Here is a 57,671-nt window from a genome sequence, read left to right as displayed (position 1 = left end):
TCATTCGAGTTATAGGTCCTGAAACACTTATAGCAGCAACAATGTTTCCAGTGTAGTCCTTTATACCTGCAGATATACAACGTGCACCAAGTTCACATTCTTCATTATCTAATGCGTAACCCTGAACTTTTATTTTTTCAAGCTCATCTAATAAATCTTCTTTAACTGTAATAGTATTAGGAGTCAAAGCGGGTAGACCTTTAGTATTTATCATGTAATCCAATTGTTGTGAATCATAATTAAGAAGCATTAGTTTTCCAACCCCTGTGCTATGTATTGGTGCTCTCTTACCTATACGTTGAGTTATTCTGAGCATACCGTCTGGTCCATCAACCACATCTAAATAGATAGCTTCCATATCTTGCTCTATAGCAATACAAACAGATTCCTTGCATTCTTTTGATAGTTCAACTAAATATGGATGGGCAATATCTCTTATTGTTAGTTGAGAGCTTACAAGGCTTCCTATATGCATGAACTTAAGCGATAAAGAGTACCTTAGTGTATCAGGATTTTGATTTGCATATCCGCAAGTTACTAACGTATTAATAAGTCTTAATGTTGTGCTAGTGGGCATTTCTACTTTTAAGGAAATATCCTGTAGACGTAGAGGTTCTCTGCTTTGAGCCATTATTTCTATTATCTGAAATACTTTTTCAACTGATTGATTTGTTTTGGTTAATTTATCTGGCATTATTTACTCCTGAAATCTTATTTTAATAAGTGAAATTTTATCATACTTAATATATTATATCAACAATATTTTTTATTTATATTTCATTACTAGAGTCCTTAGCAATTTATATAATGTTTCAAAAAATTAACAATTATGTTATTTTATATGTTGACATTAATGTAATAAAGGTGTTAAAATAAATATAACAAAATGAAATTTAATTTCACATTGTGAAATTAATAAAAATTAATCAAATTATTGCGAACTAAAAAAATAAAAAAAGAAAAGGAGTAATAAAACTATGAAAAACAAAAAACTAGTAATGATACCTGGACCAACACCTACAATTAGATCTATAAATGATCAAATGGGTAGAGAAACAGTAGCTTTTGGAGATCCAGAATTTGTTAAAGACTATAAGGAGCTAATAATTGATTTAAAAGAAATGTTTAAAGTCGATGGAGAATGTTTTGTAGTAGCAGGAACTGGTACTATGGCTATGGAAATGGCTATTTCTAATGTAACAAAAAGAGGAGACAATGTATTAATAGTTTCCAATGGTTTCTTTGGAGATAGATTTATTGATCTATGTGAAAGAAAGGGGCTAAATGTAGACGTTTTATCAGCTCCTTGGGGTGAAGTGGTATCCCCTGAAACTATTGAAAGTAAATTAAAAGAAAAAAATTATGCTGCTATGACAGTTACACATGTTGACACATCTACAGGAGCATGCGCACCAATCGAAGAAATAGGGAAAATAATTAAAAATTATCCAGACACTATATATATAGTTGATGGGGTTGCGGCAACTGCAGGGGAAAGAGAATATGTAGACGATATGGGCATAGATATATTATTTACAGCTTCACAAAAAGCATTTGGAGTTGCACCAGGACTTGCGTTACTATGGGCAGGACAGAAAGCTCTTTCAAGAAGAAAATCTTTGGGAACAATTCCTGAGTTTTATATTGACTTTGAAAAATGGATACCAATAATGAATGATCCATCAAAATATTTTGCAACACCAGCTGTAAATATGGTTTGGGCACTTAAAGAATCAGTTAGGGTAATAAACGAAGAAGGTATAGAAGCAAGATATGACAGGCATATAAGAGTATCAAAAGCAATACAGTCAGCATTAGAATCTCTAGGATTTAAAATTCTAGCTAAAGAAGGAAATAGAGGCACAACTCTTTCTAATGTATTATATCCAGAAGGAATAAATGATGCTGAATTTAGAAAAATAATGGCAGAAGAAGGTGCAATGGTTGCTGGAGGATTAGCAGCATATGCAGGCAAATTATTTAGATTAGGACATATGGGAAATATTGATGACCATACTGTATATTCTGTAATTGCTGTTATAGAAAGAACATTAATTAAGTTAGGATATAAATATGAGAAAGGTATAGGACTTAAAACGTTATTAGAAAATATGTAGTATTCCCTATATTATATATAATATATAAGAAAGCAAACTTTTTAATGAAGTTTGCTTTCTTTATCTATTAATAATATAGAATAATATAAAACTTCTGTACCCTTAATAATATCATCTTCATAAGAGTATTCGTCTTTACTATTGCTTAAGCAGTTTGTTTTAATTCATTTATATAATTATTTATTTTAGCTTACAGTTTATTTTCATCTTGAAGGAACCTCTGTTACATTATATTTACCCTATAAATTTATATCCTCTATGAATATTGACTATATCTCTTAATATTGAAGCAGCAGCAGGAGTAACCCCTGAAGCACCACCTATGATAGTTAATTCACCTAAAGTATCAGATACATATCTAACGGCTTTGTTTTTACCTTCACCTCCATACAATGGACTAGATGAGTCTAGCATTTCTAATTTAACAGTCATCTTTAATTCTTTACTAACCATTTCAGTTTTTCCAACTAATTTATACTTTTTGTTTAAAGATGTTGCTTTTTTTATATCTTCTGGCGTAACTTTAGTAATCCCTTCTATAGATATATCAGCTAATGATTTTTGAGTATTCATTAATACATTAGTTAAAATTAACAACTTAGATGCAGTGTCATAACCTTCAACATCAAGAGATGGGTTTGTTTCTGCAATACCTGATTCTTGGGCCTTTTTTAATGCTTCAGAATATAAGCAACCTGTATCTTCCATTTCTTTTATAATAAAATTAGTTGTTCCATTTAAAACACCTTCAATAGACGTAATATTAGAACCAGCTAAATCCATAACGCCTCCATTAACAGTAGGCAGAGCACCACCAGTAGTACATCCTATGCATAACTGTACATTGTTTGTTTTTGCTAAATCATATAATTCCTTATATGCTAATAATATTGGACCTTTGTTAGAAGTTACAACATTGATTTTATGTTCAAGACATCTTTTAATGTGAGTCATTCCTGGTTCGCCAGTTTCCTTATTAGTAGGTGTCATTTCAACTAATAGGTCAACATCGCTGTTTTGAAGCATAAATTCAAAATTTATTTCTTCAGGTTTTCCTCCATCACAATATTTTGTTATATCTCTTTCACTAGAAAGAAAATCAATAAATTTAGGTAAATCTAAGCCATTTTTATTATAAACTCCACCATATATATCTATGATATAATTAACTTGTATATTAAGGCCTTCCTTTTCTAACAAGCATTTTTTATCATAAATAAGTTTTAAAAATGCTCTACCTACACCACCAAAACCAACTATACCAATTCTCATAATAATATCTCCTCTTATTTTATAGTTTGTAAAAAATATACCTGTACATAATATAATTTTAATAGATTTTAAGCTATCATATTAGTACAGGTAAGTGTCAATTGCTTAAATTATTTATAAAGCACCATATCTTTTTAATATATCTTCTATTATAGATGCATTTTCTTTAGAAATATTTGATAGAGGTCTTCTTACGTATCCACCCTTATATCCTAATAAATTTAAGGCATGCTTTAATCCACCTATGCCAAATTTCATGGTTACTGCAGTGTTTATTTCAAGCATTTTCAATTGAATCTTTCTTGCTTCTTCGTGATTACCTGATTTGTGAAGTTGCACTAATTTACAGCATTCTTCAGGTAATATATTTGCAAGTGCTAAAGTAGCTCCTCTTGCACCAACTTCTAAAGCTGGTAATAAATAAGATGCATTTCCTGCAAATACAGCAAAATCATCATCAGTATCTCTAACTACTTCTGCCATCTGTACTATATTTCCAGAAGTGTCTTTAATACCTACTATATTTGGGTGTTTAGCCAATTTTGCTATTACAGATGAATTAATGTTTATCCCAGTATTGCCTGGCATGTTGTAAATCATAACGGGAACAGGCGATACATCAGCTACATCTGTGTAATATTTAATTTGTATTTCATCTTTTGACATAGCCCCCTTGTAATAATTAGGAGGTAATAATAATACTGCATCTGCTCCTAAATCAGCCATTTTTTTGCTTAATTCAATTGTTAATCTAGTTGATTCACAAGAAGTACCAACTATCATTTTTTTATTTTGCGTAAAATTTTTCTTTGTAAAACGAACAATTTCTAATTTTTCATCTTCTGTTAAGTAAACAAATTCACCATTTGAACCTAAAACTACAATACCATCTAAATCAGTTTGACTCCATTTGTCGAGATTATGTTTTAAATAATCATAATTTACATTTTCATTTTCATCAAATGGTGTTACTATTGGTGTATAAATACCTTTCATATTTGTTGACATTTTTTAATCTCCTTTTTTATGTTATTTTAGTAATTTTAAAGCTTCTTCCATTCTATCCATACCTTCTTTGATGTTTTCCATAGAATTAGAGTATGAAATTCTTAAATTATCTTTTGATTCAAAAGCTGCACCGGGAACAACTGCAATATGTGCTTTTTCTAATAGAAAATTTGCTACATCCAATGAATCATTCATGATTTTACCATCATAAGATTTTCCAAAGAGTTTTGAAATATTAGGCATTAAATAAAAAGCGCCTTTTGCATTAAAACATGTTATATTTTCAATAGAATTTAGTCTATCTAACAAATAAAGTCTTCTTTTGTCAAATTCAACTCGCATTATTTCGAGACTTTCTTGAGGTCCTAACAAAGCTTCAAGACATGCTTTTTGTGTTATTGAATTAGGGGCTGAAGTCATATGACCTTGAATAGCATTTATACCATCTATTATTTCCTTATTAGCTGCAGCATAGCCCATTCTCCAGCCAGTCATGGCATAAGCTTTTGAAAAACCATTAATTACAACACATTTATCCCTAACTTCTTTAGATATAGAAGCAACACAAAAATGTTTTTCACCATCATATATGAGCTTTTCATATACTTCATCTGATATGATGTAAAAATTATGTTTTAATGCCATTTCACCTAACTTCCGTAGACTTTCTTCTGAATAAACAGCACCTGTTGGGTTATTAGGTGTATTTATTAAAATAGCTTTTGTGTTTTTAGTAATAGCTTTTTCTATAGCATCTAAATCTAAAGCAAATCCTTCAGATTCTTTTGCTGGTACAAATACTGGTTTTGCATCAGCAAGTTTAACCATTTCTTCATAGCTTACCCAACAAGGTGTTGGTAGAATAACCTCATCATTTGTATCGCATATTGTTAGAATTGCATTTACTAATGGTTGCTTTGCACCAGTACCTACTGATATTTCACTAGGCTTGTATTCTACATTATTATCTTTTTTTAATTTTTCACACACGGCTTCACGAAGTTCAATTATTCCTGAAACACCTGTATATTTTGTAAAATTATCATTAATTGCTTGGACACCTGCAGAGCAGATGTTTTCTGGAGTACCAAAATCAGGTTCCCCGACATTAAATGAAATAATATTTACACCAGCCTTTTTTAGTTCAGCTACTTTTCCCGTTAAAACTAAAGTCGCTGACGGTTTTATGTTTCTTACCCTTTTAGAAAGCATTTTATATCCTCCATGATATATTATTTTTTTATAATACAATTTTAAATAAAATAATATATTTAAAACTATTTATATAAATTATATGCAAGAACAATGCCATCTAATTTAAAAATATATAATTAGTTAATATCGTATTATTTAAGTAACAAAATTGTTAAGTTATTTAATAACAATAGTTTTAGTCATTAATTATTAACATAAGAAAAAAATAATTAATTGCACATTTTTTTCAATTGTCAAAAATGAAAATTATTTTTCTCATCTATGAGATAAAAGTGAGAAAAATATAAAAAGTGAAAATTGTATATATTTTAAATACAAGTATTGTAAATTAAATTATAGATGTTTAATTGTTTAAAATTCAATAACATATAAAAATAATATAATTTTTTGAAAAGGTTTAATAAAAAAATAACAATGTGGCATAAGTTTTGCACATATAGTTATCGTTAATACAAATGATGATTATAACTTCTTTATAAATAAAGTAATTATAATTATAACATATTTAAAAAATATAGCTTAAATTTTATAGATACTTGAATTAAACAAAACCCAATTCAAGTAAAATAAAATAAAGGTAATCAAAGTAGGAGGATAAAATGAGTAAAGGGTTTTTGATAAAAAAAGCAACCATTTATGATGGAACAGGTAATAAGCCATTTATTAGTGACGTATTAGTTGAAGGCAGCATAATAAAAAAAATGTCTCTAAACATAGAAAATGACAAATTCAATTTAATAAATGGTGAAGGATTTGCTTTATGTCCTGGAATTATAGATACACATAGTCATTCTGATTTAGAGATATTTAGAAACAAAGATATGATGCATGTAATAAGGCAAGGCATTACTACTGAGGTTACTGGTCAAGATGGGTCATCAGTGGCGCCTCTTTATGATAATCTTGTTGAAGAATTGGCTGATAATATGGCACCACTTGCAGGTGTTATCAACAAACCATACTGGTGGAGAAGTACAAAAGATTACATTGATGAAGTTAATAAATCTGGAGCAGCTCCAAGGCATGTAACATTAGCAGGACATGGGACTATAAGAATGTGTGTTATGGGTAATGATAACAGGAAACCTACAGAAAAAGAAATGCAAGAAATAAGAAATCTTACAGCTAAATGTATGGAAGAAGGAGCAAAAGGAGTTTCTTTTGGTCTTATATATCCACCAGGAAGCTACGCAGATACAGAAGAGTTATTAGAAGTAGCAAAAGTAGTAGCAAAATATGATGGGATAATTATGGTTCATACTAGAAATGAACAAGATAAGTTATTAGAGTCTCTTGATGAAATGATATATATAATGAAAGAAAGCAAAGTAAGGATGCATATTTCTCATCTAAAAGCTTTAGGATACAGAAATTGGGGAAAGGTTGGGTTAGCTTTAGAAAAAATTACTTCACTGAGAGAAGAAGGATATGATATAACATTTGACCAATATCCTTATACTGCTGCTTGTACTGGACTTAAAGTTATTGTTCCTATGTGGGCATATGATGGAGGCGAAAAAGAATTCCAAAACAGACTTAACGATCCAGCTGAATACAAAAAAATATTAGATGGCGTAAATAAAAATATAGAAGCAAGAGGTGGTACTGAAAAAATATTTATTGCTACAGTATCTTCAAAAGAAAATTCATGGATGTCAGGAAATGATTTGAAATTTATAAGTGAAAAAATGGATCTTGAACCAGGAGTAGCAGTACTAAAAATATTACAAATCGAAGGTCCATCAGTTGTAGCTATTTATTTTTCAATAAGCGAAGATGATGTTAATTTAATTATGAAAAGTCCTATACAAGGAATTTGTACAGATGGAATAATTGGAACACATCCTCATCCAAGAGCATACGCTTCATTTCCAAGATTGTTTGGATATTATTCAAGAAAATTAAAATTAATGACATTAGAAGAAGCTATAAGGAAAGTTACCTCAGAACCAGCAAGAAGGCTAAGACTTTGGGACAGGGGATTAATAAGAGAAGGATTAAGTGCTGATTTGCTTTTATTTGATGTTGAAAAAATAGGCGATAGAAATACATATTTAAACCCTAAAGAATATCCAGAGGGAATAAAGTATGTATGGGTTGAAGGAAAACTAAAATTTAAAGAAGACTAAATGGAGGAAAGATTAAGTGATTGAATTGACAAAATTTGAAGATGTAAAAAAAGCAAGACAGGATTTTCCTGATTATGTAAAGCATACTCCTATTTTGAGAGCAGAAAAATTAGATGAAGTATTAAATCATAAAGTCTATTTAAAACCTGAGTGTTTGCAAACTACTGGCTCTTTCAAAGTTAGAGGTGCTACGAATAAAATTCTTAGTTTGACACAAGAAGAAAAAGATAAAGGAATTATAGCTTCATCTTCTGGAAATCATGGTTTAGGAGTTGCTTTATCATCTAATATGTTAGGTGTTCAATGTACTTTAATATTACCAACAAATGCACCTAAAACAAAAGTTGATGGGGCAAAAGCTCTTGGAGCTAATGTAATACAACATGGATTTGGATCTATAGAAAGATATAAAAAGTTATATGAAATAATGGATGAAGAAGGTCAGACATTGGTGCATTCATATAATGATCCAGTGCTTATTGCAGGTCAAGGAACAGTGGGATATGAGATAATGCTAGATATTCCAGATGTAGATGTTGTGGTTGTACCATTAGGTGCAGGTGGATTATTAGCAGGAGTTTGTTTGGCAGTAAAAAGTATGAATCCTAATGTTAAAGTAATTGGAGTTGAACCAGAGGCAATACCAAGATATACAGAAAGTTTCAAGGCTGGTCATCCTGTAGAAGTTGAATTAAAAGATACTTTAGCTGATGGATTGATGGTTACTAAAACAGGTGAATATACTTATCCTTTAATTGAAAAATATGTTGATGAAGTAGTTACAGTTAGCGATGAATCAATACAAAAAGCTTTAAAACATACAATATTCAAAGGAAAGGTATTAGTAGAACCATCAGCAGTAGTTGGAATTGCAGCAGCATTGTCTAATAAAATACAATTCTCAACAGAAACTAAAGTATGTTATGTACTTACAGGTGGAAATATAGATGCTGAAGTTTTAAATAACTTAATTAAATAGTAAACTATTTATATTTAATCTGATATGGCAAAGAAATTGAATATCCTCTCTAAGTCAATTTCTTTGTCTTAATAAAAAATGAGGAGAATAATCATGTATGATTTAATTGTAAAAAATGGGAAAATAGTCACTGAAAAAAATGAGTTTTTAGGAATGCTAGCAATAAAGGATGGTAAAGTAGCAGCAATACTAGATAATGAAACACAAGTTGATGCAAAAGAAATTGTAGATGCAAATGGGAAATATGTATTACCAGGCATGATAGATGCACATGTTCATGGAGGTCATGGAGATCCTAATAGGGAAACTTTGTATAACGCATCATTAGCAGCAGCAGCAGGTGGAATAACAACAATACTAGAGCAACCGTTATCAACTCCATCAACTGTTACCTTAGAAGCCTTTAACAACAAATATATAGAAGCTAATGAAAAATGTGTAGTTGATTTTGGATTATGGGGTGGATTAGTACCAGGTCATATTGATGATATAGAAGATATGTTTAATGCTGGGGGACAGGCATTTAAATCATTTATGTGCAGATGTTCAAACTATCCAATGACAGATGATGGAACATTATTAAAAGGTATGAAAACTATTGGGGAGTTGGGTGGACTTGTAGCTGTTCATGCTGAAAACGATACATTAATACAACAGCTTGTTGATGATTTTAATTCAATTAATAGAAAAGAAGCTTATGCATTTATAGAATCACATCCGGTTTACTCGGAATTAGAAGCAATAGAAAGATTTATATTTATTGCAAAGCAAGCACCTAAATGTAGAGCACATATAGTTCATGTAAGTATACCACAAGGAATTAAAGCTGTAAAAAAAGCTCAGACAGAAGGCGTAAATATTACAGCAGAAACTTGTCCACAATATTTAGGATTATGTGAAGATGATTTATATGAATTAGGAGGAATTGCAAAATGTGATCCTCCAGTAAGACCCAGAGAATTAGTAGAGGAATTGTGGAAATTAGTTATAGATGGAACAGTTGATATGATAGCTTCTGATCATTCACCACATCCTTTTGAAAGAAAGGTAGTGGACAAAGATAACTTCCCATTTGCAAGTGAAGGTGTAACAGGTTTGCAGACTATGTTCCCAGTAATATTAACAGGAGGAGTTCATGAAAGAAATATGAGTTTAAGTAGAGCTGTAGAAATATGCTCATCAAATGTAGCTAGAAGATTTGGACTTTACCCACAAAAAGGAAACTTAGATGTAGGCTCAGATGCAGATTTCATAATATTAGATTTAGATAAAGAGTGGGTATGTAAAGCAGAAAATATGCATTATTTAAATAAACATACACCATTTGATGGAAGAACATTTAAAGGATATATAGAGAAAACTTATGTAAGAGGAACCTTGGTTTGTGAAAACAATGAGTTGAAAGTTCAACCAGGTTTTGGTGAATTTATAAAATTAAACATGATTAAATAAGAAAGGAGGAGATTTCTTGAAAATATTAATAATTAATCCTAACAGCAGTTTGGATATGACTGATGTTATACAAAAAAGTGCAGAGAATTTTGCAAATGGCGAGTATGAAGTAATGACTTTACCTACTGAGGGTGCACCAAAATTTATTGACACTTACCAAGACCAATCATTAGCGGCACCGGGAATGTTAGAAATAGTAAAAAAATATAGAGATGAAGTAGATGCTTTTATAGTTGCATGCCATTGTGATCCTAATTTAGATTTATTAAAAGAAATTACAAGTAAACCTGTAGTAGGTATTGGCGAAGCATCAATGAAGTTGGCCTCAATGTTAGGTCATAGGTTTTCAGTTATATCTACATCGCAGCATTCAGTTCCAAATAAACAAGCACTAATTAGGAAATATCATTTAGAAGGATGTTTAGCATCTGTAAGATACCCAAGAAAAGAGTTTGAAGGATGTAATTGTAATGAGGAACAAATATATCTAGAAACATCAAAAGATGCTATAAGAGAAGATATGGCAGAAGTAATAGTATTAGGATGTGCTGGATTAGCAGGGTTAGATAAAAGAATACAAGAAATAGTTAAAGTACCTGTGTTAGACTCTGTTGTATGTGCATTAATTATAGCTTCGGGATTAGTAAAGGCAAATTATTCTATAAGTAAAATAAGAAGATACGCTTTAAATTAAAACTAAATAATAAGGAGCACTACTTTTATGGGAGAAAATTTGAAAACAAGAAGAAAATTAGCTTTACCAACACGTATGTTACTTGCACTAATTTTAGGTGCTGTTGTAGGCTTAGTAGTAGGAAAACCTGTTACTTATATTTCGTTTATTGGTGACATATTTATTAAATTGTTAAAGATGTGTATGTATCCGTTGATTTTAGTAAGTATAATGCAAGGTATTTCACAAGTTACAGACATGAGAAGACTTAAAAAAGTTGGAATTGGTTTCTTTTGGTATTGGGCACTATCGGGGTTACTAATAGGTTTAGTTGGAGTTGCTTTAACATTCATTGTTAAGCCAGGCGTAGGCGTTGATATGGGTGTTGTAGTAGCTGAAGAAGCTGTTCAGATGAATTTTGTTCAAAATATAGTTGCTTGGGTACCAGATAATCCATTTGGTGCAACAGCAGCAGGTGATGTTCTTCAAATAGTTATAGTAGCATTAATATTTGGTCTAATTCTAACTTCGATGCCAGAAAGCAAGTCGAAAACAATTTTAGTTGAAGCACTAAATGCTCTAAATCTTTGGGTTGGAAGAGTAATAGCTTGGGTTGTTGAATTAGCACCATATGGAGTATTTGTTATAATGGCAAATATGGTTGCAACTATAGGTGGAACAACAATTGGAAGTATTTTGAAAATGCTTGTAACTATGTATTTAATATTTATAGTTATGTTTGCAGTGATTTACCCACTAATACTAATATTTGTTGCAAAAGTTAATCCAATACAGTTTTACAAAAATGCAATGCCTTCTTTAATAATGGCGTTTTCAACATGTTCAAGCAATGCATCTATTCCAGTTACAATGAAAACTGCTAAAGAAAACATGGGAGTTCCAGAAGATATAGTTAATTTGATTACAGCACCCGCTGCTACATTAAATATGCACGCAAACTGTATGCAAACACCTTTGTATTGTATTTTTGCGGCACAACTTTATCAATTACCACTTACACCACTTCAATTAGGAGTTACTATAATTTTAGGTTTAATTTCAGCAGTTGGAGCAGCAGGAGTACCTGGAGGTGGATTCTTGATGATTACGCTTGTTTTGCAAGTAATGAATTTACCATTAACAGTAGTTCCATGGATTATAGGAATTTATACACTTATTGATATGCCAGGTACAATGGCTAATGTTTGTGGAGATATACTTGGAATGACAGTTGTATCATCAAGATTAGGCGAATTAAATCGTGAAGTATTTAACAAAAAGAAAACAGGTGACAAAAATAAAGCAATAGCTTAATTTATAAACAAAGTTGTAGCTTAATATTTTAAAAATAAAAGGAGATTAAAAAATGAATTTACCAGCATGGCAAAAACCAGCAAGTCATCCAGCAGAATATCACTTCTGTGAAACAAGAAGAGGAAGAGAATTTATAATAAGAATGATGAGTGGCGCAGATCCAGTTAAAGCAATTGAAAAATTTGCAAAAGACCAAAATATTAGATTTGGAAAAGTTCACGCAACATTCATGGGAGCATTCAAACCATGTAAATATTTTGTATGGGCTCCAGACACTACTAATCCAGACAACTGGCATAATGAATCAGTAGCAGTAAATCAAAATCTAAGCATGTTATGTGCAGTAGGTGGTATGATAGGAGAAAGACCGTGTGAAGATGGTGGAGTAGAGCCATTTGTAGCAATGCATTTTGTAGCAGGCGGAGCATGGGATGTACAGACTTTTGGTGGACATATAGTTGAAGGAACAACAATAGTAGGCTGTATGCAAGTATTTATTACAGAATTATTAGACATAGAGGTATTGAAACCTGTTGATGAGTACGGTGAAGCATACTCGTTCCCAGAGAATTTCTATGAAAATGTAGCAAATAAATAAATGATAAGGGGCTGTTAAAAGCAGCCCTTTAATAAATAATTATACTATATAATAGTCGAGGAGAAAATAATATGAGTAATTCTTTAGGTAAAAAGAAATTAGCACTTCCAATTAAAATATTAATTTCTATGGCTCTAGGTGGGACTTTAGGGCTTATTGTAGGACCTAAAATTGTTGCAATAGGATTTATTGGTGATATATTTATGCGTTTACTCAAAATGTGTATATACCCACTTATATTGTTGAGCGTAATATCAGGTATATCACAAGTTGCTGACGTTACTAGACTTAAAAAAGTTGGTATAACGTTTGTAATTTATTGGGCATCATCATCTATTATTGCAGCTTTTACTGGAATTGGATTTGCATCTTTCGTGCAGCCAGGAAAAGGTTTGAACCTTGCTGATGCAGGTACAGCCATGGAAGTCACAAAACCAGATATTTTAGGTTCCTTTATTGGATGGGTACCACAAAATCCATTTAATGCAATGGCAGAAGGAAATGTAATACAAATAATTGTCTTTGCTATAATCTTTGGTATAGTATTGGCAGTAGCTAAAAGTACAGAATCAGGAAGAATTGTTTCAAGAGGTGTTGATGCATTAAATGATATAATTGGAAAAGTAGTAGGCTGGGTTATTAGTCTAGCGCCTTATGGTGTATTTGCGCTAACAGCAGTAATGACAGGTACATTAGGAGCTGTCGTAATTGGTGGAATAGCTAAAATGATTATAACATTATATATGGCATTAGCATTCATGTTAATTGTAATATATCCTCTAATTTTAAAATTCGTATGCAAAGTAAATCCTATAAAGTTCTATAGGAATATATACCCAGTAATGTTGATGGCATTTTCAACATGTTCAAGTGCAGCTACATTACCTGTAACTATGAAGGTTACAAAAGAGCGTTTAGGAGTTCCATCAGACATGGTTAACTTAATAGCTCCGCCAGCTGCTACAATAAACATGCATGGTGCTGCAGCGGAACATCCATTGTATATTATTTTCGCAGCTCAAATGTTTGGAATGTCCCTTTCATTACCAGATATATTAATACTTGTTGTATTAGGTGTTATTATGTCAGCTGGAGCGGCTGGTATGCCTGGCAGTGGAGTTATGATGTGTGCTATAATGCTTAATATTATGGGTCTTCCTTTAACTATGATACCTTGGCTAACAGGGGTTTACTTCCTAATAGACATGGTAACAACAACTATGAATGTTGCAGGAGATACAGTAGGAATGGTTACAGTTGCTTCAAGGCTTAATGAGTTAGACAGAAATACTTTTAATAGCAACAAAGAAGCATTCGTGCAATCTTAATAACTAATTAATATATAATTATAGGTGATTTTTTAATTTTAGAAGTCACCTATTAGTTATATGTTAATTTACAATCTTATTGGAAATGGGAGAAATAAAAATGAGACAAATAGACCAATTTTCAAAAATAGTAGGAGCAATGAGTTGCTTTAATGAAATGATATCATGCGGGGCTAAAGATATAGCATTAGGTGCACCTGTATATGATGAAAAAGATAGAGATGAACATTTAGAATTTGCGAAAAAAATTTGTGAAGAAAAGGGAACAAAATGGTACAAAGATGATGATGCTTTGTTAACAGATTTATTCGAGATATCTATGAATAAAAATAAACATAATATTGTATTTTATAAAGATGTAAAATATTTAGAAGAATATTTAGATTTGAAGAAAAGAAAAAAAGAATTAGTAGCATGCGATAGATACAATAAAGAGGAAAGATACAAATTAGCGTATGATTTTGGTAAACTATTATCATATAGCGATGCTGAAATTGATAGAATGATTGAAGAAAATAATGAGTTAGAATAATTTTTTTAGCTCCAGTACTAGAAAGTTTAACAATAATAAATGAAGCAGTTATATTGTACTTATATGGCTGCTTTTATACATTGCATAAAAAGTGTTGCATAGATATGTTCTTAATATTGAAAAAAAAGCAAAAGTATTGTATAATAATTATTATAAATGACAAATGTTTAGGGTTGTTTTAATATTGTTATTCTAAATTGAAATATTACAAGGAGGAAATCATGCGATATTTTTCTACAAAAGAACTTCATGAATTTGCTCAACAAACAGTAGATGCAATGTGTGCGGTACTTGATTTACAAGTTACAATAGTTGATGAAAAAGCAAGACGTGTAGCAGGAACTGGATGTTTTTCAAATAATATAGATGAAAATTTACCAACAGGATATGTATTTCAAAGGGTAATTAATACAGGTGGTATTTTTTTTATTGAAAATCCTGGACAAACTACATATTGTGAGGAATGCTTAGAGAGAGACATATGCAAAGAGAAAGCTACATTGTTAGTTCCGGTTAAATTAGATAGACAAGTTATTGGTGGTATTGGATTAGCTGCAATGACAGATGAAGAAAGAGTAAAACTTGTTAGTAATATTGAAAGCTACACGAAATTTATGGAAAAAATGGCAGAGTTATTATCAGCTAAAGTAAAAAGCGATTTAGAATCAAATGAAAATTTAATCTTAGCAAAAAACCTTAATACTATAATTGAGTCATATCCCTATGGAATAATTTCAATGGACTCTTTAGGCGTTGTTACTCATTTTAATAGAAATGCTGAACTTATATTAAATATAGCGGCAAAAAATATTATAAATAAACAGTATGCAGATAAAATATCCTGTGAGTTTTTGGAAAAGGCATTAAGCAACGCTGAAAGTTATCAATCAATAAAAACTAAATTTAGTATAAATAATAATACTGAAGTTGAATTAATTTTATCTATTCAACCTATATTACAAAATAATAAAATTGAAAAAATAGTTTGTTTTTTTCAAGAGTATAAAGAAAATAATAAAATAAATAAAATGATTCAAGATAGCGTTAAATATGCTTCAAATAATATTCAAGGACAAAGTTTAGAATTAAGAAAAGTTTTAGATTTAATAAGAAAAATAGCTTCATCTAATACAACTGTTTTAATAACTGGTGAAAGTGGTACTGGAAAAGAATTATTTGCTAAAGCAATACACTATGAAAGTAATAGAAGCAATGAACCGTTTATAGCTATTAATTGTTCAGCAATACCAGATAACTTACTTGAAAGTGAACTTTTTGGTTATTCAAAAGGAGCTTTTACAAGTGCAAATTCAACAGGTAAAATGGGTAAATTTGAATTAGCAAATAAAGGAACCATTTTTTTAGATGAAATAGGGGACATGCCTATAAATTTACAAGCAAAATTATTAAGAGTTTTACAAGAGAAAAAAATAGAAAAACTAGGTGATACAAAATCAATTGATGTTGATATTAGGATATTAGCTGCAACTAATAAAGACTTAAAAGAGCTTATAGAGCAAAAATTGTTTAGAGAGGATTTGTATTATAGAATAAATGTTATACCTTTGCACCTTCCTCCTCTTAGGTGTAGAAAAGGTGATGTACCTATATTGGCAAAATATTTTTTAGAGAAGCATGATTTGCTTTTGTTAAAAAATATAAAAGGATTTTTACCTGAAACTATAACAATATTAAATAACTATGATTGGCCAGGGAATATAAGGGAATTAGAAAACGTTATAGAATATGCAATTAATATGGAAAATAGTGAATTCATTCAACCAGATAGTTTACCACTAGATGTAATAAATTGTGGGAAAAAGGATAACGGTAAAATTGAAATTAATAAAATGGGAGAAAATTTACAAAATACTATCGATGAAGTGGAAAAAATAAAATTGAAGGAGCTGTTATCAATTTATGGTAATACAACTGAATCTAAAAAAATAATAGCTAAAAAGTTAAATATAAGTCTAAGCACACTGTATAGAAAATTAAAAAAATTAGAGTATTAAGTAAGGGGGATTGAAATGAATACTATAATAAAGAATGTTACTATATATGATGGATTGGGTTCGATTCCATTTATATCTAATCTATATATTAAAGAAGGAAAAATATTAAAAATTTCAATACATGAAGATGATAATTGTAATATTATTATAGATGGGGAAGGGTTGGCTGTATGCCCAGGTTTTATAGATGTACATAGCCATTCGGATTTAGAAATATTTAAAGAAGTCAAATTGAATTATGCAATTAGACAAGGAATAACTACAGAAGTAATAGGGCAAGATGGTATATCAGCAGCACCTTGTAATGAAAAGGTTAAAGAATATTTATATGATAAAGTAATGACATTTTCAGGCAAAACAGAAGACAAGAGAGTATGGGAAAATTTTAAAGAATATAAAAAATCTATTAGCGATTCAATGTATAGTGGCAAAGTAGAAAATTTATTAGGTCATGGAACAGCTAGGATGTTGGTTTCTAATGATCAAAATAGAAAGTTAACTGAAAATGAATTAGAAGAAATTAAAAAAATAGTTCGAAAATCAATGATAGATGGTGCGATAGGAATGTCTTTTAGTTTGATTAACTCACCGAGTAGTTTTGGCGATGAAGATGAGATAGTTGAATTATGCAAAGTTATATCAGAATATGATGGTATTGGAATGATGTATTTTGGCGATGAACAAAATTTACTGTTAGAATCTATTGACTTATTGGCTAGAATAGGGAGAAAAAGTAACGCTAGAATGCACATTTCACAATTAAAAGCTGTTGGCAATAGAAATAGTGGTAAAATGAAATTAGCTTTAGAAAAAATAGATAAGTATGTTAATGAAGGTATAGAGATAAGTTATGATTGTTATCCTTATATAGCAATAAATTCTCCATTAGATATTCTTTTAGGAAAGAGTTCATCTGATATTAATGAAATATTTGAAAAAGAAGACTTATATATAAATGCTATAAAAGAAGTAGATAGCAATATTGAATCTTATGGAGGAGAAGAAAATATAATTATAACTTCGTGTTTAAATAATAGTTGCTTCATAGGGAAAAGACTAAAAGAAATAAGGAATCAAATGGGGATTTGTTCATCAGAGGTAATATTAAAGCTATTAAAAGAAGATAATAATGCATTGGCACTTTTTTTTGCTATGAGTAATAGTGATTTAGAAACTTTGTTAAAACATCCACTTTTGTGTTTATGTACAGATGGAATAATATCAGATTTTCCACATCCGAGAGTATATGGGGCTTTCCCACGAGCTCTAGGAAATTATGCAGTAAAAATGAATCTTTTTCCATTAGAAGAGATTATAAGAAAAATGACAAGTGAACCAGCAAGAAAGTTAAGGTTATGGGATAGAGGAATATTAAGAGAAGGAATGTCTGCAGATATAGTATTATTTAACCCAGGTGAAATAAGAGACGGTAATTCATATATAAATCCTAAAAATTATCCTATTGGAATAAAAGCAGTTTGGGTGGATGGTATTATGAAATATGCTGATTTAAAATAGATACTAATAACTGTTATAATTATATAAATCAAGTTAAAATTTATAGCATCAAATTAGAGATGCTTATTAGAGAATTTACAAGGAGTAAATATGAAAAGATTAGGAATTTATGTTCATGTTCCGTTTTGCAAAAGAAAATGTAATTACTGTGACTTTTATTCAATTAAATGGAATAGAGAAGTTGAAGAGAGATATGTTAAATCACTAGTTAAAGAGATTAATAGTTATAATGGCATGGAATACGTAGTAGATACAATATTTTTTGGCGGAGGAACGCCAACCATTATAGAACCTCAAAATATTGAAAAAATAATACATGAAATAAAAAATAATTTTAAAGTTGATAAGAATTCAGAAATAACCATAGAAGCAAATCCAAACACCTTAACATACGAGAATTTATCTGTGTATAAAAAAGCTGGTATCAATAGGTTAAGTATTGGTGTTCAATCATTAAACAACAATATCTTAGAAAACATAGGTAGATTGCATAATAGTGAAGAAGCACTTTTAGCTATAAAAAGGGCAAAAGAAACTGGATATGAAAATATTAATGTAGATGTTATGTTCAATATACCAGGTCAAACTACGGAAGACATAGAAGAAACAGTTATCCAAATAATTGATGAAGAAGTTAACCATATATCATTTTACTCATTAAAGCTTGAAAAAGGTACACCAATGTTTTCAATGGAGAGAGACCATAAAATATTTATGCCAGAAGAAAATATTGAGAGGGAAATGTATTACACTGGTAGAAAAATTATGGAAGACAGAAAGATATATCAATATGAAATATCCAATTTTGCTAAAAAGGGATTTGAGTGTAAACATAATTTAAAATATTGGAATCAAGAAGAATACATAGGATTTGGACCATCAGCACATTCTTTTTTGAATAATGAAAGATATGGCAACGTCTCTAATATAAATGAATTTTGCAATAATGCTGAAAATAATATTTTTAATAGAAATATTCATGAATCTCTTAATGCTGAAGCGCTTGAGTTTGAATATATAATGCTAAAATTGAGATTAACAGAGGGCTTGAGCTTAAATATATTTAATCAAAAATTCAATATTGATTTTAATGATAAATATTCAAAACAGATCGAATATTTAATCGGAAATAAATTACTTATATATAATGAAAATAATATTAAATTAACTCAATTTGGTATGGATATTTCAAATTTTGTTTTCGAAAAGTTTATGATTTAGTTATAAATATGGAGTGTAATTTTTTATTGTTAGTATTATACTATTTTTTTGCAGGTGAAAAAGTTATCTTAATTTTTCCTTAATTTTTTTGCAAAAATTTCTGAAAAATTAATTTTCTCTATTGACAAAGTGATTGCAAAGTAGTATCTTATTGTCATAAGGATTAGCACTCAACTAACTAGAGTGCTAACAACGAGGTGAATAAAATGTCTTTGGATAATAGAAAAATCAAAATACTCAAGGCAATTATCTCAAGTTATATTGATAATGCAGAAGCAGTGGGCTCAAGGACAATATCTAAAAAATATGAGCTTGGAGTTAGCCCTGCTACAATCAGAAATGAAATGTCTGATTTAGAAGAAATGGGTTTTTTAGTTCAACCTCATACTTCATCTGGTAGAATACCCACAGATAAAGCTTATAGGTATTATGTGGACGATTTGTGGAAAAAATCATCTAATTCAAAGAATTCAAACTTAAGTGATATTATAAAAATTATAGATGAAGAAGCGCATGAAATGGATTCTGTTTTGAAAAATTCAGTTCGTATACTTTCACAATTTACTAAGTATACTTCATTCATTATTGCACCACATCTCAAGAAGTCAATAATAAAAAGGATACAGCTAGTTCCAATAGCTGAAACTAAAATTTTATTAATAATCGTTTTACAAAGCAATATTGTAAAGCAAGTTACACTAAAGTTAAATAGTCCAATTCCATTTTCTCAAATGGAAAGAATATCATCAGTACTTACAGAAAAGTTAAGCGGTTATAAGTTAGAAGATGTTAATTTAGAGCTAAAGGAAAATTTGGTCCATGAGCTGTACTCTCGGAGGGAAGATTCGGGAGATGCATTGATTGAACTTGTTCCATTTCTAATGAACCATATTAATAAACTAGAGGATACTAATGTATATTCAGACGGTATTACAAGTATTTTAAATTTACCAGAGTATGCTGACCATGAGAAGGCAAAAGAATTTATTTCATTTGTAGAAAATAAAGATAGTGTAGCGAGTTTAGTACAATTTGTTAGTAAAAATGATTTAGATATAAGTATTGGGCGTGAAAATCCATACGAAGAGCTTAGAGATTGTAGTTTAATAACAGCAACATATAAATTCAATGGAAAAATTATTGGTAAAATTGGTGTTATTGGTCCTACTAGGATGGATTATCAAAAAGTAATCTCTACAGTTAAGTCAATGTCTGATGCCATAAATGAAATAATTGATCAAAATTTTTCAAATGAAATATAAAAAGTTAAATATAATATAAAAAATATATATAGTAAATCAGACAATTATAAGGAGTGAACATAGTGGGAAAAAAGCCATTTGACAAAAAAACTTCCAATGAGAAAAAACTCGAAGAAGAATTATTAAAGGAAGAAGAGGTCAAAGAAACTGAACAAAAAAAAGAAAACACAGGGAGTTCAAGTGATTCATCAGGGGATGAAAGTGGTCAACAAAAAGAAGAAGAAATAGAAGAAAATAAAGATAAAGTTGACAACAATGAAAAAGAACCCAAAAGTGCAGAGGAAGAAAATTTGAATAATAAACTGTTAAGACTTCAAGCAGATTTTTTAAACTATAAAAATAGAACAGAAAAAGATAAATTTTCTACCTATGGCAATGCAGTTTCAGATGTAATTAAAGATTTATTGCCAGTATTAGATAATTTGGAAAGAGCAATTGAAGCTGAAAAATCAGAAGGTAATAGTTTTAAAGATGGTATAAAAATGATTTATACTCAATTTGTTGGACTTTTAGACAAAAGAGGGTTAAAAGAAATAGATGCATTGAATAAACAGTTTGATTACAATATGCATTATGGAGTATCATTTGATTCAGAAAGCAAAGAAGAAGATGGAACAATCATAGAGGTGTTGCAAAAAGGTTATATTGTAAATGATAAAGTTATTAGGCCATCTATGGTAAGGATAGCAAAAAAATAATGTAAAATATGCATTTGTTGCATACAGTGTAACGATAAAAATAACAATCTCAAAAATTTAAATTTTATATTAATTATCATGGAGGAAAAAAATGAGTAAAGTTATAGGAATAGACTTAGGAACAACAAACTCTTGTGTAGCTGTTATGGAAGGCGGCGAGGCAGTAGTTATTTCAAATATTGAAGGAAAAAGAACTACACCTTCAATCGTAGCATTTACAAAAGATGGAGAAAGATTAGTTGGAGAAACAGCTAAAAGACAGGCAGTTACAAACACTGATAGAACAATAGCATCAATAAAAAGAGAAATGGGTACTGATCACAAAGTTAAGATTGATAGTAAATCATATTCACCACAAGAAATATCAGCATTTATTTTACAAAAATTAAAATCAGATGCAGAGAGCTATCTTGGTGAAAAAGTTACAGATGCAGTTATTACAGTACCAGCATATTTTTCAGACAGTCAAAGACAGGCAACTAAAGATGCTGGAAAAATAGCAGGATTAGAAGTTAAAAGAATTATAAACGAGCCAACTGCAGCAGCACTAGCATATGGCATTGATAAAGAAAACCACATGCAGACAATTATGGTATTCGACCTTGGTGGAGGAACATTTGACGTTTCAATACTTGAAATAGGTGAAGGCGTATTTGAAGTTAAAGCTACAAGCGGAAATAATCACCTTGGTGGAGATGACTTTGACAAAGTAGTTATGGATTATTTAGCAGACCAGTTCCAAAAAGAAAACGGAGTTGATTTAAGAAAAGATAAAATGGCATTGCAAAGATTAAAAGAAGCTGCAGAAACAGCAAAAAAAGAATTATCAAGCGCAATGACATCAAACATTAACTTACCATTTATTACTGCTACTCAAGAAGGACCAAAACATATGAATATGGACCTTACAAGAGCAAAATTTAATGAGTTAACACATTTCTTAGTTGAAAAAACTGTTGAACCTGTTAAAAAAGCTATGTCTGATGCTAAATTAACAGCAAGTCAAATTGATAAAGTATTATTAGTAGGTGGTTCTTCAAGAATACCTGCAGTTCAAGAATCAGTAAAAAGATTAACTGGTAAAGACCCTGACAAAGGAATCAATCCAGATGAGTGTGTAGCTTTAGGAGCAGCAATTCAAGGTGGAGTATTAACAGGAGAATTTGGAACAGACATATTGTTAGTAGATGTTACACCATTATCATTAGGTATTGAAACAATGGGTTCTATATTTACTAAATTAATAGATAGAAATACAAGAATACCTTCAAAGAAAAGCCAAGTATTCTCAACAGCATCAGATAATCAACCTGCAGTTGATATCCATGTATTGCAAGGTGAAAGACAAATGGCTAGCGACAATATTTCATTAGGAAGATTCCAATTAACAGGTATAGTACCAGCACCAAGAGGAATTCCACAGATAGAAGTTACATTTGATATAGATGCTAATGGTATTGTAAATGTTAGTGCTAAAGATTTAGGAACTGGCAAAGAGCAAAAAATCACTATTACAGCTTCAACTAAAATGTCAGAAGCGGATATAGAAAAGAAAGTTAAAGAAGCTGAACAATATGCAGAAGAAGATAAGAAAAGAAAAGAAGAAATAGAAGTAAAAAATAATGCAGATAGTTTAGTATATCAAACTGAAAAAACATTAAAGGATTTAGATGGTAAAATTTCAGAAGAAGAAAAAGCTTCAGCTCAAGTTGTTGTAGATGAATTGAAAAAAGCCATTGAAAGCAATGATGTTGATCAAATTAAAGAAAAAACTGAAAAATTAACAGAAGAATTCAATAAACTTGCTCAAAAATTGTATGCACAAACTGGTGGAGCAGAAGGTCAATCAGAACAAGAATCAGCTGGACCAGAAGACGATGTAGTAGATGCAGAATTTGAAGAAGTAAACGACGACGACGATAACAAATAAGATGCCCTAACCCTATTTTTCAGAGTGTTTTTTCTGAAAAATAGCGGTAGGTCATTCGCAACGAGTTCCCAATTTATGCGAGCGATAGCGAGCGGATAAATTGGTGAACGAGACTGCGCAAATAATAGAATTAAGCTAAACTCATTTGGGTTTAGCTTAGTTCATGTAAGTACAGTGAGGTGGGGAAGAGAGTAATGGCAAAAAGAGATTATTATGAGATTTTGGGTATAAGTAAAACTGCCGATGACAAAGAGATAAAACAAGCATTTAGAAAACTTGCAAAGCAGTATCACCCAGACCTAAATCCTGACAATAAAGATGCAGAAGCAAAATTCAAGGAAGTAAATGAAGCCTATGAAGTTCTAAGCGATGCTGATAAAAAAGCAAAATATGATCAATTTGGTCATGCTGCATTTGACCAGAATCAAGGTTTTGGTGGTGGAGCAGGCTATGGAGATTTCAATGATATATTTGGTGATATATTTGGAGACTTCTTCGGTGGAGGATCAGGCTTCGGTGGTGCTAGAGCACAAAGAACAGGTCCCAAAGCAGGCTCGGATTTAAAAATTAAGCTTGATATAACATTTGAAGAAGCTGCATTTGGAACTAAAAAAGATATAAAAATAAGTAGAATAGAAAAATGTACTACATGTGATGGTACAGGTGCGAAAAAAGGAACAAATAAAAAGACATGTCCAACATGTAGTGGTGCAGGTAGCGTAAAAACAGTACAAAGAACACCATTTGGTCAGTTTGCAAGCACTAAGACCTGTTCAACATGTAATGGGACAGGTGAAGTAGTAGAAGAACCATGTACAGCATGCAATGGTTCAGGTAAAGAGAAAAAATCTAGGAAACTTTCAATAAATATACCTGCAGGAGTGGATACCGGTTCAGTAATACCTCTTAGAGGCGAAGGAAATCACGGAGAACGTGGAGGACCAGCAGGGGACTTATATGTATATTTAAATGTTAAGGAACATGAACTATTCGAAAGAGATGGAAATGATGTTTGGTGTGAAATACCAATTACATTTACAAAGGCAGTTATTGGTGGCAATATAGAAGTACCAACGATAGAAGGAAAAGTTAAATATGATATTCCAGAAGGTACACAAACTGGAACAGTATTCAGACTTAAAAATAAAGGAATTAAAAATCTTAGAGGTTCAGGCAAGGGTGACCAATATGTAAGAGTAAAGGTTACAGTACCTAAGAAGCTAACAGATAAGCAAAAGTCTTTATTGCAGCAATTTGCAGTTGAGATGGGCGAAAAAGATGAAAAAAATGATGGAGATAAAAAAGGCTTTTTTGGAAAAGTAAAGGATGCCTTTAAGGAATAAAATAGACGCTTTCGAGCGTCTATTTTTTGTTATGAAAACTTTTAAGTTTCTTTATTTGTATCTGGAATTTATCTCAATAAATATTATGAATAAAATTGACAAATGCAAATTTCGGTGTTAAACTAATCTAGTCACGGGGCAAAGTGACAATACATAATAGGCAAAAAAATTTGGAGGTAAGATCAATGAAATCAATTATTAGACTAAGAATGAGCGCACATGACGCACATTACGGTGGAAATTTAGTAGACGGAGCAAGAATGCTTGGTTTATTCGGAGATGTAGCTACTGAATTATTAATCATGAATGATGGAGATGAAGGATTATTTTGTGCATATGATAATGTAGAGTTCCTATCACCTGTTTTTGCAGGAGATTATATTGAAGCAGTAGGAGAAATAGTATCAGTTGGAAATACATCAAGAAAAATGAAATTTGAGGCAAGAAAAGTTATTGTACCTCGTACAGACATCAGTGCTTCAGCTTGTGATGTATTAGAAGAACCAATAGTGGTTTGTAGAGCATCAGGAACATGCGTAGTACCAAAGGATAGTCAAAGAAAAAACAAATAAATTAATAAGGCAAACTTGTTGAAAAACTAGGACGCAAAGCTATGAAGTCTAAAGTATATTAAAATACTATGATAGTTCGGCTGCAAAAATAATTCATTTATTTTTGCGGCTTTTTTAGTTACACAATAAAATTTATTATTCTAAAATTATATTTAATTTGACAAAATATTCAAATTAAATTATAATTAATCATTACATAAAGTGCTTATTGTAATATAGCTTAAACATTAAAAATATGAGGGTGAAATCATTGCAAAAACAAAACTTGAAATTAGGCGAGCTATTATTATATGCAGGTAAAATTTCTCATGAACAATTAAATGAGGCGTTGGAATACCAAAAGACAACCAAGATGAGACTTGGAGAAATCGTTGTCAATAAGGGGTGGTTAAAACCGGAAGAGATTGTAGATACTTTGGAACTCCAACTTGGATATCCTAAAGTTGATTTAAGTAAATATGAAATGAACTCTAATGTGGCCACATTAATACCTGAAAGTATAGTAAAAAAATATAAATTAATAGCAATAGATAAAAAAGACAACATGCTAAAAGTTGCCATGGTGGATCCTTTGAATTTTTTTGCTATAGACGATATAAAATTGTATACAAAAATGGATGTAATACCTTTTCTTGCTTCTGGTGCAGATATAGATAAAGTTATTGAAAGATACTATAGCAACGTATTGACTCAAAAGGCATTAAATGAATTTTCTGATACCTTCACTCCAACAGAAGATGATATGGGTGCTGAAGAAGAAATGCTGGAAGTTGCATCTGCACCAATAGTTAAATTAATAAACTCAATAATCGAACAAGCTATGAGAAGCAGAGCCTCAGATATACACATTGAACCTAGCCACAATGATATTAGGGTAAGGTTCCGTATAGATGGTGATTTAAAGGAGATAATGGTGCTGCCAAAATCAAATTTGTCAGCCATAACAACCAGGATAAAAATCATAGGAAGAATGGACATAGCAGAAAAAAGAATCCCACAGGACGGCAGAGTTGAGATGAGATTTAATGACAATGAAATTGACCTACGAATTTCTACACTGCCAACAGTATATGGTGAAAAAATAGTAATCAGAATTTTGGATAAGAGCAATTTCAATTTTACTAAAGAGGGTTTAGGCTTTAGCCAGGATAATTTAAATAAATTAAACAATATGATAGCACAGCCTTATGGGATGCTATTAGTTACTGGACCTACAGGAAGTGGTAAAAGTACTACACTTTATACAATTTTAAGAGAGTTGAATGTTCAGACTAAAAATGTAATCACTGTAGAAGATCCTGTTGAGTTCAAATTAAAAGGTATTAATCAGGTACATGTAAATCCAAAGGCAGGTCTTACATTTGCTGCAGGACTCAGGTCTATTCTTAGACAGGACCCTGATACCATAATGATTGGAGAGATCAGAGATTCAGAAACAGCAGAAATAGCAGTCAGAGCAGCTATTACAGGTCACCTGGTACTATCAACATTACATACAAATGACAGTCCATCAACTATTGCAAGACTTATAGATATGGGATTAGAACCATATTTAGTATCATCTGCTGTAACAGGAATCATATCTCAGAGATTAGTAAAACTATTGTGCCCGAAATGTAAACAAAAATATAAAGCAAGTGATTCTGAAAAGAAAATTTTGGGTATAGATAGTAAACAAGATATAACATTGCATAAGCCGGTTGGCTGTAACTCCTGTAATAACGGATACAGAGGCAGAGCAGCTGTTCACGAAGTAATGCTTGTAAATGAAAACATAAGAAGGCTTATAAACAAAGGCGCGAACACTGACGATATTAGACGTCAGGCTTTAGAAGACAAAATGGCTACATTATTACAATCATCAACTGATTTAGCCCTAAAGGGAGATACTTCATTTGAAGAAATAATGAGAGCAGGATATACGCTTGGATAAAAAAGGGATAAGGGGGAAAGCATGAACTTAATAGAATTATTGTGTATTGGAATTGAAAAAAATGCATCTGATGTACATTTAACTGTAGGACTGCCACCAACATTCAGAATAGATGGTCAATTGGTTTCACTTATAGAAAACAAATTAACGCCTGATGATACTTTAGATTTAGTAAAACAGGCATTAGATGAAAAAAGGCTGAATAAACTAAATGAAGACGGAGAAATTGACTTCTCATATTCTATACCAACTGTAGGTAGATTCAGAGTAAACGTATTCAAGCAAAGAGGAACCCATGCAATGGTTCTAAGAATAATTCCTCTTAAGATTCCATTAATGGATGAACTAGGAATTCCTCACGTAGTAAATGAATTATCAAAGTTGCCAAGAGGATTAATACTTGTAACAGGTCCTACGGGTAGCGGAAAAACCACTACATTAGCATCAATTATCAATAAAATTAATTCTGAAAGGAGATGTCATATAATAACATTAGAAGACCCCTTGGAGTATTTGCATAAACATAAAAAATCAATAGTAAATCAAAGAGAAGTAGGTTCAGATACTCTTAGCTTTGCTAACGGATTAAGAGGTGCATTAAGAGAAGATCCAGATGTAATTCTAGTAGGGGAAATGAGAGATTTAGAAACAATATCCATAGCCATAACAGCTGCAGAAACAGGACATTTGGTATTGTCAACACTACATACAAATGGCGCAGCTAAAACAATAGACAGGATAGTAGATGTGTTTCCGCCATATCAGCAACAACAGATAAGGGTTCAGTTGTCAGCGGTTATTGAAGCTGTTATATCACAGCAGCTTCTTCCGAAAGCAAGCGGCAGCGGTAGAATTGCAGCCCATGAAGTAATGCTAGCCACCCCAGCCATTAGAAACCTCATAAGAGAAGGCAAGAATCATCAGATAGACACATCCATACAAACAAGTGGAGCATTGGGTATGCAAACTATGGATACATCACTCATAAACTTATACAAAAGGGGTTTAATCACAAAAGTAACAGCAATCAGCCAAGCATACAACATGGATGCAGTAAAAAAGAAAATTTAGATGCCCTAACCCTATTTTTCAGAGTCTTTTTTCTGAAAAATAGTGGCAGGTCATTCGCAACGAGTTCCCAATTTATGCGACGTAAGGAGCAAATAAATTGGTGAACGAGACTGCGGAAATTCATAACTTATACAAGGCAGGTGATGATTTTATGCGATACAAATACAAATCAATATCAAATGATGGTCGTGAATCAGAAGGACTGTATGTGGGAGACAATGAGGCCGGTTTAATAGCCATGCTCAAAGATAAAAAAGAACTCGTAGTATCCATAGAGCGTGATATACAAAGCGAAGCCCAGATTGAAATATTTAAAAAGAAAGTAAAGAAAAAAGACCTGTCATTGTTTTGCAGGCAGTTTTATACCATGATAAGCGCAGGACTTGGTATAGTGCCATGTCTTGAGATACTTGTTTCACAAACTGAAAATAAGTCTTTTAAAAATGCAATTGCAGATACATATGAAGAAGTGCAAAAAGGTTCAACCCTGTCAGAATCAATGACACAGCATAAAGATGTATTTCCTACCATACTCATCAGCATGGTTGAAGCAGGGGAAGTAAGCGGTAACTTAGATACCATAATGCTTAGGATGGCAGAGCACTTTGAAAAAGAAAATAAAACAGAAAACAAAGTTAAATCTGCATTGGTATATCCAACGGTATTAGCTGTTGTTTCAGTTGCAGTGGTAGTATTTATGTTAGTGTTTATAATGCCAACATTTATCGGAATGTTTGAAGGAAGCGGCACCGAACTACCCGGGCCTACACAGTTTTTGATAAATTTAAGCAATTCAATGCAAACATACTGGTATATATACATGGCTGTAGTAATTGCAATAGTCATTGGCATATCAATGTACATGAAGACAGAAGAAGGAACCAGGTTTTTTGACAGTATGAAGCTGAGACTTCCCATAGTGAAAAAAACATCAACCATGCTTGTAACATCAAGATTCACAAGGACGTTATCAACTTTGTTATCATCAGGCATACCGCTGATACAGGCAATGGAAGTGGTTGCTAAGGTAGTAAACAATTCAATTATTGAAGAAAGATTGTTGTCCGGAATAGAAAGCATAAGAAAAGGCGTTTCACTTTCAAGAACCGTCAAGGATGTAGGTATATTTCCGCCAATGGTTGATTCAATGATAAAAATAGGAGAAGAATCAGGTTCTTTGGATGACATGCTTTACAAAACCGCTGATTTTTACGATGAAGAGGCAGAAGCAAGCATACAAAGGCTTACATCTATGATTGAACCTTTGATGATAGTGGTAATGGGTTTAGTAATTGGATTAATAGTAATAGCTATGTACTTGCCTATGTTTGATATGATGAACACAGTGTAATAATTATTGGCTTTAATTAAAAATTTACATATAAAGCAAAAAAATTAAAAGATATTAAAAATGGAGGAAGAGAAAAATGATTCAAATGTTTACTAAAAAGAGAAGAAAAGGTTTTACTCTTATTGAACTAGTTGTAGTTATTGCAATTTTGGGAATTTTGGCTGCGATAGCTGTACCAAGATTAACAGGTTCAAGGCACAAAGCTAACTGGTCTGCTCATGCAGCAAATATTAGAACAATTGAAAGTGCCATTATGATGTATCAAGCTGATACAGGAAATTTTCCTGCAGCTGGTGATGCTTCAGATCCCGGAGGAGCTTTAACACCTGACTATTTAGCTGAATGGCCAACTAAACCAGGTACTTATACCTTAGGAGCCGATGGAGCATTAACAGCTTCTCCAACAAAAGCAAATACAGAAGCTGCTCTTGCAGCATCGACTGTAACTACATTCCCATAAAAAATAAGGAAGTAACTGGTACCTGGTACTTAACTTATTCCTAAAAGCAAAACTTAAATGCAAAACACAAGAACTAAATAACAATGCTATTTAGTTCTTGTACCATTTTTTATAATTTGGAAAATATTATCTAGAAATTAACATACTAATATATTTATATGGATTAATGTGATTGTATTTTTCTACCACTGATAGTATTTAATTATAATATACTGTATGTAGTAAATTTATTAAAAGATTATTTTGAGAATAGATGAACTAATAATCTAATACGCAAACAGGAATGGAATTGTAAAACATGTATTTTCATTTGGACTTATTTTTTTATTATTTATTAGTAGCTGATTTATAGAATTTACTAAGAATCATTTGTAGGAAAGAGATTACTAAAGGATGTGTGGTTTTATGGATAAAATTAAATTTTTCAAAAAAGAACAAGGGTCAGCCTTAGTAATGGTTATAATTGCATTTATGGTAATAACCATTATTACTACCTCTGTTTTTGTTTTGGCTGGCAATAATACTAGACAGGTTGTATCTCAAAATGATGGCATGGAGTCATATTACATTGCAAGATCTGGAGCAGAAGCAACCTATCAGGCACTGTTGACGAGTTCCTCATTGCTTACACAATTTCAAAGCGGAAGTACTGTACAAACAGACACTATTACATTTGATGAAGGAACAGCTGAAATTACCGTCGAAGGATTTAATGAAGGCACAACCAGGAGAGTTAGAATAACATCTGTAGGTAAAGCAGCTGGAAAAAATGTTTCAAGAAAGTCAATACTTGAGTTTAATTACAACGGTTATGGTGATATTAAATGGTCCCGATAGGAAACGGAGGGAATAACAATGAAGAAGCATAGAATTAGAAATGGATTTACTCTGATAGAATTAATAATAGCAATGTCCATTATTGTTGTTATAATCTCTTTAGCCGGGTCAATGATGATTTTTTCTACCAAATCACAAGCTGCTGTAAGTAATGAATTCCAAATTCAGTCTGATATGAGACTAGCAAGTGAAATTGTCAATCAAGAGCTACGTTATTCATCGGCGGTTTTCATGTTGAATGAGCATCAGTTCGAAGACAGCAGTGACCTTAAGAGTGGATGGAGTTATTTTACATTAAGTGATGATGACAAGGAGATAGTTCATTATATTTGGGATAAAAGTACCAGCACACACAGACAAGTAAGTTTGGTCAGGGCTCAGGGTAGACTTCTCTATAGTCTTAACTTTAAAGGAGTTAACTCAGACTCCCAAATGATTGAATTTAAGCTTGACGGATATATTGACGGCAGCAGTGATACAAAGGTTTCAGTAAGCTCAATTTTAAATGCGCTTAATGCTGCATTGGTTGATGATTCCGGAACGCCTATTTCACCTTCCGTTACTCTTGCATATCGCTCAGATGATATACCTGATTCGGAAAAGGTTAAAATAGCCGTAACAATGGTTTTAGACAAATCCGGAAGTATGGGTTATGAGATGGGTGGTGGAAATCACGATGTTAGAATTTCAGTGATGAAAGAGAAGGCCAAGCAGCTGATTGATACATTAGCTGATATGGATAATGCATATATTTCATTGATACCATTTAGCACCAATGCAAATAATCCGGGAGCATTTTTAAAAGCCGCGGACAATAAAACTAGTTTAAAGAATAGTATTGATAGTTTAAATGCAAATGGAGGGACCAATGCGGGAGATGGATTAAGACGATCTTATTACCAGCATGTGGATTTTGTTGATCCAGATCATGAGGTGCTGCACTACACAATTCTATTGATGGATGGTAACCCGACATTTTGGCCGAGCCTAAATGGGAGTACCAATTATTACGGAACAGGCAATATAAGTAATTCAACAAGCGATATGGGAGGAAATGGCAGTACTACCATTAGTGGTTCCATGAGCTACATCGAATTATTTAGTAATGGATATATAAAGAAGAATGATAGCACACAAACAGTTTTTATGAAGACTTTTGTTATTGGTTTCACCGGTGTACCAGAAGAAGTCTCAAGAGCACAAGAAATTGCCAATTATCACAGCCACAGCACAGACGACAGAATAAAGGGTATGTATTATGCAGCTACAAACAGCGCTGAGTTGGAAGAAGTGTTTAACTCTATTGTGGATTTTATTCTTAGTGAAACCTGGCATATCTACGGACCAATATCATAGTTAGGAGGATATATATGCGTACTCGAAAAGGATTCACGCTAATTGAATTAATTCTTGCAATTGCTCTTTTGGGTATTCTTGCTATTAGTTTTATTTCAGTATTCCCTTCGCAATTGAAAAATATTTCATTTGGCGGAAATATAACTGAGGATGCATTTGAAGACCAAGGTGTCCTTGAAGAAATAATTTTTGATGTTAAATCGAGGATTCAGGATGGAGATTCGCTTAGTGATATACCGGAGTGGTCTGAGGCTCCTGATGTAGAGGTATTGGGGCAAACTGTTGCTATGCAAAAACTATACTATGAAAGCACAGGCTCAAACAGAGACATGACTGTTTATTTGTCTGAAAGATTAGCTGAGATAGAAGTTAGGAATTTACTGAATGTTCAAAATGTTTCAATAAAAGTAAGCAATGACCCTTTAAATCTTGTTGCAGATTTAACTACTGCTCCTTATCTTACGGCTATATATGATGATAACTCTGCTCAAGTAGGTTTTTTTGCTAATTTATTTAAATGGTGGAGAACTGAACCGGGAGTTGATCCTGCTACCTTAAAGTTTCCGGATGATTATGTGTTGATATCCGTGTCTCAGGATACGAAGATATTGACTAATTTATTGGACAATGTGGGGGCTAACAGCTATGTAGTTTTAACGGTTACTCCTGTTGATGTCAATGGATTCAGAGGCTCTTCTGTCATGAGTAGCAATAAGGTCTATGTAATGGGTGCTGAATGGAGAGTCGGAGCATTTCCTTGGGTAGATATTGATAATGATTATGAATATGATTCATCAGACTATGATCTTATTAAAGAGAGTGTTACTAATAAATTAGATGCAAGGAGTCCTTATCCTGATCCAAGTGATCCGTCAGTTAATTTAGACCTTACCGATGGAAGTTTGTTTGTTCCGATGAAAGTCAGTCCATCATATTCAAGTGAGCCTGGAAATGAAGCAATTGAAGTAGATGGTTCCGAAAAAATTGAATGGTTGATTGAAAGAAATATTAATTTAGCTAAAGATTTTACTGTTTTAAACGGAAGTGATATTAAAATCATTTCAGGGTTAGGCTCAAATGGGGGAACTGTTTTTATACATCCTTATGTTGAGCTTGATTCCAGCGGAGATCCTGTAGTTGTTGGAGGTGTACCTCAATTACTTGATACCGGAGTGTCCTTGAAGACCTCAGGAGATATTTTACTTGAGGCTGCAGGTAAAGGAAACGTGTATATGTACGGGAATGCTGAGTTGGAAGGAAACAACGTTTCTATAAAATCTCGAGGCAGTATTGGGATAAACAACTCTAGAATAGAGTCTGACGGCGATGTTATTTTAGACAGTGATGATGATGCATATATTACGGGTTCGAGAAAGATTACAATCAATGAGACTGATTTTGAAAGCTCAAACACAGGTTCCAAGATAATTGTCAACTCACCGGAAGATTTGTATTTCAAGGGAGGGAGCTGGTCTACTGAACAGACTTTGTATATTAACGAAGGGGATGCTGTATATTTTGAGAGAGGAGACAATCGCGTCAACAATCTTGGAAATCTTCATTTAGGCGATACTAGTCTCATAAAGTTTAAAACTTCTATGATAGATGATTTGTCTAATCAGCTAAGAATTAGGGTAGTTAAGGAATCCGATACAAAAATGAAACTGATTACACATAATTATTTTAGAAATATTGGTTATTCTACTGCATCGAATAATATAGTTTTTAATTTAGAAAATACTTGGAAGGACATTGGTAATTCGACAAGCAATATTGAGTTCTCTGCCTCTATTCTATCTGGAGATGGAGATGTTGACGATATTAAGTTTTCATTCGATGGGTCTGATATAATTAATATTGAGCAGAATACAAGTACACAGACAGACCTGACCAGGGTTCGACTTGAGTTTAGAGATAAATATTCCAATAGGCAAATTAAAGGGGTAGGCATATTCAGTTACGAGATTGATGCAAGCGGAAATGCAACAATTATTGTAGAAGAAGAATTGCCGGTTGATACCTATTTTATTACTTTCGATAGCAACGGTGGTACTCCGGTTGATGCAATGGAAAAAGCATATGGTGATCCTATTACAGCACCACCGGCACCTACAAGATTAGGATTCACATTTATTGGCTGGGATCCAGAGTTGCCTTCATATATGCCAAATTATGACTTTACTGTTAGAGCAAATTGGGAGCCGATTCAATATTATGTTACATTTTATGGAAATGGTGGCACACCGGTTGAATCAACAAAGTCAATTTACTATGGTAATTCTTACTCCTCCATAATGACTACGCCGTCTTACAGTGGATACCATTTTGATGGATGGTTTACAACAGCTAACGGTCCAGGTGAAGAAGTTTTATCGTCTGATATTTATTCATTGTTTGGAAACCAAAACCTCTATGCCAGATGGAGTAATAATAATTATACAGTAACCTTTGACAGCAATGGAGGAAGCACTCCAAATCCATCAACAAAGACGGTAGACTATGGAAATGAATATGGTAATCTACCTGAACCAACAAGAACGGGTTATACTTTTAATGGCTGGTATACGGAGCGAACCGGTGGAACTAGAATATACTCAAATACACAAGTTACAATAATTGGTAACCATACATTGTATGCACATTGGACTGGACGTACCTATACAGTAACCTTTGACAGCAATGAAGGAAGTACACCAAATCCAAGAACAAAGACAGTAACATTTGGTAGCACCTATGGTACATTGCCTAATGTAAGTAGAAATAGATATGATTTTGATGGTTGGTTTACGGATCAATCTGGTGGAACAAGAATAACTGAGAACACACAAGTTTATACAGATAGTAATCATACACTTTATGCTCATTGGAGTAGTAGTGGAGGTAGTTGTCCATTTGTATATTCATTTGATGGAACGGATTATAACTTTGAACACGAATCTATACCATTTTCAATTAGTAAAGCATTGGAAACAACATCATATGGAACTTTAAGAAAGCTTGAGTCAAAAGATGGAATATATAACGTAAGAATTGCTGAAAATCTTGATGAAAAATCCTTTATTAATGGATTCAGTCTTTATGCAGTTGATTATCCAAGGGATTCGGATGTAGAGTATGTGAAGGTTGACATAGATGGTAATCCTCATACAATTGCGGAAAAGCAATATCCGTTACGAATTGAAGAAAAAGTTACCGGTAATGATGTACTATATGAAGTAACGACGGATGGAGTATTAGCTGGCACTGATGTTAGACAAATGAACACAAAAGATTTCATGTCTATTTATGAAGTGGAATTTAATAAACCATCAAGTGAAGCAGAACTTGGAAAATTTATGATTTCTGTTCAAAAATCGTACTTTACTACAATTCTTGGGGAATATTACTTGGATAAAGTTAATGCAAAAAATGATTTCTGGTTGTTGGAAAAATTATTAGGCTTGCCACTGATAGAGAATCGATTTGAAGATTTCATGAAAGTAATAACTATGAATGTGGAAGTCTGGGACGGTAAGAAATGGATTGAACAGGGAAATATAAAGGCCGGAAGAGATTTGATGGAAGAATTCCTCGTGCCGATTGACTTATCACTTATTGATCCAAATACTGATAAAGTAATCATTAGACTTTCCCACGGAGCAGGATTGTTCGAGATTGAATCTGTGTCAATGGACTATTCAATCAATCAAATTGACAGAGTAAGAGAATTGAAGATATCTTCCGCATTATTTAATGAAGAGACAGATGTTTATAGTGATTTTAAAAAACATAATGACAACAAGAGAACAAAATTGATAAAGGGAGATATAATAGATTTAGAATATGTTGCACCTGAATTGGATGAAAACATGAATAGAGGTTATTATGTTGCATTGACTGGATATTACTATATGGATCCGGAGATTCGAGAAGTTTCAGATATACTTGAATCAGGTGATAAATCAACTATAACTAATATAAAAACCATACTTGATTCTATTAAAGGTATTTATGAAGATAATAGATCTGTGATTAAATGGTTATTCGGTTTGATGAAGGATTCTTTCAAAAAACCTTTAGATGACAAAGTAGAGCAAATAATTAAGAGCCAGTACAATGAAATAATGGAGTATTGGAATAAGAAATAGGCAGGGATTATTATATCCCTGTCCTTTCAGCAAAAAGTATTTAAAAGTATGAGAAAAGATTTTTAAATTATTGAACAACTAATAGGAGGGAACCAATGACACTATTAATTTTATTATACGGACTTATTATAGGCTCTTTCTTAAATGTATGTATATATCGGATACCAAGGGGTGAAAGCATTGCGTGGCCGGGATCTCATTGTCCTACATGCAGCCATAGCCTCAGCTGGTACGATAACATACCATTGTTTTCATATTTATTGTTAAAAGGCAAATGCAGGTATTGTAGGACTAGTATTTCAGCTCAGTATCCGGTAGTAGAATCGCTAAATGCTGTGCTGTACATAATTATGTATTTGAAATTTGGATTTGGAGCAGATTTTATATTTTATTCATTAATTTCCTCAGTGCTGCTCTCCATAATTTTTATTGATTTAAAGGAAATGATTATACCAGATAGTTTAGTGTTGAGTATTTTAGCCTTATCTGTTATACATAAAGCTGTTAATTATTTTTTTTATGGCATATCTTTGGAGTTAATTGACAGTTTCTTAGGACTAATATTAGCCGGGGGATTGTTCGCAGCCATTGTGATAATATCTCGCGGCGGCATGGGTGGAGGAGATGTCACCCTTATTGGTGCTTTAGGCTTTGTTTTAGGCGTTAAATACATATTATTATGTATATTCCTATCATTTATTTCAGGCGCAATCATTTCTATGGTTTTATTGGCTACAAAGATTAAAACACGGAAAGACCCTATTCCATTTGGGCCATTTATTGTTTTAGGATTTTTTATAACGTCTTTGTGGGGAAAGGTTATTATAAATTGGTATTTTAATATATTATTATAAGGGGTGATGACAATGGACTTGTTTAATAAAAAAATGACTATTTCTATTGAATTCTGTTCAGATGAGGTGAAAGTAGTAGAAGGAAGGTATAACAAGAAGAATATCATTATTAATAAGAGTTTTTCAATACCTGTACCTGATGGATTATATGTAGATGGAGTTATAAAAGATATGGAACAGTTTTCATATGTATTACAAAATGGGCTGTCAAAGAATAATATATCTCATGGTGAAGTATTTGGCGTAATAAATTCATCTAATATAATCATAAGAGAAATAAGGATTCCAAAGGTTGAAGAAAGCAAAATTGCTTCGATTTTAAAATACCAGCTAGATGAATATTTGCCGGTTGATCCTGAAGGCTATGTTGTTCAATATATTCCTCTTGACATTGTAGATGAAGAAGGTGTTGAAAAACAAAATATAATGTTGGTAGGAGTACCTAAGTTTATGGTTGAAACCCATCTAAATTTATTGAATAATTTAGGTTTGAAACCTGTAGTCTTGGATTATGCGGGTAATGCCATACGCAAATTAATAAGTTTCAGCGATAACATAAATGATGCATATGACAATGGTATTACCATTGCTTGCGTGGATTTAGAACAGGAGAGCACTGCACTTAACATTACTCATAAGGGACTAATGAGCATGTCGCGTGTAGTGAAGGCAGAAATAAGTGCTGTTGATGATGAAGAGAGCCCGTTTAAGACCTTGGATGAGTCCTATGATCAGGATGTTGCTGTAATTTCCAGCATCAAAAGCAATCTTGCAGTGGTACTTGATGGAATTGATATGGTATTTAGATACTATAATTCCAGAGAAGCCGATAATGATATTGAATTAGTTTTGATTTATGGAAGTTATTCTGATATTGACGGCATAGAGAGTCTCATGAGCAACTATTTAAATAGACAATGTATCAAACTTAACAGTCTTGATAAAGTAAAATTTAACGGCGACCTGTCAAAGTATGCTAATGCGATTGGCGCACTAATAAGAGTAAATGGGGTGAAGTGATGAGTGATCTTAATTTTTTTGAACCCTATATAGAGAAACGGGAATTCAAGTTTAATAGAATGGTTTTGTTAAACACGGTACTTGTACTTTGTATAGCAGGATTTGCAGCAAAAGGAGTATATAATCAATTCCATATATTTATGTTGCAAGGTCAAGTAGAGGGCAAACTAGAAGTTTCCCAAGACCCTAAAACAGTGAAAAAGTATAACGAAATAAAAGATCTTGAATATGAGATGACGGTTTTTAAAGAAGAAGTAGACAGGATTATTAAAATGGACAAAAATATTGCAAAAACTGACATTGTAAGTGAAGAGTTGATAACTGAAATTAAATCAAAGATGCCTGCAGATTTATTTATGACTAATTTTAGTGTAAGTGGTAGAAAAATGCAAATTTCCGGTATTGCAAAGGATAGCTATTCTATAGCAGAATTTAGCAAAAGCCTTAAAGTAGTTAAGGACGTTGAATCAGTTTTTTTATCAAGCATTAATAACAATAAAGAGGAAGGTAATTATAGTTTTGTTTTAAATACGACTTTTAAGGAGGTTAATATTGATGAACAAGAAATTCCAAATCAGTAAAATTAATTTAAGACCTCTTACTAAAAGTGAAAAGACATTGCTCATTTTGTTGGGAATAGTTTTAATTATCTATTTTTCAAATCGATTTGTATTCGTTCCGCAAGCTGAAGAAACCATAAGCTTAGAAACTGAAATTGTAGAACTAGACAATAAAATAGCTGATATGAACAATACAATAAAGAAGGAAGACAATATAAAAAAGGAATGGGAAATGCTGCATAGAGAGAGAGAGGAAATATTAAAAAACTATTTTCCTGTTCTTGATCAAGCTCAGATAATATATCTGTTAAACGATTTGATTGTTGATGACAGAGTAGCCATAAGTGATATAAACTTCAGTAATCCATCTGAAGAAACATTGGGAGAAATGGCTGTACGAAATATGAGTATTTCACTTCCATATAGCGGCAGTTATGATGGAACAATGGAAATTATTAACTCTTTAGGTTCAAGTCCTAGAAGGGTCGTAGTTGATAATCTAACTATGGATAGAGAAGGTGACTCTAATCTTTCGGGAAATATGACATTAAAGATATACAGCCTTGAAGGAATTGCAAAGACTGATCCGGATGTAATACATGTAGAGACTGTGGATGGTGACCGTGAAGGTTCCTTAATTGCTTCTTACGATGGATACAGCGATGCTGCTACATATGGTGTAGTTCAAGGTGGTGCTTACGGCAGTTCTTACGGCGGAGGCAAATCTGGTTCCAGCACTGCTATAAATGACAATGATTATGTTAAAGTGTATAGGCTTGATGATTTTGAAACCAGAAATTACAGCTTTATTCCATCAAATGAAAATATTAAAGGAAATGCTGAGCCTTCTACAATTAAAAAGTCCGGAAAATATTCTTTGAGATTTGAATACAATATGTTTGCCATTGGGCAAGAGAACAGAGCTTATGTGGATTTAGGACCTGGTATTGAGTTAAAGTTCCCTCCTGACACTATAAGTATGTGGGTTGATGCTTTTGGATATTCTCCTGGAACATTGGGTTTAAGGTTTAGAACTCAGGATGGTGAAGATATAGATGTAGTTGCATCTCGAGGTATATCTTGGTTAGGATGGTCTGAAGTAGAGGCTGCTACACCACAGGATTTAGATTTATATCCATTGACATTGACGCATATATATTTTGAAATGCCATTTAACAGAGATGATATAGGAGTATTTCTAATCGACAAGCTTCAAGCCTTTTACCCTGTTAATGAAGATTCACAAGGTAACAATCAGCCAATCTATGATTTCTATGTTGTTAAACCCGGTGACTCAGTAACAAGCATTTCAAGGCAGATATATGGCACTATAAATTATAAGAATGAAATTTTGACAAACAATAGCTTGACTTCCGGCGACATATTACCGGTAGGAAAAGTATTAGTACTTGTAAGGAGGTAGGGCGGATGAAAATTACAAATAAAATAATATCAATTTTGATAGTTTTGTTAATGCTTTTTAATACCGGAACAGTCTTTGCTGCTATTGATACGGATAGCTTAAGCTATGAGGCTGGATATGAAGCAGGTTATGACTACGGCTATGATAGAAAGGATAAGGATACAAAATTATCAGCAAATGATGCATATCAAGATAAATATAAAGACTCTCGAGCCCACCGTTCTCTTAAAAATAAGATAGAAAATTACAAAGAGAGTGAATTTAAAAACGGGTTTATCGACGGATATTTGGATGCTTTTGATGATAAAAGCAATGCAAATGATGAAACAGATTATCCTTCTGCTTTGGGTGAAGCTCTCGGAGTAATATATGGTGCGAGAGATTATCAGAAGGGTAAAGACTCTGATTGGAGAGCTGCGCTTCCCATAAGTACCAACATTAGCAAAATGTTTGAATTAGATAAACAAAGTTCATCTTACAGAGGTGCATTTATTACAGAATTTACAAAGGCTTTTAATGAAGGGTATGCTGAGGCTTATGACACAGCTGCCTACGAGCCTGCTTTGGTGTCATTAGAGCAAGGTTTTATGGATGGGGAAGACGTTGGTATGATTGTTGGAGCTCCCTATGGTGCAAAAGATTTTTATGCAGGCAAGGATTTAGAGTTTAAAAGAGATTTGCCTTCAAGAAATGAAATTATAAAACAATATTCTTTGAATAATGATGATCTTGACTATGAGGATGGATTCATATCGGGATTTATCAGTGCATATGAAGAATCCTATAATCAAGGATATAGAGAATCAAATATGAATGATGGTTTACAAAAGGCAACATCAGAGATTATACCTATTTCAGGAGGAACTGCAGTAACTGAAGATAAGAGGTTTACGGTGGAAGTTCCTTCCGGCACATATTACCATGATGTAAACTTAAGTATTATTACTTCTTTTGATGTGAGGAAAACAAATTATAGCAATTTAATTAAAGCATCAGACAGTTATACTATTGAGCTTTCAAATCTATCCGGAAATATAAATGAAAGCAAATCTATAGAACTTTCCTTTGAATATTATGGAGATAAATTTAAAGGTGGTATTTATAGAATGGATGGCAATAACTGGTTATACATACCAACAAACGTTAAAGACGGCAAAATGAGTGCAAAGATTAACCCTAAAATGTTAAATTCTAATGGCACAACCTTTAGCGCATTTGTAGATGAAAATACTCAAGCTTTCCGTGATGTATTGGGACATTGGGCGAATGATGAAATAGATGCCTATGTAAGACGAGGTATTATCAGTGGCTACAGCGATATGTCATTTAGGCCGGACAATAATATTACAAGAGCTGAGTTTTTAACATTATTAAGCAGAGTTTATAATTGGAATATAAATACGTATCCTGGCAGTACAACTGTCTTTAAGGATGCTAGTACATTTGGCTATTACATAAATGTTATAAACTATGCTACTTATCATAACTATATATCTGGTTATGGTGATGGTACATTTAAACCGAAAAATTTAATCACCTATACAGAAGTTCAAACCATCATGAACAGAGTTTTATATTATGGAAATTTCAGATGGTCTGATATAGCTAATAATATGCTATACGAAAAAAAGGTACGTTCTAACAGCTTTAACAGTATGAACAATAAAATTACTAGAGCAGAGGTAGCCTATATGCTCTATAATACAACGGAATAAATAGGTGACAGTGGAGATATGTACTATCTTCCCATTTACCCAGGCGAATTTGGTCTAATTAGTGGAGGCGGGCTTTTTTTTTAAAAGGTCCGTCCCTTTTGTTTTATCGATTTTTACCAATAAAAAAAAGGACAGTATGGATAGGTACTATCTTTCTATCTAATTAATTATATTAATTTTATAAACAAATTAAATAAAATACATATAAATGAATTTTTATTAACAATAATTGTTTTGACATATTATGACAAATTTATTATAATCAATGTATAAAATTTATAATTAATCACAAGAAGGAGTAGGACAAGTTGATTTTTGTGCAATAGCAAATATTTAAAAGGTGGATTATAGAAAGTAGGAAAAGATGAAGAGATTATTTGGTATAGATGGCTTAACAATAGTAGAAATAATTATTTCTCTTGCTATATTAGGAATTGTCATATGCCCTTTAATGTCTATGTTCATTTTTTCTCAAAAGCTAAATAATGAAAGTGAGATAGAGTATAAATCTATATTGCAAGCTCAAAATTACATGGAAGAAATACAAGCAATGGATACTCTTGATACTACTAATTATCAATTCAACAGTGAAAACGATTACTATAAAAGGATAATAAATGAATCTGTAAATAATTACAGTACAGAAATAATTATTAAACCTGATAGCCGCAATATGATTTTTAACATTGAAATAGTTTTGAAGCATGATGGGCAAGTGATCAATAAACTGAAAGGAAGTAAGATATTTAACTACGAATTTTTATGTGATGGGTGTTGATAGGTGTGAAAATTAATATCACTAGAAATCATGGTTCAACTTTAGTTTTATTAATCATAACTATTTCAATAACTATGATGTTAGGTGCATCTTTATTAGTTGTTACTATGATGAACTTTAAAATTAATAAAGCAAATTCTGAAATAAAACAAGCATCATACATGTCTGAATCAGGCTTGAATAGTGCTTATGTTGATGCTTATGACCTAGTAAACAATGCAATTGTTGATTCAGTTGAAAAGGTTGAGGAATATATTAAAATTAATCCTTTTAATGTTACTGATGCTGAAAATGTATTTGCTAATAACTATAAACTATTTATTACGGGGCAAATAACGAACAAAATAAATGATAACAATAATCCATATATACAAGTTATAAATGTAGATAAGTTAGCATTCGGTATTGATAAACTGACTGTTTGCGTACAATCAAAATACTATTCTGATACCAATGTATTTAAAACATCATCAGTTGATATAATAATTCAAGTTCCAGACTACAATGATGCAATTGATAATACAATCGATATTTCTAATGTGCTGAAACTGGAAAATTGGGTACTATATGAATAATATTAATTTTTTCATTTATTGAAGAGGTGTTTTAATGTATGAAAGAAAAAAATGGATTTACATTGTTAGAACTATTAGTTTCAATTGTTTTATTTAGTATTATATTTACATTAATCATGTCTGTTTTTTTAGTCACTTTTAAAAACTATAAAACTATTAAAAATGACATGGAACTTCAATTTCAAGCTCAATATATTTTAACTTTTATGTCTAATAAAATTATGGTTTGTAAATATATTGAATTAGCTAGGCTAAATACTTCAAGTTATTTAAAAAAATCAAACGAGAAAAAAATTAGCAAAATTTCCTTTAGATATGGATCAGAAGCAGCTGAATGCTATATTTTTGAAAATAAAAACAATAAAATTTCATATGGTAATGGTTTGGCTTCAAGTAGTGCTCATGTAGAATTAGGTAATTATGTAAGTGAAATGTACGCATGTCCTATTCCTGAGGGAGAAATTTTTGAAAATACAAAGTCTGTAAGGATTAGACTTGTTCTTTTAAAGGATAGTAATAGATATCAAGCAGAACAAATTATATTTATGAGAAATAACTGAAAAAACGTCTATTTTAAAAATAAAGTTTGGATAAAGCCAATAAAATACATTGACAAAAGTTAAATTAATTAATACAATAAGTAATGGGATTATTGCCATTGCTTTTTAGTGACCCTAGGAGGAAAGCTAATGAGAAACAATAGTGGTTTTACTCTAATTGAAATGGTTGTTACGATTGCGCTAATTAGTGTCGTATTGGCTGTAGCCATCCCAAAAATTGATATAGATTTTGGATATATGGACAAAATGGCAAGTGAATTTGTTATGGATGTTAGATATATACAAACAGAACATATGAAAGTAGCAGATTCAAATCATGAAATAAAAATTTACAAGAATACGAATACATATGAAGTAAGACAAAATTTAAACGTTGAAAAAGTAGTTCGGTTTAAGGAGAGGTTCTCTATTATGTATAATAATGGTGGTACTATTAGTTTTACCAATACCGGTACACCTATCAATGCAGGGACTTTAACAATTATGGATAAAAAAACAATGGAAACTAAGAAAATTTCTATCGTTCCAGGTACGGGCAGAACAATAATATTGGAATAAGCAGCATTTTGCTGGTTATAATATACACAAAGGAGGAGACAGTTAAGTATGATTTCAGCAAGTGATTTTAAAAAAGGCATTACAATGTCTTGGAATAATGGATTATGGCAAATAATAGATTTTCAACATGTTAAACCAGGAAAGGGAGCAGCTTTTGTTAGGGCTAAATTAAAAAATGTAATATCTGGGGCGATAAGGGAAGAAACGTTTAATCCAACTGAAAAGTTTCCTAAGGCGCATATTGAAACTAAGGATATGCAATATTTATATAATGATAGTGAGTTATATTATTTTATGGATACAGAAAATTATGAACAAATTCCGTTAAATTATAATCAGGTTGAGGAAGCTATCGTATATTTAAAGGAAAATGAAATTGCACAAATGAGGTTTTATGAGGGTAAACCGTTTGAGGTTACGGCTCCAAATTTTGTTGAATTAGAAGTTACAGAAACAGAGCCTGGCTTTAAAGGTGATACAGCAACAGGATCTAATAAGCCTGCAACAACTGAAACTGGTGCAGTTATTCAAGTACCACTTTTTGTTGAAATAGGAGATAAAGTGAAGATTGACACCAGAACTGGTGAATATCTATCAAGAGTATAGGAGGATATATTTATGGATTTTTTGTATGAAAAAATATCTTATTTAAAAGGATTAGCAGATGGTTTAGATGTTAAGTCTGATACTAAAGAAGGAAAGCTATTTAATGCAATGTTGGAAGTGATTGAGGAAATAGCTGATGGAATGAGTGACATAGTTGAAGAGCAAGAAGAAATGAATGAATACTTAGATTTGTTGGATGAAGATTTAACAACTATTGAAGAAGAATTATTTGATGATATTGAAATAGACGAAGATGAAGATTATGATTTTGATGATGATGATTATTATGACGATGATTATTATGATGATGATTTTGTTGAAAACTGTGATTGTTGTGAAACTCTTCCAGAAGAAGACTAATAAAAAGATATTAATTTAATAGCAAAATAAAAAAAGCATTTAATTAAGTGCTTTTTTTTATGTAAAAATGGACTAAAATTTATTTTTTCTAAAAACTTGACATGGGTATAGTACTATAGTATATACTGTAGTAAGAGGTGAAGATCATGAAGAAAAAATTTTTTAACTATGTGATACCTTCGGTTTTAGCTATGTGGATATACTCTATTTACACAATGGTTGATGGTATTTTTGTTGCAAAGGGAGTAGGTGAAAGTGCTTTAGCATCAATAAATATAAGTATGCCAGTAGTAAATTCCATATTTTCATTAGCAATTTTGTTTGCAGTAGGTTCGTCTACTATTGCTTCAATACACTTGGGCAATAAAGAAAAAAATGAGGCGAGTCAAGTTTTTACAAATAATATGGTAACCTTGATTACAATTTCTATAACAATTACGACAGTAATATTGTTTAATCTTGAACAAATTTCTTATTTTTTAGGAGCAACACAGAAAACGATATTCTATGTTAAAGAATACTTAGGTATCATATCTCTGTTTAGTGTATTTTATATGTTGTCTTATTATTTTGAAGTTTTGGTAAAAACTGATGGTTATCCAAGGCTAGCAACTATTGTTGTTTGTATTTCTGCAGTTACAAATATTTTTTTAGACTATGTATTTGTAATAAAATTAGGTTATGGTGTTAAAGGGGCAGCTTTTGCTACCGGGATATCCCATGTAGTTGCTTGTATAGTTTATTTATGGCATTTTATTAAAGTGGATTCTAAAATTAAATTTACTAAATATAAATTTGATTTAAATATTATAAAAAGAACCATTCCTCTTGGAGCTTCTGATTTTATAACAGAATTTTCATTGGGATTTACAGTTTTTATGTTCAACAGGATAATCCTTAAGAATATAGGAGACGCAGGCATTGTAACCTATACAATAATTATGTATGTAAATATGATTGTTTTAATGACTATGGGGGGCATATCACAAGGGATGCAGCCGCTGGTAAGTTATTATTATGGAAGGGATGATAAAAAATCTTATACATTTTTTATCAAAAGTGCTGTAAAGGTTGCGGTATTTATTTCGTTAGGTGTTTATGTTATTACAATGATTTTTGCTAAACAAATTAATGGTATTTTTATTATTGCTTCAGAGATAGAATTACTTAATTATTCCGTAAAGGCTTTTAGAATTTATGTTACTGCATATTTGATTGTTGGATTAAATATTGTTATTATAGGGTTTTACACGGCTATAGAAAAACCTTTGTATTCAATGATTTTATCAATTGGAAGAGGTTTTGTAATTATTACTTTATCACTTTTATTGATGACATCTTTATTGGGTGAGAACGGTATATGGATTTCATCGTTTGTTTCAGAAGCAATCTGTTTATTAATAGGAAGTGTTATTTTTATCAGATTCTTCTTCAATGATTTATTCATTGAAAAAAATGCGAAAAATGCAGCAATTGAGCATAATAAATAAATTTTTAAAATAAAAAGTTTCTAATTTATATAATAAACTGGAAACTTTTTTTATGGCCAAATTTCATCAGGATCAACACCAAATATTTGAACTACTTCAAATAAATCACTATTAGCAATGTCTTTTGGAGTTACAAGCCATGATCCATCTGAATCTAGGTCATAACCATTTTGTATAAAAGGATACCAAACTAAATGCGAACATTGAGTTCCTTCTATATTCTCTATATCAGGGTTTTTCTTGTTTGTTAGTCCTATCAATAATCCATATGGTATATCATACATATGTTTTGTTGAGAAATTTGATATTTCATTTAATTTTTCATCGGATGTATCTTTTAATCTAAGCATTATAAAAGAAGGATACATTTTCCATTTGGTTATATTTTGATATTGCGAATTTTGACCTAAAATTACAGCCTCTAAAGTTTCTCCTTTTTCAGCGTCAGTAATTATACCTGCATGACCATGACGCCAACCAATTGAGTGTGTTGCTTTTGTAATTAGGACATACCCATTTTTGTAGGGAGCTAAATTAAAACCATATTTGTAGTTTCCTTTATTGTCAACAAAGGATTCTTGCTTAGTTATTATTCCAATTTTTTCACATTTAATATTTTTTGCGGTAAAAAAATTGTATTGAAATTCTTGTATATCATTTATTCCAGTTTCTTTGTTTTTAAGAAGTTCATCTATTGCAACTTTTCCTAGACCAGTTTGATAAAATAATGTTTTATAATCACTTTCAGTTAATAAATTTTTTGATAAGATTGGATTTAAATCTATTTGGTCATACGAAGGTTGAGTATAGCCTTGTGGTTCGATTATTATATTTAATATATATATTGTTGTAAACATTGTTATAATTAATAAAAACAAATAAATTATAAGCTTTTTCTTCTTTGACCAATTGTTTTTTTCATTTATCAAATTATCACACCCATCTTTTTCACGATATAGTTAAGAATTCATGATCTAATATAATATTATATAACATTTAATTCTAAATATAAACTGAAAATTTCTAAAATTAAGAAAAGTAATCTGTTATTATTACAATTTATGTGTTATTATATTATAAATAAAAAAATTACTGGGGGTAAATATGAACAGAAATAAGAGTAAACACAAGAATATGACAAGAATAGTATGCTTGATAATAGCATTAGGAATGATTCTTTCTGCATTTGCATCAGGATTTTTAATGTTCTTTAATTAGATTGGAGATTTATTATGAAAAATATTGTTGATAGATTAAATAAAGAAGAATTACAATATAGTGAAGATCAACGTCCTTTATATCACAAAAATTGTGCTGAAATTTTATTGCTTAGCGCAAATGAAAAATACTCTTTAGGATTAGATGATAGGTTCATAAAAGCTGTGTGTCCATTTGGCGGAGGATTACAATCAGAAAAAACATGTGGAGCGTTGCTTGGTGCTTTAGCTGCTATTGGAATTATGTATGCTGAGGACAAACCTAGTACTAATGATAAGATGAAGGAAATTTCAAAACAACTAGTAGAAGAGTTTGAAAATGAATTTGGTAATATTGATTGCTTGTATATCAAGGAACACCACAGGAGTGAAACAGAAGGATGTAATCCTGTAAAGATAAGAACTGCTGAAGTTTTGGAGACAGTAATTAAAGAACAATCATAATTATATTTAATTATGTAAAATAGTAGGTGTATGAATGGATTATTTTGAGTATCTAAAAAATACAAATGGTATAGAATTAAATGAACAACAAAGACAAGCTGCATTATTTGATTATGGTAATGCATTGGTACTATCAACTGCAGGTTCTGGTAAAACAACCGTTATAATAGCTAGAACAGGAAGGCTTTTATATGAAAACAAGTGCATTAGTAAAATTCTTACTATTACTTTTTCTAAAATGGCTGCAACCGATATGAAAGATAGATTTCAAAATTATTTTAAGGAACAATACAGACACAAGGTTGAATTTTCTACCATTCATTCATTTTCATATAAAATAGTACGAGATTTTTTTAGAAAAAAAGGAATAAAATTTGAGATACTTAAAAATAATTATCTAGTATTAGGAGAAATACTTAAATCACATTATTCACAATCGTATTTTAGCTATGTAAGTGATGAAGAAATTGAAACTTTATCATCTGCAATTGGGTTTGTAAAAAATATGATGATAGACCCAAAGAATTATAGGGATTATGGAATTGAAATAAAAGAATTTGATAAACTATTTGAGAAATACAGCATTTATAAATCTCAAAATAAATTAATAGATTTTGATGATATGCTTGTTTATGCATATAAGATTTTATTGAAATCAAAGCATTATAGGGATTGGATCAAAAGCACTTATCAATATGTACAAATTGATGAAATGCAAGATACTTCTAAAATTCAGCATGAAATAATTAAACTTATTTCTAATGATAATCTTTTTATGGTTGGTGATGATGACCAAGCAATATACTCGTTTCGAGGCAGTTATCCAGATTTTATGCTTGAATTTAAGAATATATACAAAGATGGCAAAATCTTTTATTTAGATAATAACTACAGGTCTGATAGAAATATAGTTGAGAGCGCAAAAAACTTTATTGAAAAGAATAAGAAAAGATTTAAAAAATCAATTCGTACGGATAATCCAAAAGAAAATACCATTAATGTAGTGAAATTTGATAGTAGAAAAGAGCAATCTAAACTAGTAATTAGTGAAATTTTAAAATATGTTTCTGAGATTACTAGTACTGTAGGAATATTATATAGATATAATATGTCTGCCATGATTTTAGCTAACAGCCTTTATGAGAACGGTATTGATTTTTATATCAAAGAAGATAAAACTAAGTTTTTTAATAGCTTTGTATTAAATGATGTAGTTGCATTTTTAAATTTAGCATTAAATCCTAAAGATAGAGAATCGTTTGCTAGAATATATTATAAAAGTTATACGTATTTCACTAAAGGAATGTGTCAAATGGTTCTTAACAGTCCTCGTGAAGATTTAAGTGTTTTTGATATACTAGATAATTGTTCAGGCTTTGATTATTATGTTTATGATAGAATCAAACAATTTAAGACAGATATAAATTATTTAAATAAACTTAAGCCTAATGATGCTGTAAGATATATAAAACTGGGTTTGGAATATATGGGGTATCTTGAGAGAATGCAAGAAGAAGGTAGAAATAATTTATCTAATTCTCTTCATATATTAGAAATTATAGAAGAAATCGGATCATATTGCTCTAGTATCAAGGAATTTATTAATAAAATATATAGCTTACAAGATGTAATAAAAAATGCATCAGAAAATAAGAATGCGAGTGTCACTTTATCTACTATTCACGGTGCAAAAGGTCTAGAGTATGACTTTGTTTTTATGTTAGATAATTTAGATGGCGAATTTCCATCTGACATTAAAGGTATGAATAAAGAAACATATGGGAGAATATTAGAAGAAGAACGAAGGATATTTTATGTTGGTATGACCAGGGCTAAGAAAGTACTCAACATAACAGTTCCAGGAGTGCCATCACTATTTATAAATGAATTAATGCAGATGAATATAAGGGATGTAGATTATAATTTAAAAATAGGACAAAAGGTTAATCACAATAAATTTGGGAATGGTGTTGTAGTAGATATAACAAAAAGTACTGTACTTATAAGATTTGTTAAGGGAAAAGCAAGAAGTTTTGATATAAAAACAACTTTAGAAAACAAAATAATTCAAATAATATAAGTACATTAAACATACATTTACAAAAGTGTTCGCATTATATACAGAGCACTTAAATAAAAACAAACTATGCAATTAAAGTATTAATTATATTTCGTTAGTTATTAAAAAAGGAGAAAAATATGTACTCAAATCCATTATACAGACCACCAAGCGAAGCACGCAGCCTGATAATCCAAGTTACAGAGGGTTGTTCGCACAATAAATGTAAATTTTGCTACATGTATAAATGTAAGCAGTTTAGAAACAAAACAAAAGAAGAATTAATTGATCATATAAAATGGTTGAAAAGATATGAGGTATCATCAGAAAGAATATTTCTTGCAGATGGAAATGTGCTTTGTTTAAAAACAGATAAAGTATTAGAAATATTAGAAATGACTAAAAAAGAATTTCCTTTAGTTAAACGTATTAGTTCATATTCAGGACCATTAGATTTACTTAGAAAAACAGATGAAGAGTTAAAGTCTATAAGACAAGCAGGCTTAGAACTTCTTTATATGGGTGTAGAAAGTGGTTCGGATAATGTTTTGTCATTTATGAACAAGGGTGTAAATCAGCAAGAAATGATTGAAGCAGGACAAAAGGCAAAAAAAGCAGGGTTTAAATTATCATGTATGATAATATCTGGGTTAGGTGGAACAGATCTAATGGAAGAACATGCAATTGAATCAGCCAAAGTTATTTCAGCTATTAATCCAGATTATTTTTCGTTGCTAAGATTAGTAGTGGAAAAAGAATCAGAATTAGCAGATGATATAAAACAAGGTAAATTCCATTTGGCTTCACCACTTCAAATTATAGATGAAAATATAATAATGTTAGAAAATATGGAGCTCAATGATTGTATATTTAGGGCAAATCATGTATCTAATCATATTAATCAAGCGGGTACACTAAATAAAGATAAAGAAGTATTGTTACAAAGACTAAGGAAATTTAGAGATAGTGATGATTTTGTTCCAATGACTTTCGATACACTATAGGATATTTTATTATTTATTGAAGGGAATGCGCTTTATTCATGTTATTTCTATAGAAAAATTCTAGTTTTACTAAAAAATAAGAAATAAATATAATTAATATTTAAAAAAATGTTTGAAAAATTACTCAAATGGACATATAATAAAATACGATGTTAAAACTACAAAATATTATGAGTAACATATACAAAGGAGTTGTGATATGAAGCTCTACATTAGTACATTTGGTGGATTTGATATTAAGGCTGATAATCAATCGGTTTTAAAGAGATCTAGCAGAACATACAAGTTATATAAACTATTTGAATATTTTATCACCTTTAGAAACAAGAAGTTATTGCCAGAGACAATAATAGATAACCTTTGGACTGACAGTGAATCTAGCGACCCCAAAAATGTATTACGTACACAGATATTTAGGTTAAGGCAAATAATAAAAACATTTTATCCTCAAGATTTAGATGAAAGCGATTATTTGTCTATTAATTTTCTCAATGGTTATTACTGTCTCGAGACGGGTGAAAATGCAATTCTTGATTTAGATGAGTTTGAAAATCTAGTAAATCAGGGAGATTTAGAATGTAATAAAAACGGTGAAAGTGCCATAGCGATATATGAAAAAGCTTTAAATATATATAAAGGATTATATCTGTCAGATAATGCATATGAAGTTTGGTTAGTACCTGCTAGAAATTATTATCAGCGTTTGTATTTGAAAACTTTGTACAAGCTTATCGATTTATTTAATGAAAAAAATGATAATGAAGCAATTATTGAGTTATGTGAGAAGTCATTGCTTTTAGAGCCATATGAAGAAAATATTCATATAGCATTAATGGAATCAATGGTAAAAATAGGTAAGAATAAGAGTGCTATTGACCATTATGATTATGCAATAAATTTATTAGAGAAGGAAATGGATATTAAACCTTCAACTAAGTTTGTAAAGTCACTAGACAAAATACAAAATAATATCATACAGAAAAGTGATATTGATTTTTCGGAAATTAGTGAGAAACTTGATTTTGGAGAATCTACTGGTGCTATTAATTGTAATATCGAACATTTTAAATTCTTATTTAATATACAGAAAAACAAATCACAAAGAAAAAATGAATACGACTATTTAAGTATTATAACATTAACCGGAATGGAAGAAAAAAACAAATACTTGGATGATTCAAGTAGACTGACAAATGATTTAATTAGATTATTAATGTTTTCATTGAGAAGGGGGGATATTTTTACGTTTTGGAATGATAATCAAATATTAATAATGCTCCATAATGTTAAGGGAGACGGAACTAAGCAAATTGAAGAACGAATAAGAACAAATTTTAAAAAATACACTAAAATAAGTGATAAAAATTTATACATAGATTTTCAACCATTATTGTTAGAAAACACATTATTATAGCCTTGAATAGTCAGGGCTATTTTTGTAATCAAAATGTAATTGAAATGAAATAAAAATGTAATTGATAAGAAATAAAAATGTAATTGGTGTCATATATAATAAGGGAGTAGATAAATAATTGCTGTATTAAGTTAACTTAAATTATATCGGTGGTGATAAAATGGAGTACCCTTCAATAAATGATTTCTATCTAAAGTTCAAAGCAATTTATAATGAAGATGGAAATTTTGTGGATTATATACTAGTTTACATAAGCGAAACATTTAATATTGCAACTGATATTTTTCCAGAAGAGTTAATTGGAAGGAAGATTTCAGATATCGTTATATATGGCGGTGATAAACTGTGTTTGAAAGAACTATACTTTAATATAATTCCTAAAAATAGTGGTAAGCATGAAATATATATCAAAGACTTAGGGCGTTGGTATTTAGTCAACATATTTACCGATAAAAGCCTTAGAAGTAATAGCGAAGAAACTATGATGATGTATTATAGCGATATGACAAGTATTATTAATAATACGGAATATCAATTAAGTCATCCTGGAAGCTTGAAAAATAATATTTATTATTTTAAAGATATAGAAAGATTAAGTTGTAAGGATAAATTAACAGGATTATATAATAAAAGTTTTTTAGATGAAGAAATAGCAAGGTTAGATACAAAAAGACAGTTACCTATAAGCGTAATTATGGGTGATATAAATGGACTTAAATTAATTAATGATGCATTTGGTCACAGCATGGGCGATAATGCTCTAAAAAAATCAGCTAGAATAATGATGAATTCATTTAGAACAGAAGATATTATAAGCAGAGTTGGTGGAGACGAATTTATAATTATTTTACCTAAAACTACAGAAGAAATAGCTTCTTCAATAGTTGATAGGATAAAAAATAAATTTGAAAATAATCCTTTAGATTTTATAAAATTAAGTATAAGCTTTGGAGTTGCAACTAAGGAAGTAGCATCTGAAAACATACGAGATGTCTTGAAAAAAGCTGAAGAGAGAATGTATTTTAAAAAGCTGAAGGAAAGCAAAGAAGCTAAGCTATCCATGATTAAATTTCTAAAAAAGAATTTAGAAAGCATTACATTTGAAACAAAAGCACATTATGAAAGATTAAAAAAACTGAGTTTAATGATAGCAAACGAACTTGGTTTATCGGATATAGAGAAAAGCAAGTTAAACCTACTTTGTGAATTTCATGATATTGGGAAAGCTGGTGTTTCAAGAGTAATACTACAAAAAGAAGATACTTTGAATAACGAAGAATGGGAAAATGTAAAAAGGCATAGTGAAATTGGATATTACATAGCAAAGGAATTTAAAGATACATTATCAGTTGACGAACTAATACTTGTTCACCATGAACGTTGGGATGGAAAGGGATATCCAGGACTCTTAAAAGGGGAAGAAATTCCTATTGAAGCTAGAGTTTTTTCTATAGTAGATGCATATGATGCAATGGTAAATGATAGACCATATAAAAGTAGGATGTCAAATCAAGCAGCACTTAGAGAAATATCAGAAAAGTCAGGAAGTCAATTTGATCCGAATATTTCAAAAATATTCATAAACTTAATGGAAAATAAGGAACAAATTGTATAATTTGGAATAAATGTAGAACAATAATAAAGTAAACAAAATAATACTGTGAGCATAGATTATTGTTTAGAGTTTCAAATAAGTGGTATAAATAGACTAGATATAACAATATATTAACTATTTCGTAATATAAAGGGCAAACCTAATGAAAATTAGGGACGCAAAGCTAGAAGTCTAATGTATGTAATTAAATTACTACTACGATGGTTCGGCTGCAAAATAATTTTAAATTATCTTGCAGCCTTTTTTAATACAAAAAATAAATGTGTAAAATATTTAAGTCAATGCTACAAAAATAAAAACTAATTAACTTGATAGTTCCAACTAACCCAAAAAGGGAAGTTGTTTCTATATATAATAATGGAAATAAGGAAGGGGGTGTACTTAGTTTAAATGATTATTAAGAATTTGATTAAACCAAAGGAAAAATCTTTAAATGAAACAAAAATTTCGAAGAAAGGAGGACAAATCATGAATAAAACTAAAATGTTCAAAAAAGTAATATGTTTTGTAATAGCTTTGATGATGTTAATGCCTAGTATGCCGAGTAGTGTGGTGAGTGCAGCTGCAATACCTGGAGAAGAAGGCGTAGTTACTATGACTGCAGTTCCAGATATAAACGCACCAGGATATGATCCTAATGATTATCCTGGATTTGGAAATCAAGGACATGTGAGAATGACTAAGTCAGCAAGATGGTATGAAAAAGAAAATGGAATAGCAGAAGTTACATTTAATGTTAGCGGAACACCTGTAAAAGAGGGTGTTGATGCCATTATGGTTATTGACAGATCTGGTAGTATGGGATATGATATTGATCCTATTTGTTTAGATCCAGAACATCATAACACACATGGAGGTATAATTTCATGGGTAAATGATGGTAGTTCATGGGGATGGCTTACAGAACATCAGAAAAAAATAGGTATTTGTCCTGATTGTGGAAAAACATATGAATTCACGTCAGAACGTTATTGGGCTTTTGGATGGTCAGAATGGACTACGCCCGAGCCGACTATCTGTTCAGACTATATGGCTACTACACGATTAGAAGTAGCACAACAATCGGCTAGAAATTTTGTAAATACAATGTTTACTGCTAATGATGATGGTCAAGCGTCACTTCATAGAGTAGGTTTAATAGCTTTTAATGATTATGCTAGTAATGAGCCTTTGACTGGTGTAGATGAAAAGAATACTCTCATTAACACTATAGGTACTTTGTCAGCTAATGATGGTACCGATTATAACAATGCTCTTCAAGCTGCTATAGATATGTTAGAAGCACGTACAGGTGAAGATAGAAATCGTCCTGCCTATATCGTATTTTTAACAGACGGTAAGCCAGAACCATCTGAAAAAAATGGTCGAACTCAAGCGGATACACTAAAGGGAAGTAGTTATAATGCTACAATATATTCAATAGGATTATTGATGAACGAAGATGACTATGATAATCTCGAGAATATTGCATCAAATCCAGATGACAAATATTTTTACCCTATAACAGATCCAAGTGTATTAGGAGGAGTGTTCTCCTCAATTGCTGACCAAACTAAAATTGCAGGAACAGACGCATCTATAGATGATGCTATTCAAACAATGAACTTTAACGGAACTGTTATTAGTGCAGAAGCGACTACAGGTGATTTATCAATATCATATCCAGATGAAGGAAGTGTTAGCTGGGATATTGGAGCCATAACAAAAGGTGGCGCATCATTGACAGTTAAGATAGAGATGAATGATAGCATATTACAGGACTCTGATGCAAGAGGTTTGTATGATACAAACGCTGGACCTGCTATTCTAAGCTACACAAATTTCTTGGGAAATTCATGTATTCAAAAAGTAGAAACACCAAAATTGCCTATGAATGCATGTTCTATTAATATAGTATATTATCTTGTAAATGAAAATGGGGATCCTATTTCTAAGGATTCTAATATTACAGGAGTAGTTGGATGGGATAACAAAGAAGTTTTAAATAATATCGTTTATAATGACGGAATTAGTGAATTGTTACTTCCAAATCATCCTTATACTATAAATGCAAGTATTCCAACATTTTTAGATGATGATAATACTTTATACACATATGTTCCAGAATCTGCAGGAAGAAGCGGCAATCCAACTACCTTAGCTAGTCCGGTTACAGTAACAATGTCAGAAGATGGTCAAAGTAAAACAGTTTATTTTGGATATAAAAAGACTGAAAATGCAACTGTTACATTTGATAAGAATCATACAGATTCTGAAGGGTGGACAGATGCTGTCCCAAGTTCTAAGGAAACTGTAAAATATTCAACTTTAGGAACTTTACCATCAGAACCAACAAGAACAGGTTATACATTTGCTGGTTGGAACACAGAAGCAAATGGTAGTGGTACTGCATTTACAGGAGCTACTTCTGTGACTGGTAATATGTTGGTATATGCAATCTGGAGTGCAACAGACCAAACATTAGTATATGATGCTAATGGTGGAGCAGGCACAATGGGAAATAGCGTAAAACCAACAGGAACAGTATTTGATTTAAATGATAATGCATTTACAAAAGCAGGATACACATTTGAAGGTTGGAGTACAACAGCGACAGGAACAGTAGAATATGCAGATAAAGCATCATTCACAATGCCAGTAGGTGGAGATACTCTATATGCAATCTGGAGTGCAGCAGACCAAACATTAGTATATGATGCTAATGGTGGAGCAGGCACAATGGGAAATAGCGTAAAACCAACAGGAACAGTATTTGATTTAAATGAGAATGCATTTACAAAAGCAGGATACACATTTGAAGGTTGGAGTACAACAGCGACAGGAACAGTAGAATATGCAGATAAAGCATCATTCACAATGCCAGTAGGTGGAGATACTCTATATGCAATCTGGAGTGCAACAGACCAAACATTAGTATATGATGCTAATGGTGGAGCAGGCACAATGGGAAATAGCGTAAAACCAACAGGAACAGTATTTGATTTAAATGATAATGCATTTACAAAAGCAGGATACACATTTGAAGGTTGGAGTACAACAGCGACAGGAACAGTAGAATATGCAGATAAAGCATCATTCACAATGCCAGTAGGTGGAGATACTCTATAT

47 protein-coding genes and 2 riboswitches (1 of these 49 running past the window's edge) are annotated in these 57,671 nt (G+C 31.4%); of the genes, 42 read left to right on the top strand and 5 right to left on the bottom strand.

All coding sequences use genetic code 11. From position 1 onward, the window contains the following. A protein-coding gene (locus tag J2Z76_RS15985) for an IclR family transcriptional regulator (RefSeq protein ID WP_209513064.1) crosses the window boundary here: on the bottom strand, positions 1 to 694 show its 5' portion. 98 nt of this gene lie to the left of the window's left edge; only the first 694 of its 792 coding nucleotides appear in the window; its start codon is at positions 692 to 694; its stop codon lies beyond the left edge, outside the window. Positions 695 to 977: 283 nt separating this feature from the next. Here J2Z76_RS15985 and J2Z76_RS15980 point away from each other — a divergent pair, with 283 nt between their 5' ends. Next, positions 978 to 2,117 carry a pyridoxal-phosphate-dependent aminotransferase family protein gene (locus J2Z76_RS15980; protein WP_209513063.1) on the top strand — a complete coding sequence of 380 codons (1,140 nt, stop codon included), beginning with the start codon at positions 978 to 980 and terminating at the stop codon, positions 2,115 to 2,117. 234 nt (positions 2,118 to 2,351) lie between these two features. Here the strand turns inward: J2Z76_RS15980 and J2Z76_RS15975 are convergent, their stop codons facing one another. The 3 genes from J2Z76_RS15975 to J2Z76_RS15965 all read right to left on the bottom strand — a co-directional run bounded on the left by J2Z76_RS15975 (position 2,352) and on the right by J2Z76_RS15965 (position 5,609). Then, positions 2,352 to 3,389, bottom strand: coding sequence for a homoserine dehydrogenase (locus J2Z76_RS15975; RefSeq protein ID WP_209513062.1), 1,038 nt, complete (start codon positions 3,387 to 3,389; stop codon positions 2,352 to 2,354). Between the two features lie 114 nt (positions 3,390 to 3,503). Next, complete coding sequence (gene dapA, locus J2Z76_RS15970; RefSeq protein ID WP_245210494.1) at positions 3,504 to 4,397, bottom strand: 4-hydroxy-tetrahydrodipicolinate synthase; 894 nt, start codon at positions 4,395 to 4,397, stop codon at positions 3,504 to 3,506. A 21-nt stretch (positions 4,398 to 4,418) separates the two neighbouring features. Continuing rightward, the gene (locus J2Z76_RS15965; RefSeq protein WP_209513061.1) at positions 4,419 to 5,609 is read right to left on the bottom strand and encodes a pyridoxal phosphate-dependent aminotransferase; all 1,191 of its coding nucleotides are present in this window, start codon (positions 5,607 to 5,609) and stop codon (positions 4,419 to 4,421) included. A 602-nt stretch (positions 5,610 to 6,211) separates the two neighbouring features. Between J2Z76_RS15965 and J2Z76_RS15960 the strand changes: the two genes are divergently transcribed. The 35 genes from J2Z76_RS15960 to J2Z76_RS15790 all read left to right on the top strand — a co-directional run bounded on the left by J2Z76_RS15960 (position 6,212) and on the right by J2Z76_RS15790 (position 46,810). After that, positions 6,212 to 7,741, top strand: a complete 1,530-nt coding sequence (locus J2Z76_RS15960) for an N-acyl-D-amino-acid deacylase family protein (protein ID WP_209513060.1) — start codon at positions 6,212 to 6,214, stop codon at positions 7,739 to 7,741. A gap of 16 nt (positions 7,742 to 7,757) precedes the next feature. Continuing rightward, positions 7,758 to 8,720, top strand: a complete 963-nt coding sequence (locus J2Z76_RS15955) for a threonine/serine dehydratase family protein (protein WP_209513059.1) — start codon at positions 7,758 to 7,760, stop codon at positions 8,718 to 8,720. A gap of 93 nt (positions 8,721 to 8,813) precedes the next feature. Beyond that, positions 8,814 to 10,172, top strand: coding sequence for an allantoinase AllB (gene allB / locus J2Z76_RS15950; protein WP_209513058.1), 1,359 nt, complete (start codon positions 8,814 to 8,816; stop codon positions 10,170 to 10,172). 16 nt (positions 10,173 to 10,188) lie between these two features. Then, the gene (locus J2Z76_RS15945; protein WP_209513057.1) at positions 10,189 to 10,866 is read left to right on the top strand and encodes an aspartate/glutamate racemase family protein; all 678 of its coding nucleotides are present in this window, start codon (positions 10,189 to 10,191) and stop codon (positions 10,864 to 10,866) included. 27 nt (positions 10,867 to 10,893) lie between these two features. Further along, positions 10,894 to 12,159, top strand: coding sequence for a dicarboxylate/amino acid:cation symporter (locus tag J2Z76_RS15940; protein WP_209513056.1), 1,266 nt, complete (start codon positions 10,894 to 10,896; stop codon positions 12,157 to 12,159). A gap of 52 nt (positions 12,160 to 12,211) precedes the next feature. Continuing rightward, positions 12,212 to 12,757: a PCC domain-containing protein gene (locus J2Z76_RS15935; RefSeq protein ID WP_209513055.1), complete on the top strand. Its 546-nt coding sequence runs from the start codon at positions 12,212 to 12,214 to the stop codon at positions 12,755 to 12,757. Positions 12,758 to 12,828: 71 nt separating this feature from the next. Beyond that, positions 12,829 to 14,085, top strand: a complete 1,257-nt coding sequence (locus tag J2Z76_RS15930; RefSeq protein WP_209513054.1) for a dicarboxylate/amino acid:cation symporter — start codon at positions 12,829 to 12,831, stop codon at positions 14,083 to 14,085. Between the two features lie 100 nt (positions 14,086 to 14,185). Then, positions 14,186 to 14,617 (top strand): hypothetical protein, encoded by a 432-nt coding sequence (locus J2Z76_RS15925; protein WP_209513053.1) that lies wholly within the window; start codon positions 14,186 to 14,188, stop codon positions 14,615 to 14,617. A 221-nt stretch (positions 14,618 to 14,838) separates the two neighbouring features. Continuing rightward, the gene (locus J2Z76_RS15920) at positions 14,839 to 16,632 is read left to right on the top strand and encodes a sigma 54-interacting transcriptional regulator (RefSeq protein WP_209513052.1); all 1,794 of its coding nucleotides are present in this window, start codon (positions 14,839 to 14,841) and stop codon (positions 16,630 to 16,632) included. 15 nt (positions 16,633 to 16,647) lie between these two features. Further along, positions 16,648 to 18,150: an N-acyl-D-amino-acid deacylase family protein gene (locus J2Z76_RS15915; protein WP_209513051.1), complete on the top strand. Its 1,503-nt coding sequence runs from the start codon at positions 16,648 to 16,650 to the stop codon at positions 18,148 to 18,150. A gap of 90 nt (positions 18,151 to 18,240) precedes the next feature. Further along, positions 18,241 to 19,371 carry a radical SAM family heme chaperone HemW gene (hemW, locus tag J2Z76_RS15910; RefSeq protein ID WP_209513050.1) on the top strand — a complete coding sequence of 377 codons (1,131 nt, stop codon included), beginning with the start codon at positions 18,241 to 18,243 and terminating at the stop codon, positions 19,369 to 19,371. Positions 19,372 to 19,577: 206 nt separating this feature from the next. Then, positions 19,578 to 20,633 (top strand): heat-inducible transcriptional repressor HrcA, encoded by a 1,056-nt coding sequence (hrcA, locus tag J2Z76_RS15905; protein WP_209513049.1) that lies wholly within the window; start codon positions 19,578 to 19,580, stop codon positions 20,631 to 20,633. Between the two features lie 62 nt (positions 20,634 to 20,695). Next, entirely contained in the window at positions 20,696 to 21,331 is a 636-nt protein-coding gene (grpE, locus tag J2Z76_RS15900) for a nucleotide exchange factor GrpE (protein WP_209513048.1), read from the top strand. A gap of 91 nt (positions 21,332 to 21,422) precedes the next feature. Continuing rightward, positions 21,423 to 23,261, top strand: coding sequence for a molecular chaperone DnaK (gene dnaK / locus J2Z76_RS15895; protein ID WP_209513047.1), 1,839 nt, complete (start codon positions 21,423 to 21,425; stop codon positions 23,259 to 23,261). Between the two features lie 194 nt (positions 23,262 to 23,455). Then, positions 23,456 to 24,604, top strand: a complete 1,149-nt coding sequence (dnaJ, locus tag J2Z76_RS15890; protein ID WP_209513046.1) for a molecular chaperone DnaJ — start codon at positions 23,456 to 23,458, stop codon at positions 24,602 to 24,604. A gap of 185 nt (positions 24,605 to 24,789) precedes the next feature. After that, positions 24,790 to 25,176 carry a 3-aminobutyryl-CoA ammonia lyase gene (gene kal, locus J2Z76_RS15885; RefSeq protein WP_209513045.1) on the top strand — a complete coding sequence of 129 codons (387 nt, stop codon included), beginning with the start codon at positions 24,790 to 24,792 and terminating at the stop codon, positions 25,174 to 25,176. Further along, a riboswitch (cyclic di-GMP riboswitch) is annotated at positions 25,175 to 25,264 on the top strand. (Overlaps the previous gene by 2 nt.) Before the next feature lie 162 nt (positions 25,265 to 25,426). Beyond that, a complete protein-coding gene (locus J2Z76_RS15880) occupies positions 25,427 to 27,109 on the top strand; it encodes a GspE/PulE family protein (RefSeq protein ID WP_245210493.1) in 1,683 nt (560 codons plus the stop codon). 21 nt (positions 27,110 to 27,130) lie between these two features. Next, the gene (locus J2Z76_RS15875) at positions 27,131 to 28,180 is read left to right on the top strand and encodes a type IV pilus twitching motility protein PilT (RefSeq protein ID WP_209513043.1); all 1,050 of its coding nucleotides are present in this window, start codon (positions 27,131 to 27,133) and stop codon (positions 28,178 to 28,180) included. 100 nt (positions 28,181 to 28,280) lie between these two features. Further along, on the top strand, positions 28,281 to 29,531 hold the full coding sequence (locus tag J2Z76_RS15870; RefSeq protein ID WP_342455060.1) for a type II secretion system F family protein: 1,251 nt from the start codon (positions 28,281 to 28,283) through the stop codon (positions 29,529 to 29,531). A 76-nt stretch (positions 29,532 to 29,607) separates the two neighbouring features. Further along, the gene (locus tag J2Z76_RS16915; protein ID WP_280922429.1) at positions 29,608 to 29,991 is read left to right on the top strand and encodes a type II secretion system protein; all 384 of its coding nucleotides are present in this window, start codon (positions 29,608 to 29,610) and stop codon (positions 29,989 to 29,991) included. A gap of 405 nt (positions 29,992 to 30,396) precedes the next feature. After that, the gene (locus tag J2Z76_RS15860; RefSeq protein WP_209513042.1) at positions 30,397 to 30,828 is read left to right on the top strand and encodes a hypothetical protein; all 432 of its coding nucleotides are present in this window, start codon (positions 30,397 to 30,399) and stop codon (positions 30,826 to 30,828) included. An 18-nt stretch (positions 30,829 to 30,846) separates the two neighbouring features. Then, positions 30,847 to 32,184, top strand: coding sequence for a vWA domain-containing protein (locus J2Z76_RS15855; protein WP_209513070.1), 1,338 nt, complete (start codon positions 30,847 to 30,849; stop codon positions 32,182 to 32,184). A 14-nt stretch (positions 32,185 to 32,198) separates the two neighbouring features. After that, entirely contained in the window at positions 32,199 to 36,311 is a 4,113-nt protein-coding gene (locus J2Z76_RS15850; RefSeq protein WP_209513041.1) for an InlB B-repeat-containing protein, read from the top strand. Between the two features lie 95 nt (positions 36,312 to 36,406). Then, positions 36,407 to 37,165 carry a prepilin peptidase gene (locus tag J2Z76_RS15845; RefSeq protein WP_209513040.1) on the top strand — a complete coding sequence of 253 codons (759 nt, stop codon included), beginning with the start codon at positions 36,407 to 36,409 and terminating at the stop codon, positions 37,163 to 37,165. Positions 37,166 to 37,177: 12 nt separating this feature from the next. Beyond that, on the top strand, positions 37,178 to 38,185 hold the full coding sequence (gene pilM, locus J2Z76_RS15840) for a type IV pilus biogenesis protein PilM (RefSeq protein ID WP_209513039.1): 1,008 nt from the start codon (positions 37,178 to 37,180) through the stop codon (positions 38,183 to 38,185). Further along, positions 38,185 to 38,766 carry a PilN domain-containing protein gene (locus J2Z76_RS15835; protein WP_209513038.1) on the top strand — a complete coding sequence of 194 codons (582 nt, stop codon included), beginning with the start codon at positions 38,185 to 38,187 and terminating at the stop codon, positions 38,764 to 38,766. Before pilM ends, J2Z76_RS15835 begins: the two co-directional genes overlap by 1 nt. Then, a complete protein-coding gene (locus J2Z76_RS15830) occupies positions 38,741 to 40,168 on the top strand; it encodes a LysM peptidoglycan-binding domain-containing protein (RefSeq protein ID WP_209513037.1) in 1,428 nt (475 codons plus the stop codon). The genes J2Z76_RS15835 and J2Z76_RS15830 overlap by 26 nt, the downstream gene beginning before the upstream one ends. A 5-nt stretch (positions 40,169 to 40,173) precedes the next feature. Beyond that, positions 40,174 to 41,883 carry an S-layer homology domain-containing protein gene (locus J2Z76_RS15825; protein WP_209513036.1) on the top strand — a complete coding sequence of 570 codons (1,710 nt, stop codon included), beginning with the start codon at positions 40,174 to 40,176 and terminating at the stop codon, positions 41,881 to 41,883. A gap of 364 nt (positions 41,884 to 42,247) precedes the next feature. After that, positions 42,248 to 42,661 (top strand): type IV pilus modification PilV family protein, encoded by a 414-nt coding sequence (locus J2Z76_RS15820; protein ID WP_209513035.1) that lies wholly within the window; start codon positions 42,248 to 42,250, stop codon positions 42,659 to 42,661. 5 nt (positions 42,662 to 42,666) lie between these two features. Continuing rightward, on the top strand, positions 42,667 to 43,236 hold the full coding sequence (locus tag J2Z76_RS15815) for a hypothetical protein (RefSeq protein ID WP_209513034.1): 570 nt from the start codon (positions 42,667 to 42,669) through the stop codon (positions 43,234 to 43,236). Between the two features lie 38 nt (positions 43,237 to 43,274). Further along, positions 43,275 to 43,796: a PilW family protein gene (locus J2Z76_RS15810; RefSeq protein ID WP_209513033.1), complete on the top strand. Its 522-nt coding sequence runs from the start codon at positions 43,275 to 43,277 to the stop codon at positions 43,794 to 43,796. 129 nt (positions 43,797 to 43,925) lie between these two features. After that, positions 43,926 to 44,354 (top strand): pilus assembly FimT family protein, encoded by a 429-nt coding sequence (locus tag J2Z76_RS15805; RefSeq protein WP_209513032.1) that lies wholly within the window; start codon positions 43,926 to 43,928, stop codon positions 44,352 to 44,354. Between the two features lie 48 nt (positions 44,355 to 44,402). Further along, positions 44,403 to 44,960, top strand: coding sequence for an elongation factor P (gene efp, locus J2Z76_RS15800; RefSeq protein ID WP_209513031.1), 558 nt, complete (start codon positions 44,403 to 44,405; stop codon positions 44,958 to 44,960). 12 nt (positions 44,961 to 44,972) lie between these two features. After that, complete coding sequence (locus tag J2Z76_RS15795) at positions 44,973 to 45,320, top strand: CD1247 N-terminal domain-containing protein (protein WP_209513030.1); 348 nt, start codon at positions 44,973 to 44,975, stop codon at positions 45,318 to 45,320. A 146-nt stretch (positions 45,321 to 45,466) separates the two neighbouring features. Then, entirely contained in the window at positions 45,467 to 46,810 is a 1,344-nt protein-coding gene (locus J2Z76_RS15790; protein WP_209513029.1) for an MATE family efflux transporter, read from the top strand. 50 nt (positions 46,811 to 46,860) lie between these two features. Here the strand turns inward: J2Z76_RS15790 and J2Z76_RS15785 are convergent, their stop codons facing one another. Beyond that, positions 46,861 to 47,739: a hypothetical protein gene (locus J2Z76_RS15785; protein ID WP_209513028.1), complete on the bottom strand. Its 879-nt coding sequence runs from the start codon at positions 47,737 to 47,739 to the stop codon at positions 46,861 to 46,863. 303 nt (positions 47,740 to 48,042) lie between these two features. Between J2Z76_RS15785 and J2Z76_RS15780 the strand changes: the two genes are divergently transcribed. The 6 genes from J2Z76_RS15780 to J2Z76_RS15755 form a co-directional block, all read left to right on the top strand. Continuing rightward, complete coding sequence (locus J2Z76_RS15780) at positions 48,043 to 48,471, top strand: C-GCAxxG-C-C family protein (protein ID WP_209513027.1); 429 nt, start codon at positions 48,043 to 48,045, stop codon at positions 48,469 to 48,471. 34 nt (positions 48,472 to 48,505) lie between these two features. After that, positions 48,506 to 50,551 carry an ATP-dependent helicase gene (locus J2Z76_RS15775; protein WP_209513026.1) on the top strand — a complete coding sequence of 682 codons (2,046 nt, stop codon included), beginning with the start codon at positions 48,506 to 48,508 and terminating at the stop codon, positions 50,549 to 50,551. Between the two features lie 119 nt (positions 50,552 to 50,670). Next, complete coding sequence (locus J2Z76_RS15770; RefSeq protein WP_209513025.1) at positions 50,671 to 51,534, top strand: radical SAM protein; 864 nt, start codon at positions 50,671 to 50,673, stop codon at positions 51,532 to 51,534. Positions 51,535 to 51,733: 199 nt separating this feature from the next. Next, positions 51,734 to 52,948, top strand: coding sequence for a BTAD domain-containing putative transcriptional regulator (locus J2Z76_RS15765; RefSeq protein WP_209513024.1), 1,215 nt, complete (start codon positions 51,734 to 51,736; stop codon positions 52,946 to 52,948). 160 nt (positions 52,949 to 53,108) lie between these two features. Next, entirely contained in the window at positions 53,109 to 54,563 is a 1,455-nt protein-coding gene (locus J2Z76_RS15760; protein ID WP_209513023.1) for an HD-GYP domain-containing protein, read from the top strand. Positions 54,564 to 54,685: 122 nt separating this feature from the next. After that, positions 54,686 to 54,780, top strand: a riboswitch (cyclic di-GMP riboswitch). 251 nt (positions 54,781 to 55,031) lie between these two features. Then, the coding region (locus J2Z76_RS15755; protein WP_209513022.1) for an InlB B-repeat-containing protein at positions 55,032 to 57,671 on the top strand (2,640 nt) is incomplete at its 3' end.

The sequence above is a fragment of the Sedimentibacter acidaminivorans genome, assembly GCF_017873955.1.
Lineage (GTDB): Bacteria > Bacillota > Clostridia > Tissierellales > Sedimentibacteraceae > Sedimentibacter > Sedimentibacter acidaminivorans.
Note: the sequence above shows the minus strand (reverse complement) of the source record. Positions and strands in the feature narration are given on the sequence as shown.

Coding starts and splice junctions, on each gene's coding strand:
- J2Z76_RS15980 (WP_209513063.1), top strand. CDS start 978: ATGAAAAACAAAAAACTAGTAATGATACCTGGACCAACACCTACAATT.
- J2Z76_RS15975 (WP_209513062.1), bottom strand. CDS start 3,389: ATGAGAATTGGTATAGTTGGTTTTGGTGGTGTAGGTAGAGCATTTTTA.
- dapA (WP_245210494.1), bottom strand. CDS start 4,397: ATGTCAACAAATATGAAAGGTATTTATACACCAATAGTAACACCATTT.
- J2Z76_RS15965 (WP_209513061.1), bottom strand. CDS start 5,609: ATGCTTTCTAAAAGGGTAAGAAACATAAAACCGTCAGCGACTTTAGTT.
- J2Z76_RS15960 (WP_209513060.1), top strand. CDS start 6,212: ATGAGTAAAGGGTTTTTGATAAAAAAAGCAACCATTTATGATGGAACA.
- allB (WP_209513058.1), top strand. CDS start 8,814: ATGTATGATTTAATTGTAAAAAATGGGAAAATAGTCACTGAAAAAAAT.
- J2Z76_RS15940 (WP_209513056.1), top strand. CDS start 10,894: ATGGGAGAAAATTTGAAAACAAGAAGAAAATTAGCTTTACCAACACGT.
- J2Z76_RS15935 (WP_209513055.1), top strand. CDS start 12,212: ATGAATTTACCAGCATGGCAAAAACCAGCAAGTCATCCAGCAGAATAT.
- J2Z76_RS15930 (WP_209513054.1), top strand. CDS start 12,829: ATGAGTAATTCTTTAGGTAAAAAGAAATTAGCACTTCCAATTAAAATA.
- J2Z76_RS15925 (WP_209513053.1), top strand. CDS start 14,186: ATGAGACAAATAGACCAATTTTCAAAAATAGTAGGAGCAATGAGTTGC.
- J2Z76_RS15920 (WP_209513052.1), top strand. CDS start 14,839: ATGCGATATTTTTCTACAAAAGAACTTCATGAATTTGCTCAACAAACA.
- J2Z76_RS15915 (WP_209513051.1), top strand. CDS start 16,648: ATGAATACTATAATAAAGAATGTTACTATATATGATGGATTGGGTTCG.
- hemW (WP_209513050.1), top strand. CDS start 18,241: ATGAAAAGATTAGGAATTTATGTTCATGTTCCGTTTTGCAAAAGAAAA.
- hrcA (WP_209513049.1), top strand. CDS start 19,578: ATGTCTTTGGATAATAGAAAAATCAAAATACTCAAGGCAATTATCTCA.
- dnaK (WP_209513047.1), top strand. CDS start 21,423: ATGAGTAAAGTTATAGGAATAGACTTAGGAACAACAAACTCTTGTGTA.
- dnaJ (WP_209513046.1), top strand. CDS start 23,456: ATGGCAAAAAGAGATTATTATGAGATTTTGGGTATAAGTAAAACTGCC.
- kal (WP_209513045.1), top strand. CDS start 24,790: ATGAAATCAATTATTAGACTAAGAATGAGCGCACATGACGCACATTAC.
- J2Z76_RS15875 (WP_209513043.1), top strand. CDS start 27,131: ATGAACTTAATAGAATTATTGTGTATTGGAATTGAAAAAAATGCATCT.
- J2Z76_RS16915 (WP_280922429.1), top strand. CDS start 29,608: ATGATTCAAATGTTTACTAAAAAGAGAAGAAAAGGTTTTACTCTTATT.
- J2Z76_RS15860 (WP_209513042.1), top strand. CDS start 30,397: ATGGATAAAATTAAATTTTTCAAAAAAGAACAAGGGTCAGCCTTAGTA.
- J2Z76_RS15855 (WP_209513070.1), top strand. CDS start 30,847: ATGAAGAAGCATAGAATTAGAAATGGATTTACTCTGATAGAATTAATA.
- J2Z76_RS15850 (WP_209513041.1), top strand. CDS start 32,199: ATGCGTACTCGAAAAGGATTCACGCTAATTGAATTAATTCTTGCAATT.
- J2Z76_RS15845 (WP_209513040.1), top strand. CDS start 36,407: ATGACACTATTAATTTTATTATACGGACTTATTATAGGCTCTTTCTTA.
- pilM (WP_209513039.1), top strand. CDS start 37,178: ATGGACTTGTTTAATAAAAAAATGACTATTTCTATTGAATTCTGTTCA.
- J2Z76_RS15835 (WP_209513038.1), top strand. CDS start 38,185: ATGAGTGATCTTAATTTTTTTGAACCCTATATAGAGAAACGGGAATTC.
- J2Z76_RS15830 (WP_209513037.1), top strand. CDS start 38,741: ATGAACAAGAAATTCCAAATCAGTAAAATTAATTTAAGACCTCTTACT.
- J2Z76_RS15825 (WP_209513036.1), top strand. CDS start 40,174: ATGAAAATTACAAATAAAATAATATCAATTTTGATAGTTTTGTTAATG.
- J2Z76_RS15820 (WP_209513035.1), top strand. CDS start 42,248: ATGAAGAGATTATTTGGTATAGATGGCTTAACAATAGTAGAAATAATT.
- J2Z76_RS15810 (WP_209513033.1), top strand. CDS start 43,275: ATGAAAGAAAAAAATGGATTTACATTGTTAGAACTATTAGTTTCAATT.
- J2Z76_RS15805 (WP_209513032.1), top strand. CDS start 43,926: ATGAGAAACAATAGTGGTTTTACTCTAATTGAAATGGTTGTTACGATT.
- efp (WP_209513031.1), top strand. CDS start 44,403: ATGATTTCAGCAAGTGATTTTAAAAAAGGCATTACAATGTCTTGGAAT.
- J2Z76_RS15795 (WP_209513030.1), top strand. CDS start 44,973: ATGGATTTTTTGTATGAAAAAATATCTTATTTAAAAGGATTAGCAGAT.
- J2Z76_RS15790 (WP_209513029.1), top strand. CDS start 45,467: ATGAAGAAAAAATTTTTTAACTATGTGATACCTTCGGTTTTAGCTATG.
- J2Z76_RS15780 (WP_209513027.1), top strand. CDS start 48,043: ATGAAAAATATTGTTGATAGATTAAATAAAGAAGAATTACAATATAGT.
- J2Z76_RS15775 (WP_209513026.1), top strand. CDS start 48,506: ATGGATTATTTTGAGTATCTAAAAAATACAAATGGTATAGAATTAAAT.
- J2Z76_RS15770 (WP_209513025.1), top strand. CDS start 50,671: ATGTACTCAAATCCATTATACAGACCACCAAGCGAAGCACGCAGCCTG.
- J2Z76_RS15765 (WP_209513024.1), top strand. CDS start 51,734: ATGAAGCTCTACATTAGTACATTTGGTGGATTTGATATTAAGGCTGAT.
- J2Z76_RS15760 (WP_209513023.1), top strand. CDS start 53,109: ATGGAGTACCCTTCAATAAATGATTTCTATCTAAAGTTCAAAGCAATT.